At 65.1% G+C, this 55,455-nt stretch carries 56 protein-coding genes and 1 tRNA gene; 23 read left to right on the forward strand and 34 right to left on the reverse strand.

The window, feature by feature from the left end; genetic code table 11:
* Positions 1 to 200, forward strand: a 200-nt coding sequence (locus tag DID98_RS36095) for a hypothetical protein (RefSeq protein ID WP_221622539.1), incomplete at its 5' end; no start/stop codon positions are given.
* Between the two features lie 21 nt (positions 201 to 221).
* Positions 222 to 602 (forward strand): hypothetical protein, encoded by a 381-nt coding sequence (locus DID98_RS28950; protein WP_221621954.1) that lies wholly within the window; start codon positions 222 to 224, stop codon positions 600 to 602.
* A 1,332-nt stretch (positions 603 to 1,934) separates the two neighbouring features.
* Here DID98_RS28950 and DID98_RS28955 read toward each other — a convergent pair.
* Both DID98_RS28955 and DID98_RS28960 read right to left on the reverse strand, forming a co-directional pair.
* A complete protein-coding gene (locus tag DID98_RS28955) occupies positions 1,935 to 3,914 on the reverse strand; it encodes a TIGR02391 family protein (RefSeq protein ID WP_124523226.1) in 1,980 nt (659 codons plus the stop codon).
* 379 nt (positions 3,915 to 4,293) lie between these two features.
* Entirely contained in the window at positions 4,294 to 4,647 is a 354-nt protein-coding gene (locus DID98_RS28960) for a colicin immunity protein (protein ID WP_124523228.1), read from the reverse strand.
* A gap of 465 nt (positions 4,648 to 5,112) precedes the next feature.
* On the opposite strand from DID98_RS28960, the gene DID98_RS36665 reads away from it, so the two are divergent.
* On the forward strand, positions 5,113 to 5,601 hold the full coding sequence (locus DID98_RS36665; protein ID WP_081058047.1) for a DUF3592 domain-containing protein: 489 nt from the start codon (positions 5,113 to 5,115) through the stop codon (positions 5,599 to 5,601).
* Between the two features lie 26 nt (positions 5,602 to 5,627).
* On the opposite strand, the gene DID98_RS28970 is transcribed toward DID98_RS36665, so the two are convergent.
* From DID98_RS28970 to DID98_RS28995, 6 genes are all read right to left on the reverse strand, one after another.
* Positions 5,628 to 6,110, reverse strand: coding sequence for a hypothetical protein (locus tag DID98_RS28970; protein WP_124523230.1), 483 nt, complete (start codon positions 6,108 to 6,110; stop codon positions 5,628 to 5,630).
* Between the two features lie 243 nt (positions 6,111 to 6,353).
* Positions 6,354 to 6,794 (reverse strand): hypothetical protein, encoded by a 441-nt coding sequence (locus DID98_RS28975; protein WP_124523232.1) that lies wholly within the window; start codon positions 6,792 to 6,794, stop codon positions 6,354 to 6,356.
* Between the two features lie 38 nt (positions 6,795 to 6,832).
* On the reverse strand, positions 6,833 to 7,195 hold the full coding sequence (locus DID98_RS28980) for a hypothetical protein (RefSeq protein ID WP_124523234.1): 363 nt from the start codon (positions 7,193 to 7,195) through the stop codon (positions 6,833 to 6,835).
* Positions 7,196 to 7,465: 270 nt separating this feature from the next.
* Complete coding sequence (locus tag DID98_RS28985; RefSeq protein WP_124571852.1) at positions 7,466 to 7,885, reverse strand: ribonuclease E inhibitor RraB; 420 nt, start codon at positions 7,883 to 7,885, stop codon at positions 7,466 to 7,468.
* Positions 7,886 to 8,040: 155 nt separating this feature from the next.
* On the reverse strand, positions 8,041 to 8,679 hold the full coding sequence (locus DID98_RS28990; RefSeq protein WP_260426268.1) for an SGNH/GDSL hydrolase family protein: 639 nt from the start codon (positions 8,677 to 8,679) through the stop codon (positions 8,041 to 8,043).
* A gap of 302 nt (positions 8,680 to 8,981) precedes the next feature.
* Positions 8,982 to 9,365 carry a cytochrome c gene (locus DID98_RS28995; RefSeq protein WP_124523310.1) on the reverse strand — a complete coding sequence of 128 codons (384 nt, stop codon included), beginning with the start codon at positions 9,363 to 9,365 and terminating at the stop codon, positions 8,982 to 8,984.
* 59 nt (positions 9,366 to 9,424) lie between these two features.
* Here DID98_RS28995 and DID98_RS35950 point away from each other — a divergent pair, with 59 nt between their 5' ends.
* The 6 genes from DID98_RS35950 to DID98_RS29025 all read left to right on the forward strand — a co-directional run bounded on the left by DID98_RS35950 (position 9,425) and on the right by DID98_RS29025 (position 16,290).
* Positions 9,425 to 9,859, forward strand: coding sequence for a hypothetical protein (locus DID98_RS35950; RefSeq protein WP_185640898.1), 435 nt, complete (start codon positions 9,425 to 9,427; stop codon positions 9,857 to 9,859).
* A 557-nt stretch (positions 9,860 to 10,416) separates the two neighbouring features.
* Positions 10,417 to 11,574, forward strand: a complete 1,158-nt coding sequence (locus DID98_RS29005; protein ID WP_124523308.1) for a M20 aminoacylase family protein — start codon at positions 10,417 to 10,419, stop codon at positions 11,572 to 11,574.
* Between the two features lie 50 nt (positions 11,575 to 11,624).
* On the forward strand, positions 11,625 to 13,304 hold the full coding sequence (locus DID98_RS29010) for a sodium:solute symporter family transporter (RefSeq protein ID WP_260426267.1): 1,680 nt from the start codon (positions 11,625 to 11,627) through the stop codon (positions 13,302 to 13,304).
* 14 nt (positions 13,305 to 13,318) lie between these two features.
* On the forward strand, positions 13,319 to 13,654 hold the full coding sequence (locus tag DID98_RS29015; protein WP_185500405.1) for a DUF485 domain-containing protein: 336 nt from the start codon (positions 13,319 to 13,321) through the stop codon (positions 13,652 to 13,654).
* A gap of 558 nt (positions 13,655 to 14,212) precedes the next feature.
* Complete coding sequence (locus tag DID98_RS29020) at positions 14,213 to 15,274, forward strand: porin (protein ID WP_124523304.1); 1,062 nt, start codon at positions 14,213 to 14,215, stop codon at positions 15,272 to 15,274.
* Positions 15,275 to 15,372: 98 nt separating this feature from the next.
* A complete protein-coding gene (locus DID98_RS29025) occupies positions 15,373 to 16,290 on the forward strand; it encodes a LysR family transcriptional regulator (RefSeq protein ID WP_124485262.1) in 918 nt (305 codons plus the stop codon).
* A gap of 339 nt (positions 16,291 to 16,629) precedes the next feature.
* Here DID98_RS29025 and DID98_RS29030 read toward each other — a convergent pair.
* Positions 16,630 to 16,714 (reverse strand) — tRNA-Leu (locus tag DID98_RS29030).
* A gap of 149 nt (positions 16,715 to 16,863) precedes the next feature.
* On the opposite strand from DID98_RS29030, the gene DID98_RS29035 reads away from it, so the two are divergent.
* Positions 16,864 to 18,189 (forward strand): leucine-rich repeat-containing protein kinase family protein, encoded by a 1,326-nt coding sequence (locus tag DID98_RS29035; RefSeq protein WP_124523300.1) that lies wholly within the window; start codon positions 16,864 to 16,866, stop codon positions 18,187 to 18,189.
* Between the two features lie 44 nt (positions 18,190 to 18,233).
* Here DID98_RS29035 and DID98_RS29040 read toward each other — a convergent pair whose 3' ends face one another.
* The 8 genes from DID98_RS29040 to DID98_RS29070 form a co-directional block, all read right to left on the reverse strand.
* Positions 18,234 to 18,863: a LysE family translocator gene (locus tag DID98_RS29040; RefSeq protein ID WP_124523298.1), complete on the reverse strand. Its 630-nt coding sequence runs from the start codon at positions 18,861 to 18,863 to the stop codon at positions 18,234 to 18,236.
* Between the two features lie 84 nt (positions 18,864 to 18,947).
* Complete coding sequence (locus DID98_RS35955; protein ID WP_185500404.1) at positions 18,948 to 19,124, reverse strand: hypothetical protein; 177 nt, start codon at positions 19,122 to 19,124, stop codon at positions 18,948 to 18,950.
* A 32-nt stretch (positions 19,125 to 19,156) separates the two neighbouring features.
* A complete protein-coding gene (locus tag DID98_RS29045; protein WP_124523297.1) occupies positions 19,157 to 19,603 on the reverse strand; it encodes a copper chaperone PCu(A)C in 447 nt (148 codons plus the stop codon).
* A 43-nt stretch (positions 19,604 to 19,646) separates the two neighbouring features.
* Positions 19,647 to 20,012 (reverse strand): copper homeostasis periplasmic binding protein CopC, encoded by a 366-nt coding sequence (gene copC / locus DID98_RS29050; RefSeq protein ID WP_124523295.1) that lies wholly within the window; start codon positions 20,010 to 20,012, stop codon positions 19,647 to 19,649.
* 229 nt (positions 20,013 to 20,241) lie between these two features.
* Positions 20,242 to 20,619 (reverse strand): DUF2946 domain-containing protein, encoded by a 378-nt coding sequence (locus tag DID98_RS29055; RefSeq protein ID WP_044846867.1) that lies wholly within the window; start codon positions 20,617 to 20,619, stop codon positions 20,242 to 20,244.
* A gap of 103 nt (positions 20,620 to 20,722) precedes the next feature.
* Complete coding sequence (locus DID98_RS29060; protein ID WP_044846907.1) at positions 20,723 to 21,217, reverse strand: SRPBCC family protein; 495 nt, start codon at positions 21,215 to 21,217, stop codon at positions 20,723 to 20,725.
* Positions 21,218 to 21,273: 56 nt separating this feature from the next.
* The gene (locus DID98_RS29065) at positions 21,274 to 21,576 is read right to left on the reverse strand and encodes a 2Fe-2S iron-sulfur cluster-binding protein (protein ID WP_059527056.1); all 303 of its coding nucleotides are present in this window, start codon (positions 21,574 to 21,576) and stop codon (positions 21,274 to 21,276) included.
* A gap of 134 nt (positions 21,577 to 21,710) precedes the next feature.
* Positions 21,711 to 23,600: a sigma-54-dependent Fis family transcriptional regulator gene (locus DID98_RS29070; protein ID WP_124523293.1), complete on the reverse strand. Its 1,890-nt coding sequence runs from the start codon at positions 23,598 to 23,600 to the stop codon at positions 21,711 to 21,713.
* A gap of 390 nt (positions 23,601 to 23,990) precedes the next feature.
* Here DID98_RS29070 and DID98_RS29080 point away from each other — a divergent pair, with 390 nt between their 5' ends.
* Both DID98_RS29080 and DID98_RS29085 read left to right on the forward strand, forming a co-directional pair.
* Positions 23,991 to 24,266, forward strand: a complete 276-nt coding sequence (locus DID98_RS29080) for a DUF2964 domain-containing protein (protein ID WP_260426914.1) — start codon at positions 23,991 to 23,993, stop codon at positions 24,264 to 24,266.
* Between the two features lie 243 nt (positions 24,267 to 24,509).
* Positions 24,510 to 24,797 carry a DUF1488 domain-containing protein gene (locus DID98_RS29085; RefSeq protein WP_014898618.1) on the forward strand — a complete coding sequence of 96 codons (288 nt, stop codon included), beginning with the start codon at positions 24,510 to 24,512 and terminating at the stop codon, positions 24,795 to 24,797.
* A 171-nt stretch (positions 24,798 to 24,968) separates the two neighbouring features.
* On the opposite strand, the gene DID98_RS29090 is transcribed toward DID98_RS29085, so the two are convergent.
* The 3 genes from DID98_RS29090 to DID98_RS29100 are packed head-to-tail and all read right to left on the reverse strand — an operon-like array spanning position 24,969 to position 26,716.
* Positions 24,969 to 25,832 carry an MBL fold metallo-hydrolase gene (locus DID98_RS29090; protein ID WP_124485270.1) on the reverse strand — a complete coding sequence of 288 codons (864 nt, stop codon included), beginning with the start codon at positions 25,830 to 25,832 and terminating at the stop codon, positions 24,969 to 24,971.
* A 4-nt stretch (positions 25,833 to 25,836) separates the two neighbouring features.
* Positions 25,837 to 26,163 carry a hypothetical protein gene (locus DID98_RS29095; RefSeq protein WP_124523289.1) on the reverse strand — a complete coding sequence of 109 codons (327 nt, stop codon included), beginning with the start codon at positions 26,161 to 26,163 and terminating at the stop codon, positions 25,837 to 25,839.
* A gap of 13 nt (positions 26,164 to 26,176) precedes the next feature.
* The gene (locus DID98_RS29100; RefSeq protein WP_124523287.1) at positions 26,177 to 26,716 is read right to left on the reverse strand and encodes a sugar ABC transporter; all 540 of its coding nucleotides are present in this window, start codon (positions 26,714 to 26,716) and stop codon (positions 26,177 to 26,179) included.
* Between the two features lie 201 nt (positions 26,717 to 26,917).
* Between DID98_RS29100 and DID98_RS29105 the strand changes: the two genes are divergently transcribed.
* On the forward strand, positions 26,918 to 27,769 hold the full coding sequence (locus tag DID98_RS29105) for a LysR substrate-binding domain-containing protein (RefSeq protein ID WP_044846873.1): 852 nt from the start codon (positions 26,918 to 26,920) through the stop codon (positions 27,767 to 27,769).
* Positions 27,770 to 27,998: 229 nt separating this feature from the next.
* Here DID98_RS29105 and DID98_RS29110 read toward each other — a convergent pair whose 3' ends face one another.
* The 3 genes from DID98_RS29110 to DID98_RS29120 all read right to left on the reverse strand — a co-directional run bounded on the left by DID98_RS29110 (position 27,999) and on the right by DID98_RS29120 (position 30,326).
* Positions 27,999 to 28,397, reverse strand: coding sequence for a hypothetical protein (locus DID98_RS29110; protein WP_124485273.1), 399 nt, complete (start codon positions 28,395 to 28,397; stop codon positions 27,999 to 28,001).
* Positions 28,398 to 28,409: 12 nt separating this feature from the next.
* Complete coding sequence (locus tag DID98_RS29115) at positions 28,410 to 28,646, reverse strand: hypothetical protein (protein ID WP_124523285.1); 237 nt, start codon at positions 28,644 to 28,646, stop codon at positions 28,410 to 28,412.
* 378 nt (positions 28,647 to 29,024) lie between these two features.
* Complete coding sequence (locus DID98_RS29120; protein WP_044846874.1) at positions 29,025 to 30,326, reverse strand: NCS2 family permease; 1,302 nt, start codon at positions 30,324 to 30,326, stop codon at positions 29,025 to 29,027.
* 778 nt (positions 30,327 to 31,104) lie between these two features.
* Here DID98_RS29120 and DID98_RS29125 point away from each other — a divergent pair.
* Complete coding sequence (locus DID98_RS29125) at positions 31,105 to 31,383, forward strand: hypothetical protein (RefSeq protein WP_027807295.1); 279 nt, start codon at positions 31,105 to 31,107, stop codon at positions 31,381 to 31,383.
* A 173-nt stretch (positions 31,384 to 31,556) separates the two neighbouring features.
* Here DID98_RS29125 and DID98_RS29130 read toward each other — a convergent pair whose 3' ends face one another.
* From DID98_RS29130 to DID98_RS29150, 5 genes are all read right to left on the reverse strand, one after another.
* On the reverse strand, positions 31,557 to 31,931 hold the full coding sequence (locus tag DID98_RS29130; RefSeq protein WP_124523283.1) for a DUF2917 domain-containing protein: 375 nt from the start codon (positions 31,929 to 31,931) through the stop codon (positions 31,557 to 31,559).
* Positions 31,932 to 32,183: 252 nt separating this feature from the next.
* On the reverse strand, positions 32,184 to 32,471 hold the full coding sequence (locus DID98_RS29135; protein ID WP_044846876.1) for a hypothetical protein: 288 nt from the start codon (positions 32,469 to 32,471) through the stop codon (positions 32,184 to 32,186).
* Between the two features lie 89 nt (positions 32,472 to 32,560).
* The gene (locus DID98_RS29140) at positions 32,561 to 33,466 is read right to left on the reverse strand and encodes a metal-dependent hydrolase (RefSeq protein ID WP_124523281.1); all 906 of its coding nucleotides are present in this window, start codon (positions 33,464 to 33,466) and stop codon (positions 32,561 to 32,563) included.
* Between the two features lie 34 nt (positions 33,467 to 33,500).
* A complete protein-coding gene (locus DID98_RS29145) occupies positions 33,501 to 35,288 on the reverse strand; it encodes an SDR family oxidoreductase (RefSeq protein ID WP_124523280.1) in 1,788 nt (595 codons plus the stop codon).
* A 49-nt stretch (positions 35,289 to 35,337) separates the two neighbouring features.
* The gene (locus DID98_RS29150; RefSeq protein ID WP_044846879.1) at positions 35,338 to 36,237 is read right to left on the reverse strand and encodes a M24 family metallopeptidase; all 900 of its coding nucleotides are present in this window, start codon (positions 36,235 to 36,237) and stop codon (positions 35,338 to 35,340) included.
* Positions 36,238 to 36,736: 499 nt separating this feature from the next.
* On the opposite strand from DID98_RS29150, the gene DID98_RS29155 reads away from it, so the two are divergent.
* Positions 36,737 to 38,014, forward strand: coding sequence for a haloacid dehalogenase-like hydrolase (locus DID98_RS29155; RefSeq protein ID WP_044846880.1), 1,278 nt, complete (start codon positions 36,737 to 36,739; stop codon positions 38,012 to 38,014).
* A gap of 163 nt (positions 38,015 to 38,177) precedes the next feature.
* Here the strand turns inward: DID98_RS29155 and DID98_RS29160 are convergent, their stop codons facing one another.
* From DID98_RS29160 to DID98_RS29170, 3 genes are all read right to left on the reverse strand, one after another.
* Entirely contained in the window at positions 38,178 to 38,951 is a 774-nt protein-coding gene (locus DID98_RS29160; RefSeq protein ID WP_124523279.1) for a slipin family protein, read from the reverse strand.
* Positions 38,948 to 40,522 (reverse strand): nodulation protein NfeD, encoded by a 1,575-nt coding sequence (locus tag DID98_RS29165; protein WP_124523277.1) that lies wholly within the window; start codon positions 40,520 to 40,522, stop codon positions 38,948 to 38,950. The genes DID98_RS29160 and DID98_RS29165 overlap by 4 nt, the downstream gene beginning before the upstream one ends.
* Before the next feature lie 121 nt (positions 40,523 to 40,643).
* On the reverse strand, positions 40,644 to 41,678 hold the full coding sequence (locus DID98_RS29170; RefSeq protein WP_124523275.1) for an AraC family transcriptional regulator: 1,035 nt from the start codon (positions 41,676 to 41,678) through the stop codon (positions 40,644 to 40,646).
* A 137-nt stretch (positions 41,679 to 41,815) separates the two neighbouring features.
* On the opposite strand from DID98_RS29170, the gene DID98_RS29175 reads away from it, so the two are divergent.
* The 6 genes from DID98_RS29175 (at position 41,816) to DID98_RS29200 (ending at position 49,336) form a co-directional block, all read left to right on the forward strand.
* The gene (locus DID98_RS29175; RefSeq protein ID WP_044846910.1) at positions 41,816 to 42,949 is read left to right on the forward strand and encodes an acyl-CoA dehydrogenase family protein; all 1,134 of its coding nucleotides are present in this window, start codon (positions 41,816 to 41,818) and stop codon (positions 42,947 to 42,949) included.
* Positions 42,950 to 43,140: 191 nt separating this feature from the next.
* A complete protein-coding gene (locus tag DID98_RS29180) occupies positions 43,141 to 44,847 on the forward strand; it encodes an AMP-binding protein (RefSeq protein ID WP_124523273.1) in 1,707 nt (568 codons plus the stop codon).
* A 114-nt stretch (positions 44,848 to 44,961) separates the two neighbouring features.
* Entirely contained in the window at positions 44,962 to 46,491 is a 1,530-nt protein-coding gene (locus DID98_RS29185) for a CoA-acylating methylmalonate-semialdehyde dehydrogenase (protein ID WP_124523271.1), read from the forward strand.
* Positions 46,492 to 46,509: 18 nt separating this feature from the next.
* Positions 46,510 to 47,412, forward strand: a complete 903-nt coding sequence (gene mmsB / locus DID98_RS29190; RefSeq protein ID WP_044846886.1) for a 3-hydroxyisobutyrate dehydrogenase — start codon at positions 46,510 to 46,512, stop codon at positions 47,410 to 47,412.
* On the forward strand, positions 47,409 to 48,200 hold the full coding sequence (locus DID98_RS29195; RefSeq protein WP_124523269.1) for an enoyl-CoA hydratase: 792 nt from the start codon (positions 47,409 to 47,411) through the stop codon (positions 48,198 to 48,200). Before mmsB ends, DID98_RS29195 begins: the two co-directional genes overlap by 4 nt.
* Positions 48,197 to 49,336: an enoyl-CoA hydratase/isomerase family protein gene (locus DID98_RS29200; RefSeq protein ID WP_124523267.1), complete on the forward strand. Its 1,140-nt coding sequence runs from the start codon at positions 48,197 to 48,199 to the stop codon at positions 49,334 to 49,336. The genes DID98_RS29195 and DID98_RS29200 overlap by 4 nt, the downstream gene beginning before the upstream one ends.
* 42 nt (positions 49,337 to 49,378) lie before the next feature.
* Here the strand turns inward: DID98_RS29200 and DID98_RS29205 are convergent, their stop codons facing one another.
* Complete coding sequence (locus DID98_RS29205; RefSeq protein WP_124523266.1) at positions 49,379 to 50,314, reverse strand: LysR family transcriptional regulator; 936 nt, start codon at positions 50,312 to 50,314, stop codon at positions 49,379 to 49,381.
* A 188-nt stretch (positions 50,315 to 50,502) separates the two neighbouring features.
* Here DID98_RS29205 and DID98_RS29210 point away from each other — a divergent pair, with 188 nt between their 5' ends.
* On the forward strand, positions 50,503 to 52,041 hold the full coding sequence (locus tag DID98_RS29210; RefSeq protein ID WP_124523265.1) for an MFS transporter: 1,539 nt from the start codon (positions 50,503 to 50,505) through the stop codon (positions 52,039 to 52,041).
* A gap of 176 nt (positions 52,042 to 52,217) precedes the next feature.
* On the opposite strand, the gene DID98_RS29215 is transcribed toward DID98_RS29210, so the two are convergent.
* Together DID98_RS29215 and DID98_RS29220 are read right to left on the reverse strand one after the other, a co-directional pair.
* Entirely contained in the window at positions 52,218 to 52,799 is a 582-nt protein-coding gene (locus tag DID98_RS29215; protein ID WP_124485288.1) for an HD domain-containing protein, read from the reverse strand.
* A gap of 109 nt (positions 52,800 to 52,908) precedes the next feature.
* On the reverse strand, positions 52,909 to 53,466 hold the full coding sequence (locus DID98_RS29220) for a helix-turn-helix transcriptional regulator (RefSeq protein ID WP_124523263.1): 558 nt from the start codon (positions 53,464 to 53,466) through the stop codon (positions 52,909 to 52,911).
* Positions 53,467 to 54,011: 545 nt separating this feature from the next.
* On the opposite strand from DID98_RS29220, the gene DID98_RS29225 reads away from it, so the two are divergent.
* Positions 54,012 to 55,415, forward strand: coding sequence for an HdeD family acid-resistance protein (locus DID98_RS29225; protein ID WP_124523983.1), 1,404 nt, complete (start codon positions 54,012 to 54,014; stop codon positions 55,413 to 55,415).
* Positions 55,416 to 55,455: the final 40 nt, after the last annotated feature.

The following is a 55,455-nucleotide window of genomic DNA, read 5'->3' on the forward strand; positions in this document are numbered from 1 at the left end:
CGTCAGGTTCCGGAGTAATGCAGCCATTCCAACGGCAACTTTCCCGACTCGACGAACGTCCGGAAGTGGCCGAACTGCGCCATACGATGCTGTCGCGCCGCTCCGGCGAGCCGGCGACGTCCGAGCGGCGCAGATCGACCCGAAGGAGACCTTCGATCTTCGCCAAAGCGGCCGTTCGCAATGCGCTAAGCTACCGGTAGCTAGTCCGCCCAGAGAAGAACGTGAACAAAGGGCCCGTTGGGATGTGCAATATCCCGGCGGAGGCGGCTACAACATTTATCCAGGAGGCAGACGTCGTGACAGGTGATCTGGTTCTATCTGCCAAGCGTGTTTGGTACTACTCGGAGTGCGATGAATCCGCATTCTTCGAGTGGCTCGATAAGCTGCCTTGTGTGAAGCGCTATGAAGGCGAGCTAGACGTATTGAGCATCTATGTCGATCAAGCGAAGGTCGATGAGAGTGCTTTGCGCGAGTTGCTTGCTCTGTTCCGGCGTTATGCGGTGGAGATGAAGCAGCTTCGAGTCTTCGACCGAAATGCATTCGCGTCCTGGTTCCGCGATCCACGGGCCTACTGGCATGCCGCGGTGTTTCAAGCCCAGTGACGGATCTCATCGCATGCATGCGGTGCTGCGGTGAACGGGACATCGACTACCCGCCGGGTATGACCGACGGTTGCAGACTCGAAACGGTCGCGGCCATGACAGGCTTCTCTGTCAGTGTGTTGATAAATGGAGCGTTCGCAATCGGGGTATCGGTTAGCTCCACGGTAAGCCAACGGGAAATTAATCTGTCTATTGGGAATTAATGGCGAAGGGGGATATGATGCTGAAAATTTTTCGCGACGCGTGGCCGGTGCCGCCGAAAATGTCAAGATCTCAGTACCAAAGATATCGCCTCTGGTGCCTTGTGTTTTTAACGGTATGGATTTCTTCTGGGGTGGTTTTGTGCTTAATATGGGGGCACCTTAATTTCATCTTGAGAGGTGTCCTGGCGCTCGTCGGAGCAGGGTTTACTCCCGACATGGGTATGGTTGAGCAGTTGTTTGTGTCGTATGAAAAATATGAAAAAGAGGGAGGCTGGTAAATAACCGGAAAATTGACAAGGTTATTGAGGGTGATGAGGTGTGGAACCCGGACTGACACAGAACCTTCCCGATCCTGCGCTGATTGTCAAAGATTTGAACATCGATGTCGGACGGCCGAAACTGGCCGACTGCCGCCCGACGTGCTCGGCCGTAGCCGACCCGAAGCTGACGGTCGCCCTTGCGTGAAGCGGTCATTCAGTTCGTCGGTGCTGGAATGCAGCAAGGTTTCTAGCCTACGCTGACCTCTTCGTCTTCGCTGACTCCTGGCGAGTCAATTATGTTTCGAAGGTACTCAACAGAGATAAATCTATCGAAATTCACACCTTACAAGCTAAGCAGCGATCCGTAAAAGTGAACAGTATTTCCACCTGATCGCTTTCTGGAAGTTTAGATAAAACGAGATGGCCCCGCCTTCCTGTCGACGCCATATATGTATCGAATTCCACTGAGGCATTTGTCCAGCTCACGTTAGAGATTTGATACGGCTCACCATCGAGGAAATCTCGGCCAGATACGGTAAGGCCATCTGCAGTAGCACTTACCGTATATTGCGATCGCCCATCATCCTCATCTGCGCGCCAAGTACCAATCAACTGATGACTGGAAAGCAAAGATGTAACTTTTCCCACAATTGCCTCCTACGTCAAACTGAGGCGGTCCACGGGCAATTGTCAACGATCCCAAGGGCGATGTCGACCGACCGCTTGTGGCCGACTGCCGCCCGACGCGGTCGGCCGTAGCCGACCCATTTTCGTCATCCGTGGTTGACATGCCGCTGTCCGCTTCTTGCTCGATTGACCGATGCCAGTGATCGTTGAGCCATCACCAGATGGTGGCGGGGCATGTCGTCCTAATAGACGAGGTAAATTCGACCCGACGAAAGATCGGAAACGCAAGCACGGCCTTGCGAATCCAAAGAAACTCCAGTCGGACTCCCGAGATCCGTTGCCACTACCGACTGCTGAAAGCCGACTGGAGAACGAGTCAGTTTAAGCAACTGTCCTGCACCGAACATCGCGACATATATCGTTCCATCGGCTGATATAGACAAGTCGCCGACCGGTCCTTCGACGGCGAGTTCGATCGTATCGATCAAGCGTCCATCCTGTTCATATACGTCGATGCTTCGCGCGCGGTGCGGAGCTACGTACAAGTGACCGTCGGGACCGATACCAATAACGTGTGCGCTCCCACGCAGGCTGAATGTCGTTTCCACCCCGTCCGGGTGAACGTGTAGCACGCATCCGCCTTTCGACTGCATGACGGTAACAAAGAGGTCGCCGGAATTCGTTGTGACCATGCCCTTCTTTGTGCCTTCTACGCTCCGACCAATTTCATTACCAGCACCGAAGCGGGCACCGTCACGACGAAAGTAGAATGCCGCACCCTGATGTATATTATTCGCATAAATTCCACCATTTTTGTCGATTGCGATGCAATCGACGCCGAAGGGAGCTAGGTCGGGTTTGGGAATCCGCAATACTGTCTCAACTCCACCGTTACGCTTCAGCTTGAAAATAGAACTAGATTGATCACAGAAGTACAAGTCGTCGGCGCTATCGAAGCGGATGCTTTGCGGTCGATATAAACTTTCGAAATAGATAGATTTATCACCATGGACATGATCCTCGACTCTCACGTCAATGGAACTCTTGAATCCGTGTTGAATATAATCCACTCGTGTTTTCCCCAAGGATTTCGCCCGGAGTATTCCTCCGCCGACATGTGCAACTTGCTCGTCCTGGCTATTCCACACGCCGCCGCTGGTAGATACATTCCGCCGGATCGAGCCGTCAGTTTCGACAACTTGCGCACTCAAAGTTCGGATTTCGCCAACGGATAACGAAACGACGTTTGGAAACAGGCCAAGATTACTCACGACCCCCTTCCCTCGTTCTCCCAGAATATTCGGCGCGGCAAGCACGGAGCTATCCCACGCGGGAAGAATTTCTCCATTAGCCGAACGGAACCAAGTCTTTCCTATGGCCGGTCGATCGAATTCAAATGGACCGTGAGAGACGTATTGCCCTTTTTTGTATGTACCTCGCGTTGGTTGAATACGAAGGAACACCTTACCCCCTTCATTTGCTTCGACCATAAACCCGGTGCAATCAAGTCGTCGCAACTTCCCGCCGACATCCTCATATAAAGGGATGTTTGCATCAATGACCTCGTAGATATTGTCCGCGCCTGTACCGATGGGACGCCCATCGACATGCACTGAATGGACTTTGTCCGCACCTGAAAACACGTCAAGTTCTCCTGCGAAACCGGGGCTAAGCTCGAATTCCGCCAGATCAGCTCGCTGAAGTGTTGCGCGAAATGACTGTCCCGATCCAACAACCTTGTCTATTCGGGTTAGTTGAGCGCCATGGAACCCCACCGTCATGCGATCGGAAAGCGCAACAACTTCGACACTAGCGATATTCGGCAGCAACGCCTTATCGCGATCGAGAAGGCGCAACAAGAAACCCGCGAATTGGAGAAAGGAATTGCACTCGTCAATTGAACCGCATGGGAGAGCTGGCACGGCCTTGTGTGCTCTGTCGTTGCGGACGAATCCAAACGCGCCCGAGAATATCGATTTAACCCATTCGACATCACGAGAACCACCGATCTGAATCTTGGGTGCGGGGCCATCGAACGCCTCATTCAGCAGGGCTTGGCCGATGCTAGTAGAGCCAATACGGCCTTGGATTTCACTTTCGACGTAACGTAGCGCAGCTAGGATCGCATCGTCGAATTTCCCAGATTCCGCGATATCTTTCGCTTGCTCCTGAATTGCCGGGTGTACTGTCTGCCACACATTGCTCCAATCAATCGCGTCCATATTGTCATCCTTCGCTTGTCGTCACGTTTGAGAAGCATATTCTCACAGACGGACAAGGGTCGAGCTCGCCGAAAGAATTTTTCCAACTGATGCGTAAATCGGACGGAAGGGGGGGATCACGTGCAGACTTCGGGCGACGAATGATGCAGTTACTAGAACTTGACGACCTCTGTTCATTTCCCTGAAAGCAGACATCCGGGGAATTGGTTCGAACGACTACTTCTGGCCGGAAGTCGCCGGTCGGCGCCCGGTGCGGCCCGACAGGCGACTTCCGACCCGTTGCGGACTTGACGTCTTGGCAAAGCGGACGTTTACCGTGGAATGAGCGGGGCCGTGACCTAGGTGTAAATCTGGGTGGTCGAGATGCATCATGGGGGCGTCAAAAGCCCCGTGGCTGTCTGGATTTCCAGCCTGTCATCGGCGGGGTCGTCATCAAGAAAACATCGTGCGGAGGGCTCTCCGATCTAATGAACTCGGCTGCCCTTTGGTTATTGCGTTCCGCAGCCTCCAGATCAATAGGAGGATCAGCACCATCCCAAATGCAATCGACCCTCGCTTCGAATCCAGGGAAATGCCATATGCCGCCTTCGATTCGAGCGACAACCAAGCCGTGTTGGGCCGCCCGCTCACAAACTGCAATTGCCGCGTCGGTAGAAAGCTTCATCACAATGCTTCCATCGAGGAAAAAAAAGTCATCCGACGAATCGTAGACGCGAGAACGATCGATGTTCATTGGGTGGTTTCAACACAATCCGACTGCCAGAAGTTCATTTTAGATCGTCCTTTGCGATTGCGGACGACGCCAATGGCCGCTTTGTGTAACGGTTGTCGACTAGTCCGCTCCTGGCCGACAGCCGCCGGCCGTGATCTCCAACAACCGGCCGGATGGCGAACTTCGAGCCGTCCCGTTCAGGCCGCTGGTAAACTCGGGCAGGCAAAGCAACTTTTCCCGGTCACATGAGTACCCAACCCACCGCAGCACCTGCACCCGTCACTCCAATGATGCAGCAGTACCTGCGCGTTATCTGACAGGGCCCGGCTAGAAAAGCTACGCCCAAAGCTACGCGTATTCCTTGGGAATTGAGACTCTTGATCTATTACGGCCCGTCTGTCCCCGTGTACGACTTCGACCAGGCCGAAAAAGAGCGATCTCAACCGAGATAACGGATTACAAGTGAAAACAAGGACAAATACGCGGATGTCCATCATCGTCTGGACAACTCTAGTTCTGGCGGGGAGTGTCATCGTCTGGATCGGAAACGCGACTGCGTCGCGAGTCTATTTCGTGATAGTAGAGCGGTCATGGTCCTCGACCGACGCGACCGTTCTATCATCGGAAACAATTTCTCGATCCCAGAAGAGCGGGAGGATCTGGACACCGTCGTGGACATACTCGTATATCGTGCACGGTCGTCGATATGTGAGTCAAAGTAGCAGCACCATTTACGGTTACAACGCGACATGGTACGGATCGCAAGAACTTGCCAAGCGAGCTGCGCTATCCCGCCCCGCCGGCTATACGCTGCCAGCTTACTTCGACCCGGCCGATGCCAGTCACTCGGTCTTGGACCGAGCAACGTGGCGAGGAGAGGACTGGATCACGCTGGTTCTTCTTCTGCTGCTGCTCGCTTCAGTTGCGAAGGGGCTTCAAAGCTTCAGGCGGGCCGATTCGAAGAGGGACGGGTAGACTACGCGCAACCGGTTTAGGGGCAGTCATCGTCGATCAAGGCGGAGCTCACGCCACACTTGCATTCCCCGATACCAACCGACAATGGGTATCAGTGTCGCCGCGCCGAAAGTTAAAATCATTGAAACGGCAAGTAGATGCTCGCCCGCAACCGGCCTGAAAACAAACCCTAAAACGACGACGGACACGAAAAGCGCACCAAACAAAATGGCGGCAAATCGCAGAGATGCTATTGAGGCAACGCCCTCAATGCGCCCGCTCTGATGGTCGCACCAACCCTCCAATGTTTGCCAATCGTTCGGATCCCGGAGTACTGCGGTTACGATCATTCCGCTCTCAACTCGAACAGTTCCGAGAATCTGCACAGCGTATTGTCGCCGACCGTCTATGGTGGCATTGAATGTCGTATTCGTCCCGAACCTTGTTCGGGTCGTTGCCGCGCCCGACACATCATCGATTGCCGCTGTAACTCGGTAGAGCTTCACTTTTCTCACGTCCCAGTCATCCATCGACACTGATTGTCGACGATTCAGGCAATCGCGTCGAGCGACTCTTCCTGGCCGAACTCGGCCGGCCGCCACCCGGCGCCCGCGACCGACGCAGATCGACCCTAAGCGGTCTGACACATTTCCCGAAAACGGTCATTCGATCTACCACATGCCCTCTGGGGGACACCCAGTAATACGGTCGGCATGATGCCGGGTTGCCATCCTGCGCGGAGCCTCATTTTTTATGCATGGATGTTCGTAGGCTTATTTCATGGCCGCTGCTCTAATATCTTGACAAAGGTTCTTTAGATTTCCAGGACATTGGTTGCTCGCATTTCTGGCGATCCGCTGCAATCGGTCTGCAGGCACATTTTCGTCAATATGCCGGATAATGAATTTACGGAAAGCTGGATCTGACGCGATCATGGGTTCAATCTGTCGAATAGTTTCCCAGTGATCGGCGAGCAAAAGAGTAATTGACTCGCTGAAACCTTCCGCAACGGCTCCATCGTCACAATGCGCATATTGTACAAATTGTAGATGCAACTGCTTCCACGACCTACCAACTGCAGCTACAGCTTCTGCCTTCTGAGCCTCCGCTGCTGTACAAACTCGTGTGTCACCTAGGGCCGTTGACGAGCAGAAAATGGCGACAAGCCATAGCCAAAAGTAGCGACCTATTTTTTGGAATGAGTCGACGATCATTTTCCTTATTATGAACGTGGATGCAAAGGGCGTAGGCGTCATTTCCCACCAAGCCGTCTTGAGATCACGAACACCTCGACATCTGACATAGAGCATTCTTCCCTCGATGCATCGCTTGCAGTGATGACCTCTATCGTCTCACCACTTTTTTCAGTGAAGACGACGTGATGAACTTGACGGTACAAGTCATTTCCAATTCGTTCCGATGCGAGTCGAACCGTCTTGGTCTTGTTGAAGTCGAGTTTGTCGTTGTCGGTTAGCCCTGCGTTCTTAAGCTTTACGAATGCCATACTGGTAGGCCAACGATCAAGCCCCGCGCAGTCCGGGTCCGCGGCCAGCGCATGGACGCCCGGGAAGGCACATGCCGCAGCAACGATGAAGGAGGGAATGCGGTTGCTCATTAACGCCTCACGTTGTAGTTACCGAGGATACAAAATCCTACCCTCAGGCAGGATGTCTTCTGTGAATGTGCGCACCGATCTTTGTAACGTCGGCTATCTCTCGGAGAGAGCCGGTAAGACGAGGCGATATTACCTTAAGGTCGTATTCGTAAATCACGAACGTTCGCAGGTTGGGACCGGCGCAGCTCTCATTGTCGGTGATTTACGTGGCTGCCCCGAATGTCCGAAAGTGGCCGGACTGCGACGGCGGCAATACATCGAAAAATGTTTTCAGTTGCGTTTCTGAACGACGCACCCCCAACCATCGTAGGTCAGCCCAAAAAATGCAGAGATACACGTCATGAATCCCGACACAGCTAAAATATTGTGCTGGAGAACTGGCATATTGATGAAGACTAGGACGCGAAAATGGTCGTCGACTTGTTCCACCGAAGCGCGGCCGTACTGGTAGTCGTTAATGAAACCGGAAACAATCGATGCCTTTTCGGCAGACGGTGCGATCAGGCAAAAATCGACTTCGCGAGGTACGCCAAAGTCGTCTCCTTGTGTATCCATTACACGCAATTGATCAACGTCAGCAACTGCAGTTTCCATCAAAGTCTCGATAACTGACACGGCTTTCCCCTCTTTTTTGTATCGTTGAATATTTTCAATGACGACCATGATCGAGTGCTTACTGTCGATTTGCATATCGTGGATTTCACCATGCTACCTGCGGTGAACGTCGGGAGAGATGTTGTTCGTTGTCGACGATCTACGATCTGACACCGAATGCCCCTTCTTGGCCGACTGCCGCCCGACGCGGTCGGCCGTAGCCGACGGCGGATTCAGCCAGTCGCTTTCCTCTACAGCGGACGTTCAAGCTTTACGTTGCACATGCCCAGATCGACCACTGGCCCAGAATCCTCAACCAGTAAATCCACGATCTGCTCGCTGACGAGCTCAGCCCAACAGCGATATTGCCCAGCCCCGGGGTGAAATCGATCACGGGCCATCTCGAGCGGCTTTGCTGCCCAATCAAGCGATATATAGCGCGCGGCAGCGTCCTGGCTAATCCACCGCCGCAGCGTGCGGTCCAGAGACGCGGCATATCGGCCCAGGTACCAGCGCAGCGGGTGCTGCGCCGCTGGCAGAATTCGCAATGGCGGTAGCCCTGTTGCTACCAGACCGAATGCGCCGGTGCGACGGCGGACTTCTTCAACCAGTCGCCGATAGTCTTGCAGGAACTGGCGTGGCGAACGTTGCGACGTTACATCGTTAGTACCCAATGCGGTCACGAGAAAGTCCGCCGGCTGTAATTCGCTCTGCCTTAATAGCGCTAGAGACTCTTCAGTGTTGACACCCGACTTTGCCACCAGTTGCCATGTAACGGGCCTGCCCAGTTTGATAGCCAGCATTTTGGCGACCGGTTGCGCTAATGCCTGTACCTGATCGTCGACCCCCACTCCTGCCGCCGACGAGTCACCGACAACCAGAATTCGCAAGGCCGGTTGCAGGGCCTCTCGCGAGCCTTCCCTGCCGCAACGAGGCCCTGCTGCTTCCGGTAGGCGTAGCGCCGTTCGCCTTAGCCTGCGTGCCTGTATCACCAGAATTGGGCCGAGGACAAACTTGTAGAGTGGCAACATTTTCAGTTCAGATCAGAAGAGGAACAACGGTAGCCCCATGCACGTTTTGACACGGTCTGGGCCGAACCCGGCCCCGACGATGAGCCGGCAATGCGCTCTGCCGATGATGCTTCCGAATCCGACAGTACTCGACCCATCGCGGTCAGACGGTCAACACGGAATCATCGGCTTTTGGAAATCACGTCACTCATGTAGTTATTCAGATCGCGAAAATCCTGAACGGTCCAGGAGTGCGGCGCAAGCTTTACGCCGTTTTCCCTCAAAGTTCTCGGAATCAGGTCCCCGTTCGGACGAAGTATTACCGATGAAACAATGACGCCTGGATAATCATGGAGTCGCTTTTTGAACGCAGCAGTTGTGAGGTCAGGCGTGGCAGGATTGCTTTTCTTGGCCAATGGCCCGGTGCCCGTGATATCTGCGCCATGGCACATCGCGCATCTTTGTATATAGAGATTTTTCCCGTTGATGTTTTGCGAGAAGGATGGTGAAGGTTGAGTCAACACCAACGCTCCTAGCGAAGCGATCAACAATTCTCTCGTTTTCATTTGGTCTTGTCGTATCACGCAGATTGCTGTGCCTGGGAGTATAAACGCGTGATCGTGGAATGGTCGCTCTTGGCCGTACATGGAAATTGGCCGATCAGCCTGACTGGAGGTTGGCTACGCAATCGTTGATTGCCTGTTCGAACTGCGGATTGGATAAATCGACACCGACACGCGCAAGCGAAAGCAGCAATTGCTCCGCAGCCGACAGCCGCTACCGCCGCCAACCGGCGTTGCAGGCGGCCGTCACGGCCGCGATGATGGGCGCCGTCGAGAAGAGCCGTGCGGGCATCGCGGCTGGCGTGCTCCATGCGAGCAGGCAAAGCGGCTCCGCATTCGGCGTGGCGATCTTCGGCGCGCTGATGAGCACCGCGCAGACCCCGGGGGGAGGCGTGCGCGTCGCGATCTTCGTTGCGACCGGGTTGTCGCTGGCGGCGGCTGGATGCTGGCGCATCACGCTCGGGCGGGCAGTCCGCGAGCCGAAACCCGCAATCTGATTCCATTCACTCGAACAATTCAACCGGATCGCCCGTCGGACGCGGTCTGCGACGCCGTGTCGGCGCGCATTGCCGGGCCGCCGTTTCGCGCATCGACGGCGCGACGCCAGCCGGCAGCCGCGTCTCGTTCTTCGATGACGCGCCGGTCCACGCATCGGACCGGTTTGCCGATGCAATAAAAAACCGCGAAGCCTTTCGCTGTCGCGGTTCTTTTAACGTGCCCGAAACACGGAGCAACCGTGTTCCGCTGCCGACGGCGAGACTCGAACCCGCACAGCTTTCGCCGCTACCCCCTCAAGGTAGCGTGTCTACCAATTCGGCGGCTATCTGATCTGGCGACTGCATTTGCGCTCACGGAGGTCGCTGCGCATGGCGGCCGACAAATCCGCCGGTGTCGTCGCGTGCCTATGTGCTCTCTGCATAGGAAATACCGAAACTTTGCATTGGACCGCATATTTTGCGATTTCTAGAATCGGGCGAACGTCGAGCCTTGTTCGACAGGTTCGTTCAGCCACGTCGCGCTTGCCGCGCGGCAGCAATCCCCGAGGAATCGTTCCATGCAGATCAGTACACCCGTCGCCGCACTGTCCGAGGACATGAAAGCGTGGCGTCGACAGATTCACAGTCGTCCGGAAATCGCGTTTCAGGAAACCGGCACGGCAGCGTTCGTCGCGGAGTTGCTGCGCTCGTTCGGCATCGATACGCATACCGGAATCGGCCGCACCGGCGTGGTGGGCGTGATCGACGGTAACGGCGGGCCGGGCCCCACGATTGCGTTGCGCGCCGACATGGATGCGCTGCCGATCCAGGAGGAAGGCCGGCCGGTTTATCGCTCGGTCCATCACGGACTGTTTCATGGCTGCGGTCACGATGGACACACCGCGATCCTGCTCGGCGCGGCGAAGCTGCTGGCCGGCCATCGCCAGTTCAAGGGGCGGGTCGTGCTGGTATTCCAGCCGGCCGAGGAAATCGTCAAAGGCAGTCAGGCGATGCTCGACGATCAGTTGCTCGCGCGTTTCCCGTTCGACGAAATCTATGGGTTGCACAACCATCCGCAGCTCGAACCGGGCAAGATCGGCGTGCGCGTCGGATCGCAGCTTGCCGCGGTGGATTTTTTCTCGATCGAGATTCGCGGCACCGGCAGTCATGGCGGAACGCCGCATCGTAGCGTCGATCCGATCGCCATCGGCGCGTTGCTCGTCACCGCATTGCAGACCGTCGTCAGCCGCGCGATCGATCCGCTCGACAGCGCGGTGCTGAGCATCTGCCAGTTCGTTGCGGGGGCGACGGCGAACGTCATTCCCGATCGCGCGTCGCTGCAAGGCACCACGCGCGCGCTGTCGCCGCTGGCGCGCGAACGCGTGCATCGGCGCATGCGAGAGATCTGCGACGGCGTTGCGCTATCGCACGGATGCGCGATCGATCTCGACGTTTCGCACGGCACGCCGGCCACGATCAATGCGGAAGCTCCGGCGCGATGTGTCATGGCGGCTGCCGATACCGTGGTCGGCGCCGCGAACGTGCTGACCGACGTGGCACCGTTGATGGCGGGTGACGATGTCGCGCGCTTTCTCGAGGCGCGGCCCGGTTGTTATTTCTTTCTCGGGCAGGGCGGTCACATGTGCCATCACCCCGAATACGACTTCAACGACGACGTGGCACCGATCGGCGTCGCGATTTTCGACGAAGTCGTGCGTCGCCGTCTCGGCGTTTGACGGAAAGCGTCGCGCGACCGAAGCATTCATAAAAAATGGAGGAGAACATCATGGAACGTGCAACGTTTCGCGCCCGGCGGACGATGGCCTCGCTGTCGGCAGGCGTGTGCGCCGCGGCCGCAACGGGCGCGGCATGTGCGGCCGAAGCACCGGCGCAGCGCGTCGCAAGCGGGTATACGCTTGCGCCGTTTCTGCTCTTCGTTGCGTTGACGCTCGGCATTACGTACTGGGCATCGCGTCGCAACCGCTCGGTTTCGCAGTTCTATACGGCCGGCGGAAGTGTCACGCCGTTGCAGAACGGCTTCGCGCTCGCAGGCGACTACATGTCCGCATCGTCGTTCCTCGGTGCGGTCGGCATGATGGCCGGCTCGGGCTACGACTCCATCATTTACGGCGTCGGCACGCTGATCGGCTGGCCGATCCTGCTGTTTCTCGTCGCGGAACCGCTACGCAATCTCGGACGCTTCACGCTCGCCGATGTCGTCGCATTCCGTCTCGCGGAGCGTCCGGTTCGGAGCCTTGCCGCCGTGAATTCGCTGGTGATCGTGCTGTTCTATCTCGTCATCCAGCTGGTCGGCGCCGGCAAGCTGATCCAGCTGCTGTTCGGCGTGCCTTACATGGTGGCGATGCTGGCGGTTGGCGCACTGGTGCTCGTGTACGTGCTGATCGGCGGGATGCTGGCCACCACGTGGGTGCAGATCGTCAAGGCGGTGCTGATGGTCGCGATCGGTACGTATCTGGCGTTCAAGGTGCTGCAGGCGACCGGCTTCAGCGCCAGTCGGCTGATCGCCACGGTGGTGCAGTCTCATCCGGCCGGCTCGGCCGTGCTGGCGCCGAGCCGGCTCGTCACGAATCCCGTGGATGCGATTTCGCTCGGCATGTCGTTGATCTTCGGCATGGTAGGCCTGCCGCATATCCTGAGTCGCCTGTTCACCGTGCGTGACGGCGCCGCGGCCCGGCAATCGGCGTTCTACGCAACCGCGCTCATTGCGTGGTTCTATACCGCGGTCGTCGTGATCGGCGCGGGTGCGATCGTATTCGTGCTCCGCAATCCCGCTTTCCTGGATCCGGTCACGCACACGCTGATCGGCGGCGGAAACATGACGGCGATGCATCTGAGCCATTACTTCGGCGGCGACGTGTTCCTCGGCATCATGTCCGCAGTTGCGTTCGCAACGATCCTGGCGGTCGTCGCGGGCCTCACGATTTCGGGCGCATCGGCGGTCGGTCACGATCTGTACAAGCGCATCCTGTGCCGGGGGCAAGCCGATCCGGCACGCGAACTGGCGGTATCGCGCCGGGCCACGTTCGTACTGGTCGCGGCCGCGCTGCTGCTGTCGCATCTCGTGCAAAACCTGAACATCAGCTTCCTGGTCGGGCTCGCGTTCTCCATTTCGGCGAGCACCAACTTCCCGATCCTGATGCTGTCGATGTTCTGGCGAGGATTGACGACGCGCGGCGTACTGGCTGGCGGGATAGTCGGGTTGGTGTCGTCGGTCGGGCTGCTCGTGACCGGGCCGACAATCTGGGTGGGCATCCTGAAGCACGACAGCGCGCTCTTTTCGTACGCGAATCCGACCCTGTTCTCGATGACGCTGGCGTTCGGCGTCGCATGGCTCGCATCGATTACCGACTCGTCCGCTCGTGCGGCGGCGGAGCGCGCGGGATTCGATGCGCAGATGTTCCGCAGCGCGACCGGAATCGGCATCAGCGCTCCCCAAACTCACTGATCACTGGAGCAACCATGTCGAACGTCAATCACCCGGCAGTCGTCGCGCGCAGCACCGATGCGAACGCAAGCGTCGACGCACGCACGCGCGACGTGGCCCGTCTGGTCCGGCGTCGCACACGCCTGAGCATCGGCATGAGCGTGCTCGTGCTGGGCATCTACTTTGCGTTCATCCTGACCGTCGCGTTCGCTCCGGCCGTGTTGACACGCCACTTCCCGGTCGAATCGCCGATGACGGTCGGGATCGTCGTCGGGATCGGGCTTTACTGGTTCTGCGCGATCGCAACGGGCGCGTACGTGTGGATAGCCGGCCGCTGGATCGACCCGCTCGTCGGGCGGATTGCCCGATGAACGGGCGGGCGCGTCCGGGTTCGCGATGACGAAGCCCGTTGCGCGGTCGCATGGCGACCGGTACGAATCGATATGCCGTGCTGTCGGAACCACGCCGATTTGTCCGGGACTCGCCGTCTAGCCGAATGGATGTCCTGATCGTCGTGCGCCGCGGTAGTCCAAGGTCACAACGCGTCGTTCGCGCAATCCACATCAGAGCCGTGTCTCCTTGTGCGCGTGTCAGTCATGAAACTGATACGCGCTTTTTTTTGACGAGGATGGCCATGTCGGTCGTGACCGACATGATCGAAGCGCCCGCTCGTGCGTTCCTCACACAGTCATCGGAGGGGCATGCAACTCTTGCATCGCCGGACGACAAGAATCTCATTGGATGGTGATTTTTTAGCTGAATACGATGCATCGCGGTCTCGAAGATTCACGCGGACGCATGCTCCGGTGCCGCGCATGCGATGAAGAAAATCGGTTTTCCAACGATTCGGTATGCGAAATGGATATGCCGTAACGAGCGGGAATGCGTGGAGCCGGATCGCAGCGCAATCCAATCAATGATGGGACGACATGAAAAACAGAAAATCAGTGAGGAGACTGGCGACGACCGCGTTGACGCTTGCGTGCGCGACGGGGGCGGATGGCGCCCGCGCGCAGAGCTCGGTGGTCATGTACGGCATCCTGGATATCGGCATCCAGAGCTTGACCAACGCCGGATCGAACGGGAAGTCGTCGCTTGGCATGCTGGGCAGTGCGTTTCTGCCGTCCCGCTTCGGCATCAAGGGCGACGAGGATCTCGGCGGGGGCTACGGTGCAATCTTTCAGCTCGAAAACGGCTTCGACCTCGGCAAGGGCACCCTCGTGACGCCGGGCACGTTGTTCAACCGCCTTTCGAGCGTCGGGTTTCGATCGCCTTATGGCCGGCTGACGTTCGGGCGGCAATACAGCGTACAGTTCGACAAGACGGTGCTCTATGATCCTACGTATTTCGCCAACGACTCGACGCTTTCGCTGAACGCGATCCCGCTGGCGACGCTGAGGCTGAACAATGCGGTGAAGTTCCAGTCGCAGCCGTTTTACGGATTCAATGTCGAGGCTGAATATGGCTTCGGTCAACAACTTCCGGGCAACGGCCTGGCCGGCCGGTATGTCGGTGCGGCGCTCGAATATGACCGGGGAGCGCTTGCCGCTCGCGTGCTTTACGAGCAGAGTCGCGGTGCGAGCGCAGGCGGCATCGATGCGTCGGGGCGGGTCGATGAGCGGTACAGCGCGGCGCTTCGTTATACGGTGGGCGGCGTGACCGTTGCCGCGGGCGTCACGCGCGTGGTCGGAGACCTCCAGTTGACGCCGCGCGGCATGGCTTACTGGGGCAGTGCGAAGGGTTTCGCGACGCCGACGATTCAATGGTACGTGCTGGGCGGCCGCTACGCGTTCCAGAGCACGCCGGGGCATCCGACGCTGTTGGTCGGCGGAGGCGAGTATCTGCTGTCGAAGGCGACGTTTCTGTATGCGCATGTCGGCACGGTCTGGAACTCCGGCGAGAGCGCGTTCGGCGTCAACAGCTTTTCCAGTGTGGGCCAGCCTGGCAAGAGTCAGGTCGGCGTGAGCGTCGGCATTCATCACCGGTTCTGATACGGCACACGGGCGCCACGATCGAGCCGTTGCGGCGAAGGGCGCGACTATACTTTCCGCACGTGGGCAGGTCGCTGCCCGTGAACGCCTGATTTCACATGAACCTTCGCAAACTGCAACATGTCCTCGCGCTCGCTCGGTGCCAGAATTTCAGTCGCGCTTGCGCGGAGGTGCACCTGAGTCAATCCGCGCTGTCACGCAGTATCCAGTCGATCGAAGCGGAGTTCGGTATTTCGCTGTTCGATCGCGGCGCGCAACGTATCACGCTGACGCCGCACGGCAAGGTATTCGTCGAGCGGGCGCGCCGGATCGATTTCGAAGTGCGGGAGCTCAGGCGCGACCTCGCGCTGCTCGAGCGCGGGGAGTTCGGCGATCTCTGCATCGGGCTGGGCGCGACGCCAGCCGCGCTGCTCAGGCAACCCATCCTGACGTTCGGGGCCGTTAATGCGCCCCAAGTACGCGTGGTACTCAAGCGAGGCAATACTGCCGACCTGCTCGGCATGTTGCTGGCGGAGCGCATCGACATGTTCGTTGGCGATATCGCGTCGCTCACGCAGCAGCCGGAAATCGAGATCGTGCCGCTGCCGAGATGGCGGGCCGCATTCTTCTGCGGTCACGCGCATCCGCTCGCGGGCATGGCTGGCGTATCGCCCGAGAATCTATTGAAGTATCCGGTCGGCTGCACGCATCTGTCGAAGTACGCGCTCGACGATCTTCAGCAGCATCTCGGATATCCAATCGCGGATCGCATCAAGCTCCAGAGCGACGATTTCGGCGAGCTGGAGGCGGCGGCAGCCGTCAGCGATGTCGTCATTCTTGGCAGCCGGCCAGTATTCGACGAGGCGGTTCGGGCGGGAAGGTTGCATCCGGTGCCGCTCGATCCGCCGCTGGCTGGTTCGGCCTGTTTCGGGATCGTCACGCTCGCGGGCAGAACCCAGTCTGCCACGATGCTGAGAATCAATGCCTTGGTGCAACGTGTGTTCGACAATTTCGCGGAGGACTTGCCGACACGCTAGCTCGGTGAGCGGGGGCCTGTTGCTCTATGAGGCGGGCGATATCGACACGGTGCGGCGACTCGTGCACGAAGCCCGTTCAACACGGAAGGGGTCTGGAGGACGGTCGATATCCGCTTTTTTTCCTGAACCGGGCAGACGAGCATTGATGCGTGTTTTGCGTGCGGCTCATCGTATCCGGGAGGTGCGGATGCGAAAGGGCGCATGCGGATGCGGGCCGCCGTTTGCGCAGTCTCGCCGGCCGGGGTTGCCTCGGTCGTTGCGCAGCGGACAACAAAAAACCCGCGAAGCCATGCGCTGTCGCGGGTTCTGCAAATGCACGAAACACGGAAAAACCGTATCTGGTGCCGACGGCGAGACTCGAACTCGCACAGCTTTCGCCACTACCCCCTCAAGATAGCGTGTCTACCAATTTCACCACGTCGGCACTTCAGTACTGCAAGGGGCGCAATTCTAGCGCCACATTGCGCGTTTGTGAAGGGGGTGTGACGCGATCGCGGGGCAGGCGAGGGGGAACCCGGTAAAATTCGCCGGATCGATCCGACGATCCTCGCAACCGCAACCCGTTTTCTCCCCGTGACGACGACCCTCGAACAACTGCAGGCCGGCCAGCTGTCGGGCGCCCGGCAACTGAAGCTTGCGTGCGGGCTGACCGAATTCCCGCGCGAGATCTTCGATCTGGCGGATACGCTCGAAGTGCTCGACCTGTCCGGCAATGCGCTGTCCGCGCTGCCGGACGACCTGTCGCGGCTGCATCGCCTGCGCATCCTGTTCGCGTCCGGCAATCGCTTCACCGAATTTCCTGAAGTGCTCGGCACGTGCGCGCAGCTCGACATGATCGGCTTCAAGGCGAACCGGATCCGCACGGTGCCGCGCGACTCGCTGCCGCGTGCGCTGCGCTGGCTGATCCTGACCGACAACGAAATCGACGCGCTGCCCGCCGAGATCGGCGATTGCGCGCGCCTGCAGAAGCTGATGCTCGCGGGTAACCGGCTGCGTGCGTTGCCGCCCGAAATGGCCGCCTGCCGTGCGCTGGAGCTGGTGCGGCTGTCGGCGAACCGGCTCGACGCGCTGCCGGACTGGCTGTTGCGCCTGCCGCGCCTCGCGTGGCTCGCGTCGGCGGGCAATCCGTTCGGCGCCGCGCCGGAAGCCGCGGCTTCGGCCGAGCCGGGCGTCGCGGACATCGACTGGAGGTCGCTGACCTGCGACGAGAAGCTCGGCGAAGGCGCGTCGGGCGTAATCTACCGCGCGCAATGGCGTGTGGACGGCGCCGTGCCGCGAGCGGTCGCGGTCAAGCTGTTCAAGGGCGCGGTGACGAGCGACGGCCTGCCCGATTGCGAAATGGCCGCCTGCCTGCACGCCGGGCGCCATCCGAACATGATTCCGGTGATCGGCAAGGTGCGCGGTCATCCGGACGGCACGCACGGCCTCGTGATGGCGCTGGTCGATCCGGCGCTGACCAACCTCGCCGGGCCGCCGAGCTTCGCGTCCTGCACGCGCGACGTGTATGCGGCCGATGCGCGATTCGCGCCGGCCGACGCGCCGCGGATCGCGCTCGGCATCGCGTCGGTCGCCGCGCATCTGCACGCGCGCGGCATCATGCACGGCGACCTGTACGCGCACAACATCCTGCACGACGGCAAGGGCGGCGCGCTGCTCGGCGATTTCGGCGCGGCGTCGGTCTACGACGTGAACGACCGCGAGCGCGCGGCGCGGCTCGAACGGCTGGAGGTCAGGGCGTTCGGTCATCTGCTCGGCGAGTTGCTGGCGCGCTGCGAGCCGCCTGCGTGGGAAGGCTCGCACGCACTCGACGCGCTGGCGGCCGCGTGCCTGAACGAAGATATCGACGCGCGGCCGTCGTTCGGCGAGATTGCGGCAGCGCTGGCCGAATCGAAGGGCTGACGATTCCGCCCGCGCCGCGGCGCGGGCCGTCGCCGTGCGGATGCTTACGCCTGCCGCGCGGTCAGCAGCTTGATCCCGAGCCCGACGAACAGCAGCCCGCTCGCGCGCTTGGCCGCGCGTACCCACGGGCTGATGCCGATGCCGCGATGGAGCCGGCGCACGCCGAACGAATAGACGCTGTGCACGATGACGACGGTGCAGGCGATCGTCGCGTACATCGCGACGAACTGCATCGCGAGCGGGCGATCGTGCGCGATGAACTGCGGCATGAATGCCGACAGGAAGATCATCGTCTTCGGATTGCTGCCCGACACGAACAGCGCTTCGCGGAACAGTTTCCTGCGGTCGGGCTCGACGATCGCGGCCTTGCCGTCCGGCGAACGGGGGTTGCGCCCGCCGCGCAGTTGCCGGATGCCCAGATAGATCAGATACGCGGCGCCGACGACCTTCATCGCGATGAACAGCGGCGGCATCTCGGCCAGCACGGCGCCGACGCCGAACGCGACGAGCATGACCACCGCGCCTTGCGCGACGAGGTTGCCCGCGATCGTCGCGGCGGTGCCGCGCGAGCCGTAGCGCACCGTGTTGCGGATGACGAGCAGCACGTTGGGGCCCGGCGACAGCGTGGTGGCGAGATAGGCTGCGGCAAACAGCAGCCAGGTCTGAATGGACATGCGGCGCTCCGAAAGGCGGGTTCTGCGGTCGGGGTGAATCCGTGCATGATGCCACGGCGGCGCGGTTCACCCCGACACACGGCGTCAACGCGCGCCGCGCACGCAGTAGGCGGCGATCGACGACGGCGAATCGATCGCGGACGGCCGCGTCATCCATGCGATCCACCCCGCCCATAACCCGCAGACGATCAGCACGGCGACATTCAGCGGCGTCCGGTAGCGGACGATCAGGTTGGCCAGCGGCAGGCGTTCCTTGCTCATGTGCATCTCCTTCGGTCGTTGCGCAGGCGGCGTTACTGGCCGATGTAGGACGGCGCCTTCGCGTCGCAGGTCACGGACGCCGTCGCGCCGTCGGCGAAATGCAGCCGCAACGGCACCTTCGCGCCGGGCGCGACGGGCTGGCGCGGCTCCTCGAGCATCACGTGATAGCCCTTCGGCCTGAACGTCACCGTGCCGTGCGCGGGCACGTCGACCGCTTCGACGTGAACCATCTTCGCGGTACTGCCGGCCGTCTGCGTTTCGTGCATCATCGCCATCCCGAACGCGGGCGTATCGATGCCAGTGAGCGTGACGGGCTTGTCGCCGTCGTTCTTCAGCGTGAAATAGCCGGATGACGGCACCGTCGCCGGCATCGTGCGGATCCAGCATGCATCGGCCTGGACGGCCGACGCGGCGAACGTGGCGGGCGCCTGCAGCGCCAGCAGGGCGAACAGCAGGCTGGTCGGAATCGAGGGTTTCATTGTTGGTGTTCCTGATCGGGTAGGGAAGCGGGCAGCGTGTGCGTTACTTCAGCGTGAACGCGTAGCGGCCCTGCGTGCGATGGCCGTCGCTCGCCACCGCGACCCACGCGACCGTGTACGTGCCGGGCGTCAGGTTCGCCAGTGCGACATGCATCCGCTTCCGGTTGCCGGCGTCGACCGCGGATTTCCCGTCGGCGACCGACCGTCCGTGGCTGTCGGTGACGGCGATCGAACTGAATGCGGGTTCGAGCGTTTCGCTGAAGTCGATCGTGACCGCGTGCGGCGCGCTCGACAGCGTGGCGTCGGCGGCCGGTTCCAGGGTTTTCGGGTGCGCGTGCGCGTGTGCGGCCTGGGCGACGACGAAGCCGAGAGCGACGAGTGCGCCGCGGAGGAATGCAGTGGTTTTCATGACGGGATGATCCGGTTGGAAATGATAAGGAAAACGATGTATTCGAATTCGGCACGCGGCCGCGCGTTCACGCGCGCGCAACGGCCTGAAGCGGACGAGCGCACGCACGGCACGGCGCCGCGAGCAATACGGTCGAACATGATCGTCCTTCGAAACGTGACACGGCATGCACGCGCGGACGCGTGCGGACGGCGCGATGCGCTGCGGCATCACGCGCGGTGACGACGAATCAGGACGCGAGCGGCGGGGCGCGCGGCTGCGCGGCCGTGAGCGGCAGCGCGCGGCGCAGGCTTTCGAAGCGGGTTGCTTCGCGGTGCTGGAGCGGGTGGACGTTGGCCGCGAACGTCAGTTCGGGCGCGGGCAGGGCCGGCGTATGGGCGAGCAGGCTGCAATAGCCGCAGGCCTGCAGATGCGCCTGCAGGCTTTTCGACGACGCATCGCCGGCGTGGCCACCGTCAGCCGGCGCGGCCGTGCAGTGGCCGGCAAGCAGCGCGTCGACGCGGCCTTGCGTCGTCAGCGCCTGCGAGATCGTCGGCGCGAGCGCCGTCATCAGGATGGCGAGCATCCCGATCAGACTGACGATCTTCCGGAAACGACGACTCAGCATGCGATGCGCGGGGCGGCGTAGGGTAACGATGGAGCGGATTATGCCATGCACCCGCGGCTAGGGCATGCGGGCACGTGGATACCGGGAATGACGCGCGGCGCGCTCACGCGTGCTTCGCCAGATATTTCGTGATCAGCATCATCTGCGCGGCCCAGCCGTGATCGTTCATCTCGCGCGCCTTCGCACGGCGCGCTTCGATCAGCTGGTCGAAACCCGTCTCGGTGACCGTCAGCAGCGTGCCGCCGTCCTTTTCCGCGAGCGCGAACGTGACGAGCGTCATCGGCTCGGACGTGTAATCGAAGTTCGGGTCGATCGCGAACGGATGCCAGCGAAAGGAGAACAGTTGTTTCGGCTCGACGCGATCGACGACGATTTCGAACACAGTGCCCGCATACGGCTCCTGTGCCTTGGCGATGTCGTCGTCGACGCGCGTCGGCGTGATGCGGCCGAACAGCGGCTGGTCGGGCACGAACGGCCCGTCGAACGACACGCCGAACCAGATGCCGAATTCGCCGGCATTGCTGACGGCTTCCCAGACGCGCGCCAGCGGCGCGGCGAGCAAGGCTTGTTTCTCGATGCGATCGGTGGACTGGGTCATCATCTTCTCCAGGCAGGCATCATCGTTGCGGGACGGCGCGCGGCCGCGCGCCGCGTTCAGTCGATCATGACCGCATCGGGCACGTCGAGCACGACATCCGAAGTCGCGACGGCCACGCACGGCAGCGTATAGCCGTCGGCCTTTTCCTCGCGGCTCAGGCCCGGCCATTCGATCGTATAGCGTACGCTGCCGCTGACGATCCTGCACAGGCAGCTTCGGCACGTGCCGTTGCGGCACGAGCGCGGCAGCCTGACGTGCGCGAACGCGGCGGCCTCGAGCAGCGTCAGCGAATCGGGCGCGTCGAACGTCGCGCCGAGCGGCTCGATGCGCACGAGAGGCGGGTGGTCGGGATCGGTCATGGGTGAAAGCGGGCGGCGAATCGGCAGCGAAGCGAGGAAAGGCAGCGCGATGCCGGAAGGCAACGCAAGCGCCAAGCATACCCGAAGCCGCCTGCGGCCGGCGCCCGTCGGGCGGGCAACCGGCCCGGAACGTGTCAGTGCCGGCGCAGGTAGCGGTACACGGTATTGCGGGCGAGCCCGAGCTCCCGCGCGGCGGCCGATACGTTGCCGCCGTGCCGTGCGAGCACGGCATCGATCACCGCGGCCTGGTGGCTCTGCAGCGTCGTCGCTTCGCGCACGTCGGCCGGTGCGGCTTGCGCCGCGGGTGCGTCGTCGCAGTCGAGCCAGAAATCGTCGGGCAGGTGCGCGAGCGTGATTTCGGCTTCGTCTTCGGCGAGCATGCCGGCCGTGCGCAGCACGTTGGTCATTTGCCGCAGGTTGCCGGGCCAGCGGTGCCGCATGAACGCGTCGAGCACGTCGGCCGCGAGGCGGCCCGGCATCGGCTCGCTGCGCGCCAGCCGCGCGAGGATCCGCTCGACCAGCGCGGGCAGGTCGGTGCGCGCGGCGAGCGGCGGCAGCGTGACCGCGAGCCCGTTGATCCGGTAGAACAGGTCTTCGCGGAAGGTGCCTGCGGCGATCATCGCGCGCAGGTCGCGGTGGGTCGCGCAGACCACGCGCACGTCGACCGGCACCGCGCGTGCGCCGCCGAGCGGCATCACCGCGCGCTCCTGCAGCACGCGCATCAGCCTGACCTGCTGCGCGAGCGGCATGTCGCCGATTTCGTCGAGAAACAGCGTGCCGCCGTCGGCCTGCACGATCTTGCCGGGGCTGCCGCGCTTGCGCGCGCCGGTGAACGCACCGTCCTCGTAGCCGAACAGTTCGGCCTCGATCAGCGAATCCGGCAGCGCCGCGCAGTTGACCGCGACGAACGGGCCGTCCGCGCGCGGCGATGCCTGGTGCAGCGCACGCGCGAGCCATTCCTTGCCGGTGCCGGTCTGGCCGAGGATCAGCAACGGCAGGTCGCGTCCGCGGATCTTCGCGACGCGTTCGAGCACGGCGGCCATCCGCGCATCGCCGGTGTCGAGCGTCGCGAACGTGATCGCGTCGGGGTCCGGCGCCCGCGTGCGCACGGCGGGGGCGGGCGGCGTGACGGCGACGGCCGTCTTGTGCGCTTCCGCGAATTCGCAGCGGGCGAGCACGCGCACGCCGGTCGACAGCGTGAGGCGGAACGGTGCGCCGGCCGCGCGGGCCGCCTGCTGCGCGAGTTGGCCGAAGTGCATGCCGAACAGCGCGTCGCAGCCTTGATGCTGCAATGCATCGAACGTCGCGCCGAGCTGGAATTGCGCGCTCCGGTTCGCGGCGATCAGCCCGCCGTCGGGGCCGAACGCGACGAGCCCGGCGAACAGCGAGTCGACGCAATCCTCGTGGGCGTGGAAGCGCAGCCGCAGCGCCTCCGCGCACTGGTTCGCGAACAGGTGGTTCTCGATCAGCTGCGCGGACATCCGCACCAGCGCGAGCGTATGGGGGCTGAAGCCGCGCGGGTCGCCGCTCACGTCGAGCGTGCCGAGGGTACGGCCGAACGGATCGATGATCGGCGCGCACGAGCAGGTGAGGATATGGTTCGCGCGCAGGAAGTGTTCCGAGCCGTGCACGGCGACCGCCTGGCCCGATGCGAGCGCGGTGCCGATCGCGTTGGTGCCGCGCGCGCCTTCGGCCCATGACACGCCGGTGCACAGCGCGACGCGGTTCGCCTTCTCGATGAAGTCCGCGTCGCCGATGCTGTGCAGGATCACGCCGTCGGCATCGGTGAGCAGCACGAGGCTTTGCGTGTCGGCGATTTGCGCGTGGAGGTCTTCCATCACCGGGCGCGCGTGCGCGAACAATGCGTGGTTCGTGTCGAGCAGTTCGCGCAGCGCGAGCCGCGACAGCGGCGAGAAATCGGGGCGCTCGTTCGCGCGCAGGCCGACCGCGGTCGAACGGGCATGCGCCTGCGCGAGCAGGTCGGTGCGGCCCGCGGTGGCGGGCAGCACGAAAGATTGAGGCATGTCTTGTCTCCTGTCGGCCCAAGTTAGCGCTTCAGCGCTTACTTGGGCCCCATGCTTCGCGGTCGGCCCAAGTTGACGCTTTAGCGCTTACTTGGGCCCCATGCTTCGCGGTCGGTCCGAGTTAGCGCTTCAGCGCTTACTTGGGCCCCATGCTTCGCAGTCGGCCCAAGTTGGCGCTTCAGCGCTTGCTCTAGTCCCATGCTTCGCGGTCTACCCGAGCCCGCACATCAGCGCGTTCCGAGGCCCCGCTTCGCAGTCGAACCCTTTGACGCCCTGCACCGCACCATCCGCCACCCGGGCCGCCGCCGTCGATATCGCCTCATCATACAAGCGCCGCGCACGTTGTGCGACTGCGTACAAAAACCCCTTGCTTTTAAGCGCCCGCCTGCAATGATGGAAATGGAACACGCACGCGCCGTGTTCCGCATCGCAACATGCATGCGACGCGACATGCATCCGTTCGGGAGACGCATCATGGTTCGGACGGAACTGAGAGTCGTGCTGGCGGCCATCGCCACCTTCATCATGCTGGGCGGCATCGCCGTGGCGATCCACGGGCTGCTGTTCGACCTGAGCGACGCGGTGCAATACGGAGCGGCCGCGATCGCGGTGGGCGCCACGACCGCCGCGATCGCGCTGAACGTCTGGCCCACCGATCCTCACTGACGCCGTTCGGCAAAACGGTGCCGGATGTCGCGCTGGTCAGAGGAAATGCGCGTCGGAACGACGCACATCGCAAATTTTGCCTCCTGCGCGAAACCGTCTAAAGTGGAATGCAACCGGCATGCATTAGTCCGCGCCATACCCCCGTGGATCGTGCCTCTGCCGGCGAGCCCGCGTAAATTTTCGTCCGGCCGGTAGCGGACGACGGACGCGGTCATTTGCTTTCTACCGGTCGAGGCGGCTCCCATGCAGATCCATTTCACGAATGAGAAGCCCGAATATTCGGGGCGCGACCTGATGCTGGGTTTCACGGCGCTGGTCAATGGCGAGCGCGTCCAATGTCAGATCACCGCCGAGGCGCTGGAGGATCATTTCGGTGCGGCATCGCCGCGCTTCGAGGACATGGTCGGTGCGTACGATCAGCACCGCGAGCGGATCGAGGCAGCCGCACGGCGGTTGCTGTCCGAGACGCGCGCGCAATGCGTGACGCTGCGCAGCGGCTACGTGCGCTTCTACGAAGCGAACTGGCGCTGAGCCGGACGACCGGGCAGCGACGGAGCGGGCGCCGGATACCGGCGCCCGTGTCATATCGGCGCGGGCTCGTCCGGTAGATCGATCGCTTGTGCGGGACGATGCGCTGCACGGTCCGGGCATCGTGCGGCGCGATGGCGTGCCCGCGTTCCGTTTCGCTTGATCCCGTTTCGCTCAATCTGAGTCGATCAGCGCGTACGCGCCGCCCGTTGCGTCGTGCGTGCGCGCGATGCGTGCGAAGCCTGCGTCGGCGAGGTGCATGCCGGCAATCAGCAAGCGATCCGAAGCGACTTCGGCGAGCGTGGCCGCGCGGGTCGCCGATGCCTGCGACGGATCGTGATCGAACGCGATCGACACGTCGGGGCGAGCAACCTGGATCGGCGCGAAATGCACGAGATCGCCCCAGATCAGCAGGCGCTCGCCCTGCGATTCGACGCGATAGCCGGTGTGGCCGGGCGTGTGCCCCGGCAGCGGCACGGCGGCGATACCGGGCAGCACGTCGCCTGCCGCGATGGTGCGCAGTTGCGCCGCGCAGGCGTCGAACGCGCGCCGCGCGATTCGGACATTGATGCGCGCTCGCTCGCTGGCTCTCTCGTACATATCGTCGTCCAGCCAGAACATGCGTTCCCGTTCGTCGATGAGCACCTCCGCTTGCGGAAAGGCCGGGCGCCCGTCTGCGTCGAGCAGGCCGCCGATGTGGTCCGGATGCGCGTGCGTCAGCAGGACCGTGTCGATCTCGCGTGCATCGATGCCGGCTTGTGACAGCGACGGACGCAGCAGGCCGCCCCAGTTCCGGATGCCGCCGGCACCGGTGTCGACGAGCACGGTGCGGCCGTTGCCGCGTATCACGTAGCAGTTGATGTTGACCGCCGACGGCGTATGCATGCCGGCCCGGTGCATGATACGGGCCGCGTCGTCGACGTCGATGTTCGACAGCAGGTCGAGGCCGGCCGTCAGCGTGCCGTCGCTGATCGCGGTCACCGTGAAATCGCCGACTTGGCGGCGCGGGAAAGAAGGGCGTGGAATGAGTGCGCTCATGGGGTCAATGTCGGGCGTGAAGGTGGGTGGTGTCGTAGCCGAAGCAGCGGATGCGTGCGATGAATCCGGTGTGGCGGAGAATCTCGCGATCCAGTTCGGCCATGAACCGGTCCATCAATTCAGTGGTGCGAAATGACGCGATGCGAAAGCGGATCTCCGCGCTGACCGGATGTCCGCGGCCGAGCCGGATCGGCACGTACGCGACGTGGATCGTGCCGGGTGCGGCGCTCAACACCTCGGTGCAGAGCGTCTCGCAGGCTGACGACAGTGCATCGAGTGCCGCGCTGGACGGCATGCTCGTCCCGGGGATGAAAATCGTGACGCTGGGCATGGCCGGGCTCCCGTCAGCGTGCGGCCGACGTCGTCGTCGCGCTGACGAGCCGGTCGCCCATCGGCGCATAGCACCGGATCGCGGCGCCCGACGCATCGGACGCGAGCCGCGCCTGATCGTGATCGAGGACGGCCAGCCAGCGAGCGGCCGGCTGGCGGTCCAGCGCGACCGCATGCATGGCGGTGGCTGCGATACCTGCTCGCGCGAACGGGGCGGCGTCGTCGCACACGGCCAGCCATTGATGGCCGGAGACGGCCGGCGCAGGTGCCGCGCTGTCGTACACGTTACGGCGCCATTCGACGATGTGCGGCTGCCAGCGCGCGAAATTGCCGCCGCCCTTGTCGCGATACTCGGCCGACGTCAGCACGTCCGGGCCGTCGATCGTATGCAGCGCGAGGTAGACCGGGCCGTCGCCGCCGAGGGCGCGAAAGCGTTGCGACGTGCGGAAGCCGGATACCGAGATCAGCGCCGGCAGTTTGACGCGGCTGTAGAAGTCGTTCCACCCGGCTTCGACGGCGGGCTCGGCGATGCTGCATTCAACGGCATAGATCATGACATCTCCACGGGTGGCGAGCGGCCTTCTGAGCGATCGGCTGGCTCGACTGGTTGAGTTTTTGTCATGATAATGATCGGAAGAATGGGCGGAAAACGATGATTCGTCACCATTCAATTACATTTGATCAAGCCATGACCGACGGCGGTCGGACCGGGAGCAATCGTGACGCGACGCAGGATTCCGAGCAATTCGGCATTGATGGCATTCGAGGCCGCGGCGCGGCATGGGAGCTTCGCGCGCGCCGCCGACGAACTGGCGTTGACGGAAGGCGCGATCAGCCGGCAGATCGGCCGACTCGAGACGTTCCTGGGCGTCGCGCTGTTCGAACGGGTCGGCAACCGCGTGCGGGTGGCGCCGAACGGCGCGCGCTACGCGGCGCAGGTTCGCGAAGTGCTGGACCGGCTCGAGCGCGACAGCCAGTACATGATGGGGCAGCCCGGTGACGGCGGCAGCGTCGACATCGCCGTGACGCCGACGTTTGCGACGCGCTGGCTGATTCCGCGGCTCAAGGGATTCCAGACGCAGCATCCGAACATCACGGTGCATTTCGCCGATCGCGCCGAGCCGTTCGTACTGGCCGGCAGCGGCTTCGACGCGGCGATTCACTTCGAGCATCCGGCCTGGGCCGGCATGCATACGTACCGTTTGTGCGAGGAGGTGCTGGTGCCGGTCTGCCATCCGTCGCTGCTCGCGGGCGGGCAGCCGGACACCTTGCTGGGCACGCTGCCGCGCCTGCACAAGCGCCAGACGCCCGATGCGTGGTCGGCTTACGTGCAGGAGACGGGATTGCCCGTGAACAATCCGGCCGCCGGCGCCCGCTATGATCTTTACTCGATGCTGATCGCCGCGGCACTGGCCGGGCTCGGCGTCGCGCTGGTGCCGCGCCTCTATGTCGACGCCGAAATCGCGCAGGGGCTGCTCGCGGCGCCCTGGCCGGACGGGCGCGGCGTGGTCAAGCGCTTCTGTCTCGTGTTGCCGGAGGCGCTGGAACTGGGCGAGGGGCCGTTGCAGACCTTCGCGCGCTGGGTGCTCCGGCAGGCGGACGCGTGACCTGATGTCGCCTGCACCAGGCGGCTACCCGAACGAACACGCGGTCCTGCGGCGTCATGCCGTTCAGTTCTTCACGGTAAGGAAAGGCATCAGGCTTTCGGGACGCTTCGGTCCGCCGCTTCACGAACCGCCTGTCTGCAAATCCGTCCATCGCGGTTTCGGCTTGTCCATGCCGCGAAGCGACAAGCCGAAACCGGTCATTCAGTCGCCCCCGGACTGCCGCACCCGGTTATCGAGCCGGGTTGGTCGCCGTGATGAACGGGTCGAACGACATATGGACGTTACCCTCCAGCAGCAGGTTGATCGAGTATTGAACGTTGGTTCCCGCGCTGTTGACCCGCCCGCCCCACACGGCGCCGTCGAACTGCGGATATTGTTGCGGGTTGACCATGTTGGGAATCGCGCTCCCCCAGAAGCCGAGAATCGCGATGGATTCACCCGGGTCGAGGGAAACGGCGGACCAGACGATCGTGTCGCCGTTTTCGCATTTCGTCCGCAATTCATTGCTGCCTTCCGAACCGTCCCCGCTGTAGCCCGTCGAATCCACCATGAATACATATTTCGGCAGATTGTTTTCGGCAATGGCTTTCGCGACATTGACAATCACGTTTACGTAGATCGTTGCCATGACGACTCCTGATTATGAAACAGGCAATGTTTTTCCGGCCCCTTGCCCATTCGCGTGGAGGATACCCCGTGCGTGCTTGATATATTGAATCACGCCGACCCGAATAAAACCGAAAGAATCACTCCTTTTGATGAGCGGGAAGATCGCGCGACCGCAGAGATTTTCGGCCGTGCAAGCGGAATATAGCAGCCGGATTTTATAAATCAACCCGATAATTCCGGGGATAATTGCGAGCGTCATCAAAGTCATGCGTCGTATCGATTTGCGAAAATATCGATGGAAAATGGTGCTGTGCGACGATTAAGTGATGTCTTGTATTTTTAATATATCGGTCGCCAATATTTCGATTGGATATTTGGGGTAAATTCAATGCTTTTTGATACGCCGAAACGCATTGTTTCGCGTAATACAACCATCAATCCCGCCCGGGAAAATGCCCCCCGGGCATGCAGCTAGGCGGGCGCCCGCCGATACAGGGCGCCCATGTGAAACGACCCGGCCGCAAATGCGACCGGGTCGTCAGGGGCCGTCCTTCTCGTCATGCCGTTCGGTTCCGCGACAGGAACCGGGCGGCACTACACGTGAAGGTGGCGTCTTTTGATCATGCCACGCACCGGGGCGCGTGCGTCACTCGCTGCCGAGATAGAAGAAGCGGAACAGGAACACGGCCGCGATGATCCACACGATCGGCTTGACCGTGCGGGCCTGGCCCGTCAGCAGCTTCAGGCCGCCGTACGCGATGAAGCCGAACGCGACGCCGTTCGCGATCGAGTACGTGAACGGCATCAGCAGCGCGGTCAGCGCGGCCGGCACGGCTTCGGTCGCGTCGTCCCACGGCACGTCGACCATCTCGCGCAGCATCAGGCACGACACGTACAGCAGTGCCGGTGCCGTTGCGTAGCCCGGCACGACCCCGGCGAGCGGCGCGATGAACAGGCACGCGAGGAACAGCACGGCGACGGTGATCGCCGTCACGCCGGTGCGGCCGCCGGCCTGCACGCCCGATGCGCTTTCGATATAGGCGGTGGTCGACGACGTGCCGAGCACCGAGCCCGCGACGATCGCGGTGCTGTCGGCGAGCAGCGCCTTGTTCAAGCGGTTCATCTTGCCTTCGACGAGCAGGCCCGCGCGGTTCGCGACGCCCATCAGCGTGCCGGTCGCATCGAACAACTCCACGAGGAAGAATACGAGGATCACGTTGATGATGCCGGTCGACAGCGCGGCGCCGATGTCGAGCTTGAACAGCGTCGCGTCGATCGACGGCGGCGCGGAGAACACGCCGTGGAACTGGTTGCCGCCGAAGAAGAACGACAGGACGGTGACACCGATGATGCCGATCAGGATCGCGCCGCGCACGCGCAGGTGGTCGAGCGTGACGATCGTGAAGAAGCCGATGATCGCGAGGATCGTCGTGGGCTTGTGCAGGTCGCCGAGCGTGACGAGCGTGGCCGGGCTGCCGACGATCACGCCCGAGGTCTTCAGCGAGATGATGCCGAGGAACAGGCCGATGCCGGCGGTGATCGAGATGCGCAGCGATTTCGGAATGCCGTTGACGATCGCCTCGCGCACGCGGAACAGCGTGACGAGCAGGAACAGGCAGCCGGAGATGAACACCGCGCCGAGCGCGGCCTGCCACGTGAAGCCCATTCCCTTGACGACCGTATACGCGAAATACGCGTTCAGGCCCATGCCGGGCGCGCAGGCGATCGGATAGTTCGCGTACAGCCCCATGATGATCGATGCCAGCGCCGCGACGAGGCAGGTCGCGACGAACACGGATTCCTTCGGCATGCCGGCATCGCCGAGGATCGCGGGGTTGACGAAGATGATGTAGGCCATCGTCAGGAACGTGGTGACGCCCGCGAGTATTTCGGTGCGGAAGTCGGTGCCGGCTTCAGCGAAGCCGAAATACCGCTTGATGGATTCCATGAAGGCGTTTTCTCCGGTCGGGTTGTCGTGTTGCTTGTTGTTCGTGCCGAATTGTTGTAAGGCAGCGCGAGGCCGGCCTACTGTAACCAGCCACTATTGCCGCGCTATCGGCGGATTGTAATAGCGCGGATAGCTCGGACGATATAGTTGCGGGGCACGATCGGCCGCGTTCGCGCGAACGGTCGGACAGGCCGGCCGCGCGAGGAAGGCGCGCATTTTACCGGTTCGGACGAGGCGGGCAGGTAGAAACGATGGAAACGATTCGATGAGGGGCGGCGGGCCGGGCCGGCCGATGCGGGCGCAACGACATGACCGGCATGCGGCGCGCGGCCGCCGCGCGATGACATGCGATGACATGCGACTGCAATCGCGCACCCGCATGCTGGCCGAACGCAGGACGGTCGCAATGCATGCGCGAACGCGCGCGGCATGACCGGCGCGGGTGCGCAGCGGCGTGCAGCGGCCATTCATCAGTCCAGGCGGTTGCAGATATCGGGCTATCCTGCGCCGAACCCGTTCCGTCCGCAACTGTCATTTCGCGACGCGGGCGCGACTGTGGTTTCTGTGTAAAAGATTGCAAGACGTCATCGCGTTAACCGGCAAGTCTTTCTAGGATAGATACACCGCGCACACACGCCGGCCAGTCGTTGCCGACGCGGGGGAGTCGCAGTCCGTGCAGGGCAGGCGGTGAAGTGCGGTGACGGTCGTTGCGCATTCGGGCAGGCGCGACCGGTTGCGATTGCCCGATGCGGGTTCGTCCGTCATCCCGGAGGTGAGCATGTTGAACTGGATCAGCCGTTGGGCGATGCGGCACGCCCCCACGCCGGAAAAAACCGCTGCGTCGATGCTCGTGACGGCGCGCATGGAACTGTTCGCAGCCGAACAGCGCGTCATCGATGCGAAATTACAGGCGGATTACTGGCGTACGCGGGTGTCATTTCTCGAGGAGGTGCAAAAGCAAGGCATCGACCCGTGGGTGACCTCGCAGGCGGCGCAACGCCCCGACCTCGATGCCACTCCCCGCAGCACGGGCCCGCGTCTCGCCGCCAGCACCTGATGCACGCGATGCATGCAAGGGTTGCGCACGGCGCGCGATCGCTCGCGGCACGCACGCGCGTGCCGCGTCATTCGATGCGCACCCGCGACGCATGGCGCCGCGGGTGCGTCCGTTTCCGGATGCGTTGATTCCGCGCGTTCCGGTGTCCCGTCGCGCGACGGAATCGCGCATCGTCAATCCCGTCTTCGCCATCGTCCGGCGAGCAAACGTTGCATTCGCGCGAGCGTGCGTCTCAGCCGTTCGCCGCGCCGCACGTACGCCGTCGTGATCGACGCTTCGGCCGGCCGGTCGTCATTGGTGCCGAGCCAGATGCGATCGCCGCGCGCGATGCGCAGCACGTCGCCGGGTTGCACCCAGTAGTCGTCGACGCTCGGCGGCCGCGTGATCCACAGCGGTGCACCGTGCGCACGAATTTCCGCATCGCCCGGCGCGCGCCAGGTCAGCGTCGTGCGCGGCGCAACCGCGAATCGGATCACGACGGTCGGTAACGCGATCGCGCCGGCGCGGCGCGAATCGGGACGGTCGAACAACGGGCTTGCCTGGTCCATCGTCTTCTCCATTCGTTGAGCCGGATGGATGACGCGCACCAGAACAAAAAGGCCTCATCCGTTTCCGGTGAGGCCTCGTGTGACATGCGGTACTGCTCGGATGCTAACGCACAAGCGCCTCCCGTGATCCATTCTTTCGAATGTTCACCGGGCAATGATTCGCGATGGCGATGAGCTTGAACGTAGGCATGCGAACGAGTTTGTCGATGTCGTACGGCGTTGTCAACGACTATTTTCGAGAAACGTGGCGCGTCACGCGTCGCGCTGGGCGAGGCCGTTGACGAGCAGTTCGGACAGCAGGCCCGTCATGCCGTTCGGATGCGTGGCGGCGCGTGCCTTCAGCTGTTCGACGAGTTCGGCGTTGAGCTTGCACGCGAACGGCACGAGGCCCTGTTCCTGGTCGAGCTTGCGCTGCGCGCGGCGATCGAGCTTCGCCGCGTCCTCGGCGCCCTTGCCGAAACGGGCGGAGCTCGACTGCTTCATCGCGTGCGTCAGCTTGAGCGCCTTGTTCTTTTCTAGATCGGTTTTCTTCATGGCCATCGCGGCACCTCCGGGAAATGAAGCCGCGATTGTACGCATTTCGGCGGACGCCCCCGCCGAAACCGTCGCGAACCCGCCGGCGAACCCGGTCACGCGCCTTTCGTCGTGCCCCAGTTGCCGCCGTGCGCGGCCGCCTGCGCGGCCGGCGAGCGCGCCAGATACGCGAGCGCCTGCTCGGTCGAGCCTTCGTGGTGCGGCGTATAGCCCGGCCTGAAATAGCGCAGCGCCGCGCCGATCACTTTCCAGAACGAAGGCAGGTGCCCGCGCCGCGAACCCTTCCACCACGCGAGCACGAAACCGGGATAGCGGCCCACGGCCGGATCGCGCCGGTACATGAACTTCGCGCCGCTCGTGATGAAGTAGAGCAGCAGCACGATCACGAACGCCATGTGCAGGCAGCGCTCCGGGTAGTTGCCGCCCATGTGGTTGTAGATGTCGAACGCGACGGTCCGGTGCTCGACTTCCTCCGCGCCGTGCCAGCGCAGCAGGTCGACCATCGTCGGGTCGGCACGGCCTTCGTCGAGCCCGTGCGCGTTGAGCACCCAGTTGCCCAGATAACCGAAGAAATGCTCGAGCGACGCGATCACCGCGAGTTGCTGCCGCAGCCAGAAGCGCGTATGGCCGATCTTCAGCCCGAACGGCGCTTCGCCCAGCACGCGCGTGAACAGCCAGTTCAGCTTCTGCGTGAACGGCTTCGTGTCGATCCCGTGCCGGTCGTAATAATGCCTGAGCACGCCGCCGTGCGAGCGCGAATGCACCGCTTCCTGGCGCAGGAAGCCTTCGGCTTCGTCGCGCAGGCGCGCATCGGTGATGTGCGGCAGCGCCTTGTTGTACACGCGGCAGAACCACAGCTCGCCTTCCGGGAACAGCAGGTTCAGCGTGTTGATGATGTGCGTGCTGCCCGGGTCGTTCGGCACCCAGGTGATCGGCGTGTCGCTGAAGTCGAACTTCACGTGCCGGGCCTTGATCTTGTGATAGTCGGCGGTAGCGGTCATCTGTGTCTCCGTTCCTGTGCGGCGCGCTGCGCCGTCAATGCGATGCCATGCTGATGCGGGCGAGCATCCGGCCGAGCCACGGCATGAAGCGGCCGACGAAGCGCAGCGCGTGCGCCTCGGTGCCCACCGCCACGACCGGCCGGTTGCGCAGCACGCCGTCGACCATCGCCTGCGCGACGGTTTCCGGCTTCAGGCCGCGCATCTGGTACAGCTTCGTCGCGCGCTTGCGCAGCCGCGCTTCGTCCTGTGCGTTGGCGCCCGCGTATTGCGTCGACGCCATGATTCCGGTTTCCGCGAAGCCCGGGCACACGGCCGTCACGCCGATGCCTTTTTCCGCGAGTTCCGCGCGCATGCATTCGCTGAGCATCAGCACGGCGGCCTTCGTCGTCGCGTACGCGGGCAGGTCGCGCGACGGCCCGAACGCGGCGGCCGACGCGGTGTTGACGATGTGGCCGCCCGCGCCGCGCGCGGCCATCTGCTGCGCGAACAGCCGCGAGCCGTGGATCACGCCCCACAGGTTCACGTGCAGGATGCGCTCCCAGTGCCGCTCGCTCGTGTCGAGGATGCCGCCGGCCATGCCGATGCCCGCGTTGTTGATCACGATGTCCGCGCCGCCGAGTTCGCTGCCGACCCATGCCGCGAGCGATTCCATCTCCTCGGCGGCGCCGACGTCCACGCGTTTCGCGTATGCCTGCGCGCCGGTCAGCCCGAGCAGCAGCGCGGTGCGCTCGGCGCTCGCGAGATCGATGTCGCACGCGACGACGGTCGCGCCTTCGCGGGCGAACGCGAGCGCCGCGCAGCGGCCGATGCCGCTGCCCGCGCCGGTGACGACCGCGACCTTGCCGCTGAACCGGCCGCTGGTCGCGCGGCGGCGTGCGTTCGCGAGCGCGGGCGGTTCCTCGCCCGATTCGACCGCGTCGATCAGCTGCTCGGCGAGGCCCGCGAAGCGCGCGGGATCGGCGAGCGGCAGCCAGTGGCCGGCCGCGACTTCACGGCGGTAGTACTGCGGCACCCAGCGCGACAGGTTCTCGGACAGCGCCGGGCTCACGTATTTGTCGCCGAGCGGCACGATCGTCTGCACCGGTGCATGTGCGTAGCGCTCGCGCGGCGCGAACAGGCAGCGGATGAAGTTCGCGCGATAGAGGCGCACGCCGCGCGCGCCGTCGTCGGCCTGCGTCGGGCGCGGCGTGGCAGGCGTCTTCTCGACCCGGCGCAACAGGCCCGGCCACGCGCGGCCGAGCCACAGTCGCCAGCCGAGTTCAGGGACGAACGGCAGGTGGAACAGGTACACGTACCACGAGCGCACGAGCTGGCCGCCGAGTTTGCCGAGCGATGCGGGCGTCGGGTGCAGCACGCGTTCGCGCAGCCAGAAGCCGACGTGGTCGAGGCACGGCCCTGAGCACGACGTGTACGACACGATGCGGCCCGCAAGCCGCGGATCGGTGACGAACTCCCAGCCCTGGATCGAACCCCAGTCGTGCGCGATCAGGTGCACCGCGCGGCCGGGGCAGAGCGCGTCGATCACCGCGACGAAGTCGTCGGTCAGCTTCGCGAGGTGATAGTCGGCCGTGCGCTTCGGCACGCCGGACAGGCCCGCGCCGCGCACGTCGTAGGCGATCACGTAGTGCCTGCGCGCGAGCAGCGGCGCGACCTGCTGCCAGACGCTGCTGTCGTCGGGGTAGCCGTGCACGAGCACGACCGGCGAGCGGGCCGGGTCGCCCCAGGTTCGCACCGCGAGCGTCAGGTCGCCGGAGGCGACGGCCGTTTCGCTGTGGACCGATTCGAACAGGGCCAGCGGCGCTTCGTCGGAAAGAGGCTGCATCGTGAGTCCGTCGTTCAGGGATTCGGGAGGAAGGCGCAATGCGTGCGTGTCAGGCGGCGGCCTGCACGGTCGCGACGGCCGGCGCGCGTTCGGCCTGGCGGCGCTGCCAGCGGCGCACGTGCGGCAGGTCGTCGTCGAGCCAGTACGCGTCGTCGTCGGTGATCACCAGCAGCTCCTCGAATTTCGCGCCGACGCCGGCGAAGCCGAGATGCGGCTCCACGGCCCACAGGCCCGGCACGGGCGCATGCTCGGAGCGGCGGTCGATCGACCACAGCGGCGACCAGCCCTGCTGCTTCGCCGCGCGGCCCTGGTCGAGCAGCAGGTTGCGCGTCGCGTTCAGCCCGAAGCGCGCGACGAAGCGCGGCTTCGACAGCTTGTGGATCTTCGCGACGCGATGCGCGAGCACCTTGAACGGATAGGCCTTGTGGCGCGGCTCGACGCCCTGGCGACGGCACAGCGCGTCGACCGCCTGCGCGACCTCGGCCATCGGGCGGCGCGCCTTCACGAGCTGCACGATCAGGTCGCGATGGTCCATCAGGTCGTCCTGCAGCTGTTCGAGGATCGGGTTGTGGCCGAGGCAGTGCGCGTAGCCGACGTCCGCGACGATCCCGTCGAGCACGGGCGCGACGTCGAGGATCACCGGCATGTCGGTTTCGAGCTGGCGGTTGCTCGGGAAGAACGCGAGGTTGAAGCCGCCCATGTGCTTCAGGCCCGAGAAGCCCTGGAACGCGGTGCGGTCGCCGAACCACGCGAACGGCTTGTGCAGCCAGTCGTGCACGCCGTTGTCCTGCAGCCATTCGGTCAGCAGGCGCGCGGCTTCCTTCTCGGTGATGCCGGGGTAGAGCATCGCGCCGACGGTCTCGACGCAGCGGTACGCAAGCTGCTGGACCGCGCGGAATTGCGGCAGCTCGTCGAGGTGGACTTCCGGCAGCGGATGGTGGGCGGTCATGATGCGTCTCCATGTGTCGGCCCGCGTTTGCGCGTCGGCGCGACGCGGGTCCGGTGCAAGGCTGGGGCGCTGAACCGGAATGCATCCGCCGGTGATCCGGCGGCGGGTTATTCAGTCAGCATTTAATGTGTCATTGATCGATGTAAAGATCATAGCGGGTTCGACGTGGCGCGGAGGTGAGGATTTCTCCTAATGAAGGCCGAAATGGAGGGGAAGCTCTAGGTTTGCGGCGGTCGGGGCGGATGGCCGTCGCTGCGCACGCATCCCGAGCGGGGCAGCCGGCCGGGGAGCGCCACGCGAGGCCGCGGCGCGGGCCTGGCATGTCGCGCTGGATCAACTCCCTGTCGTGTCGCGGCGCGACGCTGTCAAATTGCCGAAATAATTTCGTCACATCATTCGCCCCCGATTCGAAGCCTTCGCGGCTTCGCGGGGCCGGTGTGCCGCGCGTCGCGCGGGGGCAGCGACCGAAGCCGATTCGACCTTCCTGTGGAGACAGACCATGCAACGCCGCAAGTTCATGAACACCCTGGCCGCGGCGACCGCTGCGACGCCGCTGATGCTCAAGGCCGGCATGGCCGGCGCGAAGAGCGCGACCGCGCCGGACGCGCTGGACCCGGGCCGCTGGTCGCCGTTCAACGCCGCGCGCCTGCAGGCGGTGCTCGACCAGCACGGCGTCGCGAGCGCGCGCTACGACGGGAAGCGCCGCCCGTATGCGGTGTTCGACTGGGACAACACGTGCATCATGAACGACTGCGAAGAAGCGTTGCTGATGTACCAGATCAACCATCTGCAGTACAAGCTGACGCCGGACGAGTTCGTCGGCGTGATGTGGAAGGACGTGCCGAAGGGCGCGTTCATGAAGGACTATACGACCGTCGACGGCAAGCCGGTGACGATGGAGGATCTCGCCGCCGACGTCGAGTCCGACTACCGCTGGCTCTACGCGAACTACAAGGGTTTCGGCGGCGACAAGAGCCTCGACGAGATTCGCGAGACCGACCAGTTCAAGGATTTTCGCGCGAAGCTGTACTTCATGTACGACGCGATCTGCGATACGCATCCGCTCGAAGTCGGCTACAAGTGGATCATCTATTTCTACAAGAACATGACGACCGCCGAGCTGCAGGCGATGGCGGAAGCGTCGAACAACTACGGGATCGGCGACGCGCTGCGCAAGGTCCGCTACGAAAGCCCGAAAGCGCTGCCGGGCAAGGCCGGCGTGGTGGCCGACACGCATTTCCACGGCATCCGCATTCACGAGGAAATCCGCGCGGTGATGCATACGCTGCGTGCGAACGGCATCGACGTGTACGTGAGCACCGCGTCGCTCGACGATGTCGTGCGCGTATTCGCCGGCAATCCGAACTATGGTTACGGCGTGCCGCCCGAGAACGTGATCGGCCTGCGTCTCGACATGCAGGACGGCAAGTACACGAGCACCTATCCGGCCGGCTGGCATTTCAACTGGGGGCCCGGCAAGACGGTGGGCATCCGCAACGTCCTCGCGTCGAAGAAGGGTTACGGCCCGCTGCTGGTGTTCGGCGACAGCGACGGCGACGCATGGATGCTGCGCGACTTCAAGGACACCGCGGCTGGCGTGATCGTGAACCGGATGAAGAAGGGCGAGATCGGCGCGGACAGCAAGCTCGCGGCGGAGCAGATCGGCAAGCCGGACGCGCGCTTCCTGCTGCAGGGGCGCGACGAGCACACGGGGCTGATGATCCCGGACGAGAAGTCGATCAAGTACGGCAAGACCGACCGCAAGCTGCTGGCCTGACGCGGGCCGGGCGCGGGTCGGGCAACCGGCAACCGGCAACCGGCAACCGGCAACCGGCAACCGGCTACCGGCTACCGGCCGCCGCGGCCCCGCGCCCGAGCGTTGGCGTCGGCATCGGCATCGGCATCGGCCGCGGCGTCGTGCATGCCGGCGCCCGCGCGTCTCACGACTCGCGCGGCGGCCTCAATCGCTCCAGCAACGCCCCCAGCAGATCCACCGGCAGCGGAAACACGATCGTCGAATTCTTGTCCGCCGCGATCGTCGTCAGTGTCTGCAGGTAGCGCAGCTGCATCGCCTGCGGCTGAAGTGCGAGCCGCTGCGCGGCCTGCAGCAGCTTTTCCGACGCCTGCAGTTCGCCTTCCGCATGGATCACCTTCGCGCGCCGCTCGCGTTCGGCCTCGGCCTGCCGCGCGATCGCGCGGATCATCGTCTCGTTCAGGTCGACGTGCTTGATCTCGACCGTCGACACCTTGATGCCCCACGCATCGGTCTGCGCGTCGAGCGTCTTCTGGATGTCGGCATTCAACTGCTCGCGTTCGGCGAGCAACGCGTCGAGCTCGTGCTTGCCGAGCACCGCGCGCAGCGTCGTCTGCGCGAGCTGGCTCGTCGCCTCGAAGAAGCGCGCGACCTGGATCACGGCCTTCTCCGGATCGACGACGCGGAAATACACGACCGCATTGACCTTCACCGACACGTTGTCGCGCGTGATCACGTCCTGCGCGGGCACGTCGAACACGACGGTGCGCAGGTCGATCCGCACGACCTGCTGGACGATCGGGATGATCAGCACGAGCCCCGGCCCCTTCACCTTCCAGAACCGGCCGAGCATGAAGACGACGCCGCGCTCGTACTCGCGGAAGATGCGGATCGACGATGCGACGAGCACCACGATGAAGACGATCAGGACGCTGCTGAAGCCAAACGTGTAGCCCATCATGACGGTGCTCCCTGGTGTTGTTGTTCGTGTACCGGCACGTCGTAGAGCGGCGCGACGGTGAGCGTCAGCCCGTGGCGGCCGGTCACGCGCACGCGGCAACCGGCGGCCAGCGGCGTGCTGCTCGCGACGCGCCAGCGCTCGCCGTGCACGCGCGCCCAGCCCGCCGCCGACGGTGCGGCGCCGGCCGCGCCCTGCGGCTGGTCGGCGTGCAGGCCGTCGTCGAGCACTTCGCCGATGCTGCCGACCATCGCCTCGGCGCCCGTCACCACCGGCCGCCGCCGCGCGCGCAGCGCGACGCTCGATACGACGGCGACGAGCAGCCCGCCACCGGCCGCGAGGCCCACGATCACCGGCCACGGAATGCCGTAGCCGGGCACGTCGGTATCGATCAGCATCAGCGCGCCGATCGTGAAGGCGACGATCCCGCCGAAACCGAGCACGCCGAAGGTCGGCAGGAACGCCTCGGCGACGAGGCAGCCGAGCCCGAGCAGCACGAGCCCGAGGCCCGCATAGCTGACCGGCAGCAACTGCATCGCGAACAGCCCGATCAGCAGGCAGATGGTGCCGGCGACGCCCGGCAGCACGAAGCCGGGATTCGCGAACTCGAAGAACAGCCCGTAGATGCCGATCGTCAGCAGGATCAGCGCGACGTTCGGATCGGTGATGATCGACAGGAAGCGGCTGCGCCAGTCGGGCGCCAGCACGACGAGCGGCGCATGCGCGGTCGCGAGGTGCAGCGTGCCGGCGGTCGTCGTCACGGTGCGGCCGTCGAGCTGGCGCGCGAGGTCGGCCGGGTCCTGCGCGACCAGGTCGACGACATGCTGCGCGCGCGCCTCCGTTGCCGACAGGCTCAACGCCTCGCGCACCGCGCGCTCGGCCCACGCGGCATTGCGTCCGCGCAACTGCGCGAGGCCGCGGATGTACGCGGCGGCATCCTGGGTCGCCTTGCGGATCTCGGTCGACTGCGTGTCGTTCGGCAACTCGGCCGGTGTCGCGGATGCGCCGGACGCGCCCGATGCGCCGGCCGGCGACGGCTTCGTCGCACCTGGCGCCCCAGGCGCTCCCGGCGCTCCCGGCGCGCCGCCGCCGATGCCGAACTGCACCGGCGATGCCGCGCCGAGATTGGTGCCGGGCGCCATCGCGGCAATGTGGCTCGCGTAGACGATATAGGTACCGGCGCTCGCGGCCCGTGCGCCACCCGGCGCGACGAACGCGGCGACCGGCACCGGCGAGCCGAGGATCGCCTTGATGATCAGCCGCATCGACGTGTCGAGCCCGCCGGGCGTATCGAGTTGCAGGATCGCGAGCGGCGCGTGCTCGCGCGCCGCGCGGTCGAGCGAGCGGACGATGAAGTCGGCGCTGGCCGGCCCGATCGCGCCGTTGACCGGAATCACGACGACAGGCGGCGCGGCGACGGGCTGGGTAGCGGGGGGCGGCGCGGCAACCGCCGCGCACACGACGAGCAGCGCCGCGAACAGCGCGGCGCGCGCGACCCGCGCGGACAGCGGGTGACGGGGGCGGGCGCCGGGCGATGCAGGTGCCGGCGGCGGCCCATGACGGTGAATGTGCATCGGGGCGTCCGGGCGGCGCGCGGCCGCACGCCGTCCGGCTCGCGGAAAGGGCGTTGGCCCGATATTTGAAGATTAGGCGGTTTCGGCGGAAAGCGCGAAGGCGGTGCCGCCGGCCGCGCACTCAGCCAGTGCCGCCGCCCCGCGCGAGCGCTTCTTCCCGGTACTCGGCCGGGCTGCGCCCGCTCCATTTGCGAAACGCGCGGTAGAACGCGCTCGGTTCCGCGAAACCGGCGGCGGCCGCGACGTCGGCGATGGTTCGCGCCGGATCGGCCAGCGCCTCGAACGCGAGGTCGCGCCGCAGCGTGTCCTTGATCGACTGGTACGCGTGGCCTTCCTGGTGCAGCTTGCGGCGCAGCGTCGCTTCGGCCACATGCAGCCGCGCGGCCATCCCGCCGGCGCCGGGCCACGCGGCGGGCGGCATCCCGCGCAGCACCGTGCGCACGCGCTGCGCGAGCGCGTTCGGGTTGCGGTACTTGACGATGAAGCTGGCCGGCGCGTTGCGCAGGAAGGTCTTCAGCGTCTTCGCGTTCTGCACGACCGGCAGCGTCGCGAATTCGGGATCGAAATCGACATACGAATCGGGCTGGTTGAAGCGCATGTCGTCGCACAGCATCGACGGGTATTCGTGGTCGGCCGGCGGCGTGTCGCAGCGGAAGCTCGCGTGCAGCACCGGGATGCGTCGCCCGATCAGCCAGCAGGTGAGCCCGTACACGATGATGAAATAGGTCGCGTACGTAAACATCGCGGGCGCCGCGGCGCTGTTGCGGTGCACGAAGCGCAGCCGCACGCGCTGCGGGTTCGCGTCGAGCTCCGCGTGCAGGTCGTCGAGCACGCAGTGCATGAAATTCACCGCGCGCGCCATCGCGTGCAGCCCGTCCTGCGCGGATAGCGCGGCCTGGCTCATCGCAATGAAGCTGCCGCTGCGCATCGGGTGGCGATCCTGCCCGAAAAACTCGTCGTCGAGCGCGCGCGCAATCGCGTTCCACAGCGCGCCGTATTGCTGCGCCGACACCCGCGCGCGCGGCTGCGCGAGCAGCGCGGGCGCGATGCCGGCCTGCGCGAGCAGCGGCTCGGCCGCGACGCCGCGCCGGGTGGCGAGCGCGACGCTGTAGGCGACGAGGCTGATCGCGACGGTTCCCTTCTCTTCCTGCTTCATCGAAGCCGCCGGTATGGCAAAAACGCTCAGTGTAAATGAGCGGCGCGAGCATCGAACAGTCGCGCGCGCTTGCCTACACTTGTTGCATCGAAACGAAAGGTCGGTCGCGGTACGCGGCCGCGGGAGACAGCAGCGCCATGGACGAGCTTTACACCGAAGACCAGCGGATGATCCGCGACGCCGCGCGCGCTTTTGCCACCGAGGTGCTGGCACCGAACGCCGCGCAGTGGGACCACGACGCGCACTTGCCCGACGCCGTCGTCGCGCAGCTCGGCGAACTCGGCCTGCTCGGGATGATCGTGCCGCAGGAGCTGGGCGGCGCGTATACGGATTACGTCGCCTATGCGCTGGCGATGGAAGAGATCGCGGCGGGCGACGCCGCCTGCGCGACGATGATGAGCGTGCACAACTCGGTCGGCTGCGGGCCGATCCTCGGCTTCGGCACGCCCGCGCAGAAGGATCGCTGGCTGGCCGAGATGGCGGCGGGCCGCATCATCGGCGCGTTCTGCCTGACCGAGCCGCAGGCCGGCTCGGAGGCGCACAACCTGCGCACGCGGGCGGAGCTGCGCGACGGCAAGTGGGTGCTGAACGGCGCGAAGCAGTTCGTGACCAACGGCCAGCGCGCCGGCGTAGCGATCGTTTTTGCCATGACCGATCCGGAAGCCGGCAAGCGCGGCATTTCCGCGTTCCTGGTGCCGACCGACACGCCGGGCTTCATCGTCGGCAAGCCGGAGAAGAAGATGGGCATCCGCGCATCCGATACGTGCCCGATCACGTTCGAGAACTGCGCGATTCCGGAAGAGAACCTGCTCGGCAATCGCGGCGAAGGGCTGAAGATCGCGCTGTCGAACCTGGAAGGCGGGCGCATCGGCATCGCCGCGCAGGCGCTCGGCATCGCGCGCGCCGCATTCGACAAGGCGCGCCGCTATGCGGGCGAGCGCGTGCAGTTCGGCAAGCCGCTCGCCGAGCACCAGGCGATCCAGCAGAAGCTCGCCGACATGGCCACCCAGATCAACGCGGCGCGCCTGCTCGTGCATCACGCGGCGAAGCTGCGCACGGCCGGTCTGCCGTGCCTGTCGGAAGCATCGCAGGCGAAGCTGTTCGCGTCCGAGATGGCCGAGCGCGTGTGCTCGGACGCGATCCAGATCCACGGCGGCTACGGCTACCTCGTCGATTACGAAGTCGAGCGTCACTATCGCGACGCGCGCATCACGCAGATTTACGAAGGCACCAGCGAAGTGCAGCGGATGGTGATCGCGCGACAGCTTTGAGTCGCGACGCGCGCTCCATCGACAACCACGCAAACAACCAGACATACAGGCAGGCAAACAGGCAGGGCACGAGGGCAGCGCGGCAAACGCGGCACGCAACGACGTGACCGTGCGCCGCGCGATACGGAACCGGGCATGCGCTGCAGCGCGTGCCCGGTTGACCGCTGGGCATGGAGACTGGAGACGACACGATGACGGTACAGGCATTCCTGGACGCACGCGACTTTCTGCTGCGCCATCGCACCGACTACGAAACCGCTTACCGCGATTTCGAATGGCCGGTGCTCGATGCGTTCAACTGGGCGCTCGACTACTTCGACCCGATGGCGCGCGGCAACGACAAGCCCGCGCTGTGGATCGTCGACGCGGCAACCGGCACGGGTGACCCGTATTCGTTCGCGCAGATGTCCGAGCGCTCGTCGCGGATCGCGAACTGGCTGCGCGGCATCGGCGTCGTGCGCGGCGACCGGATCCTGCTGATGCTGCCGAACCGTGTCGAGCTGTGGGACGCGATGCTCGCCGCGATGAAGCTCGGCGCGATCGTGCTGCCCGCGACCACGCAGCTGTCGGCCGACGACGTGCGCGATCGCGTGCAGATCGGCGGCGCGAAATACGCGATCGTCGACGAGAACGAAACCGCGAAGTTCGAACAGGCCGATCTCAGCCTTAAGCAGAAGATCGTCGCCGGCGCGCCGCGCGCGGGCTGGCTCGCGATGAACGACGGCTATGCGGCGAGCGCCGCGTTCGAGCCGGACGCCGTCACGCACGCGAGCGATCCGATGCTGCTGTACTTCACGTCGGGCACGACGTCGAAGCCGAAGCTCGTCGAGCATACGCATCGCACCTATCCGGTCGGGCACCTGTCGACGATGTACTGGGTCGGCCTGCAGCCGGGCGACATCCACTGGAACATCAGCTCGCCGGGCTGGGCGAAGCATGCATGGAGCTGCTTCTTCGCGCCGTGGAATGCGCAGGCGTGCGTGTTCGCGTTCAACTACGCGCGCTTCGAGCCGAAGGTCGTGCTCGATGCGCTCGTCAAATACCAGGTGACCACGCTGTGCGCGCCGCCGACCGTGTGGCGCATGCTCGTGCAGCAGCCGCTCGCGTCGTTCGACGTGAAGCTGCGCGAGATCGTCGGCGCGGGCGAGCCGCTCAATCCCGAGATCATCGAGCGCGTGAAGAAGGCGTGGGGCATCACGATTCGCGACGGCTACGGCCAGACCGAGACGACCTGCCTGATCGGCAACACGCCGGGCCAGCCGGTCGTCGCGGGCTCGATGGGGCGGCCGCTGCCCGGCTACCGGATCGCGCTGCTCGACCCGGACGGCGCGCCGGTGACCGAAGGCGAGGTCGCGCTGCCGATCGGCGCCGGCGTGACGCGCCCGGTCGGCCTGATGACCGGCTATGCGAACAATCCCGACGCGACTGCCCACGCGATGCGCGACGGCCATTACCGCACGTCGGACATCGCGATGCGCGGCGACGACGGCTACTACGTGTACATCGGCCGCGCGGACGACGTGTTCAAGTCGTCCGACTACCGGCTGAGCCCGTTCGAACTGGAAAGCGTGCTGATCGAGCATCCGGCGATCGCGGAAGCGGCCGTCGTGCCGAGCCCGGACCCGCTGCGGCTGTCGGTGCCGAAGACTTTCATCACGCTGCGCCAGGGCTACGAGGAGAGCCCCGCGCTCGCGCTGGAGATCTTCCGCTTCTCGCGCGAGAAGCTCGCGCCGTACAAGCGCATTCGCCGCCTGCAGTTCGCGGAGCTGCCGAAGACCATCTCGGGGAAGATCCGCCGCGTCGAGCTGCGCCGCCGCGAGATCGAGCGCGGCGACGATGCGACCACGCGGATGCCCGGCGAATACTGGGAAGAAGATTTCGCCGCCGAACTGAAATGACCGGCCGCGGGCCGCGCGCGCCGCGTTTTGCCGTGCGTCGCCCGTCACCGGACTGAACCGAACCGGCCGCGCGTGGCATCACGCCATGCGGCCCACTGCAAGGAGAGTGCACTGATGAACGCGAATCCGACGCCCCGCACGGGGCAAGACGTGCCGACGGTCAAGCTGCTGATCGACGGCGCCTTCGTCGAGTCCACCACGAGCGAGTGGCGCGACATCGTCAACCCGGCGACGCAGCAGGTCCTCGCGCGCGTGCCGTTCGCGACCGTCGCCGAAGTCGACGCGGCCGTGCAGGCCGCGCACGCCGCGTTTGCGACGTGGAAGAACACGCCGATCGCCGCGCGCATGCGCATCATGCTGAAGTTCCAGGATCTGGTGCGCGCGAACCTGCAGCGCATCGCGAAGACGCTGACGGCCGAGCAGGGCAAGACGCTGCCCGATGCCGAAGGCGACATCTTCCGCGGCCTCGAAGTGGTCGAGCATGCGTGCTCGATCGGCACGCTGCAGCTCGGCGAATTCGCGGAGAACGTCGCGGGCGGCGTCGACACCTACACGCTGCGCCAGCCGCTCGGCGTGTGCGCGGGCATCACGCCGTTCAACTTCCCCGCGATGATTCCGCTGTGGATGTTCCCGATGGCGATCGTATGCGGCAACACGTTCGTGCTGAAGCCGTCCGAGCAAGACCCGATGTCGACGATGCAGCTCGTCGAACTCGCGATCGAGGCCGGCGTGCCGAAGGGCGTGCTGAACGTCGTGCACGGCGGCAAGGAAGTCGTCGACGCGATCTGCACGCATCCGCTCGTGAAGGCGATCTCGTTCGTCGGCTCGACGGCGGTCGGCACGCACGTGTACAACCTCGGCAGCCAGCACGGCAAGCGTGTGCAGTCGATGATGGGCGCGAAGAACCACGCGGTGGTGCTGCCCGATGCGAATCGCGAGCAGACCCTCAACGCGCTGGTCGGCGCGGGCTTCGGCGCGGCCGGGCAGCGCTGCATGGCGACGTCGGTCGCGGTGCTGGTCGGCGAGGCGCGCGACTGGCTGCCCGATCTCGTCGCGAAGGCGAAGCTGCTGAAGGTGAACGCGGGCGCGGAAGCCGGCACCGACGTCGGTCCGGTCGTGTCGCGCGGAGCGAAGGCGCGCATCCTGTCGCTGATCGAAGCGGGCGTGAAGGAAGGCGCGAAGCTCGAGCTCGACGGCCGCGACGTGAAGGTGGCCGGTTACGAGGAGGGCAATTTCGTCGGCCCGACGATCTTCTCCGGCGTAAAGACCGACATGTCGATCTACACGCACGAGATCTTCGGTCCGGTGCTGGTCGTGCTCGAAGCCAACACGCTCGACGAAGCGATCGCGCTCGTCAACGCGAACCCGATGGGCAACGGCGTGGGCATCTTCACGCAGAGCGGCGCGGCGGCACGCAAGTTCCAGAGCGAGATCGACGTCGGCCAGGTCGGCATCAACATCCCGATCCCGGTGCCGGTGCCGTTCTTCAGCTTCACCGGTTCGCGCGGTTCGAAGCTCGGCGATCTCGGCCCGTACGGCAAGCAGGTCGTGCAGTTCTACACGCAGACCAAGACGGTCACCGCGCGCTGGTTCGACGACGACACGACGGCCGGCCCGGTGAACACGACGATCCGGCTGCATTGAGCCGCGGAGGACACGAACATGAAGATCGGTTTTATCGGACTGGGCCACATGGGTGCGCCGATGGCGCTGAACCTGTTGAAGGCCGGCCATGAAGTGCATGCGTTCGACCTGAGCGCCGACGCATTGCGCGCGCTGCAGGACGCCGGCGCGCAGGTCGCCGCATCGCCGCGCGACGCGGCATCGGGCGCGGCCTTCGTGATCACGATGCTGCCGGCCGCGCCGCACGTGCGCTCGGTGCTCGCCGGCGAGAACGGCGTGCTGGCCGGCCTCGGCGCCGGCGCGACCGTGATCGATTCGAGCACGATCGACCCGGCGAGCGCGCAGGCGTTCGGCGCGCTCGTGCGCGAGCACGGCGGCGCGTTCGTCGACGCACCGGTGTCGGGCGGCACCGGCGGCGCGGCGGCCGGCACCTTGACCTTCATGGTCGGCGGCAGCGATGCGGATTTCGAGCGCGTGAAGCCGGTGCTCGCCGGGATGGGCAAGAACATCGTCCACTGCGGGCCGACGGGGATGGGGCAGGTCGCGAAGGTCTGCAACAACCTCGTGCTCGGCATCTCGATGGCGGCCGTGTCGGAAGCGATGTCGCTCGGCGTCGCGCTCGGCATCGACCCGAAGGTGCTGGCCGGCATCGTCAACACGTCGACGGGCCGCTGCTGGAGCTCGGACACCTACAACCCGTATCCGGGCGTGATCGACACCGCGCCGTCGTCGCGCGGCTACAGCGGCGGCTTCGGCACCGACCTGATGCTGAAGGATCTCGGCCTCGCGAACGACGCCGCGAAGCAGGCGCGCCAGCCCGTCTATCTCGGTGCGCTCGCGCAGCAGCTGTACCAGACGATGAGCAGCCGCGGCGATGGGCAGCTCGATTTCTCGGCGGTGATCCGCCTGTACCAACCGGCCACCAAGAAGGACGCCTCATGATCGAACTGGACTACGTCGACGACGGCGCGATCGCGTGCGCGACGCTCAAGCGTCCGCCCGCGAACGCCTTCACCGCCGACGGGCTGCAGCAGCTGCAGGCCACCGTCGCCGAATTGAATGCGAACCCGCGCGTGCGCGCGCTGGTGATCACCGGAGACGGCCCGAAGTTCTTCAGCGCGGGCGCGGACCTGAATACGTTCGCCGACGGCGACCGCGCGGTCGCGCGCGCGATGGCCGCGCGTTTCGGCGCGGCATTCGAGGCGCTGCACGACGCGCGCGTCGTGACGATCGCGGCGATCAACGGCTATGCGATGGGCGGCGGCCTCGAATGCGCGCTCGCGTGCGACCTGCGGATCGCCGAGACGCACGCGCAGATGGCGCTGCCCGAGCCGTCGGTCGGCCTGCTGCCGTGCGGGCTCGGCACACAGACGCTGCCCTGGCTCGTCGGTGAAGGCTGGGCGAAGAAGATCATCCTGGCCGGCACGCGCGTCGACGCGGCGACGGCCCTCAGGATCGGCCTCGTCGAGGACGTGGTCGAAAGCGGCGCGGCCCGCGATGCGGCGCTGGCGCTCGCGCGCAACGTCGCACGGCAGAGCCCGCATGCGGTCGCCTACAGCAAGGAGCTGATCGGCCTCGCGCGCCGCGGCGTGCCGCGTAGCGCGGCGCTCGCGGTCGAGCGCGAGCGCTTCGTCGACCTGTTCGACACGAACGATCCGCGCGAAGGCGTGGCCGCGTTTCTCGGCAAGCGCGCGCCGCAATGGCACACCGACGGGGAGTCGCAACGATGAGCACGCCGGTGACGACTCATGACAGCTTCGCGCAACCCGCGCCGGAGGTGCTGTTTCGCGTGGTGAACCGCGTGGCGCTCATTACGCTGAACCGGCCGGCCGCACTCAATGCGTTGTCCTATTCGATGATCGGCGAGCTGGCCGCGCTTCTCGAGCGTTGCCGCACCGACGACCAGATCGTCGCGGTCGTGCTGCGCGGCGCGGGCGAGAAGGGCTTCTGCGCGGGCGGCGACGTGCGCGCGCTGCACCGGATGGTCGCGCAGCGCGAGACCTGGCTGCCGTTCTTCGTCGACGAATACCGGCTCGACTACGCGATCCACACGTTCCCGAAGCCGGTGGTCGCGCTGATGGACGGCGTGACGATGGGCGGCGGAATGGGGCTCGCGCAAGGCGCGGCGCTGCGCGTCGCGACCGAGCGCAGCAAGATCGCGATGCCCGAGACGCGCATCGGCCTCGTGCCCGACGTCGGCGCGACGCATTTCCTGTCGCGCATGCCGGTCGAGCTCGAGCTGTACGTGGGGCTGACGGGCGCGATGCTGTCGGGTGCCGACGCGCTGAGCGCGAAGCTCGCGGATCTGTGCGTGCCGTCGGCGTGGCTCGATACGTTCGAGACGCGCATCGACAGCATCAAATGGGACGGCGACGTGCTGCCGGCGCTGCGCAAGGTGTTCGAGCCGCCGTGCAACGTCGTGCCGCATGCGGCGCTCGATACGCAGACGGCGTGGATCGTCCGGCACTTCGACAAGCGCTCGACCGTCGAGCGGATCGTCGCGACGCTCACGCAGGAGCTCGCGCGCGACGAGCTGTCGCGCGAGCATCGTCAATGGCTGCAGGCGACGCTCGATGCACTCGCCGGCCATTCGCCGACGATGCTGTGCGTGACGCGCGAAGCGCTGCTGCGCGGCCGCCAGATGACGCTCGCCGAATCGTTCCGGATGGAGCTCGGCATCGTCGCGCGCGCGATCGAGGAGGGCGACTTCTGCGAAGGCGTGCGCGCGCATCTCGTCGACAAGGATCGCAAGCCGCGCTGGGCGCCGGCGTCGCTCGTCGAGCTGCGCGCCGAGCGCGTGCGGCATTTCCTGACGTCGCCGTGGAAGCTGTTCGCCCATCCGCTCGCCGATCTCGGCGCGGCGTGAGCGCCGCGTGACGGCCCGGCGCGCCCGTGCGGCGCGTCGGTTTCAACCGGTTTTCTTGATGCTCGCGGGCTGCGGCCGCTCGATCATCGGCGGCACCGCCTGCACGAGCGCGTCGATCACGCAGCGCGTCTTGCGCGGCAGGTAGCGCGTTTTCGGCCAGATCGCGTGAATGTCGCCTTCGCATACGAAGCAGCGATCGAGCACGACGACCATCTCGCCGCGCTTCACGTAATGATCGAGCAGCCAGCTCGGCAGCCACGCGATCCCGAACCCCGATGCGCCGGCCGCCGCGATCGCCTGCACGTCGTCGAAGCTGAGCTGGTGCGGCATGTCGATGCGCACCGTCGAGCCGTCCGGCGCGCGCAGGTCCCACGGCTGCGCGACGCCCGAGCGTGAGTATGCGATCGTCCGGTGGTTCCTCAGATCGTCGAGCGATTGCGGCATCCCGTAGCGCGCGAGATACGACGGCGCGGCGCCGAGGCTTCCGTATTGCGTGCCGAGCCGCCGCACCGCGAGGCTCGTGCTGTCCGCGAGCGAACCGATCCGCACCGCGAGGTCGATGCCTTCCTCGACCAGGTCGACGAAGCGGTCGGTGATCGACACGTCGATCCGCAGGTGCGGATAGGTGCGCGCGAGATCGAGCACGATCGGCGTCACGCAGTGATGCCCGAACGCGAGCGGCACGCTCAGCCGCAGCTTGCCGCGCGCTTCGTTGCGGCCGCAATCGAGATCGGCTTCGGCCGCTTCCAGCTCCGCCAGCGCGCGCACGCAGCGGTCGTAGTACGCCTGGCCGTCGTCGGTCAGGCTCTGGCTGCGCGTCGTGCGCTGCAGCAGCCGCGCGCCGAGCCGCTTCTCGAGCCGCGCGATCGCCTTGCCGACCGCCGAGCGCGTCATGTCGAGCCGTTCCGCGGCGAGCGCGAAGCTGCCGGATTCCACGACCTGGACGAAGGTCGTTACGCCGTCGAGTTTGTCGGTCATGGCGGGGCGTGCTGGGGTTGCCCTGATTGCGTCCTGTGATTCCCGAGTCCGGGGAAGTGGACGCGTCAATGGGGAGGGAAATTCTCACTATAGTACCGATTCCCGCTCAGCGTGCGTTGCCGGCCGCACGCGGCGCATCCTTCTCACCTGGAGGCGCACGGCCTGTCGAGGGCCGTCGCGCAATACGCATGACCCTATCCGACTCCCGCAGGAATGCGGTCGCGCTGGCGGCCGTCTGTCTCACGTCGCTGATGTTCGGCCTCGAGATCTCGAGCGTGCCGGTGATCCTGCCGACGCTCGAACGCGTGCTGCACGGCGACTTCAACGGCATGCAGTGGATCATGAACGCGTACACGATCGCGTGCACGACGGTGCTGATGGCGGCCGGCACGCTCGCCGACCGGTTCGGCCGCAAGCGCGTGTACGTGATCGGCACCGTGCTGTTCGGCGCGACCTCGCTGCTGTGCGGGCTCGCGCCGAACGTGCCGGTGCTGGTCGCGGGCCGGCTGCTGCAGGGCGCGAGCGGCGGCGCGATGCTGATCTGCCAGATCGCGGTGCTGTCGCATCAGTTCCGCGAAGGGCGCGAGCGTGGCCGCGCGTTCGGGATCTGGGGCATCGTGTTCGGGATCGGCCTCGGCTTCGGGCCGATCGTCGGCGGCGCGATCGTCGTAGCGGCGAGCTGGCCGTGGGTGTTTCTCGTGCATGCGCCGCTCGCGGCCGTCGCGCTCGTGCTGATCTGCGGCGCGGTGCAGGAGTCGCGCGATCCGCATGCGGGCACGCTCGACGTCGCGGGCATCGTCACGCTGTCGCTCGCGGTGCTCGGTCTCGCGTTCTATATCACGCAGAGCGCGGAGCTGGGGCTCACGAGTGCGGCCGGCCTCGGCGTGCTCGGCGCGACCGTGCTCGCGCTGGCCGGCTTCTTCGTCGCGGAGCGCACGAGCGCGCGGCCGATGTTCGACTTCTCCGTGTTCCGGATTCGCGCGTTCACAGGCGCGATCTTCGGCTCGATGGGGATGAACTTCAGCTTCTGGCCGTTCATGATCTACCTGCCGATCTGGTTCCAGGTCGCGCTCGGCTACGACAGCGTGATGGCCGGCCTCGCGCTGCTCGCGTACACGCTGCCGACGCTGGTCGCGCCGCCGTTCGGCGAGCGGCTCGCGCTGCGCTACGGGCCAGGCGTCGTGATTCCGGGCGGCCTGTTTACGATCGCGGCCGGCTTCGCGCTGATGCGGATCGGCAGCGGCGTCGAGCACGCGAGCTGGCTCACGATGCTGCCCGGCTGCGTGATCGCCGGCATCGGGCTCGGGCTCACCAACACGCCGGTCACGAACACGACGACGGGCGCGGTGCCGAGTTCGCGGGCCGGGATGGCGTCGGGCATCGACATGAGCGCGCGGATGATCTCGCTCGCGCTGAACATCGCGACGATGGGCTTCGTGCTGGTCGCGGGGATCGTCGCGAGCCTGAAGGCCGGCGTCGCGGGAGCGGTCGATGTGGAGGCGCTGCGCGCGCTGGCGCAGCAGATCGCGTCGGGCCGCACCGACGGGCTGCAGGCGATCGCGCCGGCGCTCGCCAAGGCCGACCCGAACGGTGCGGCGCTGCACGCGGCGCTCGTGCACGGCTTCGGCTGGGTGATGGTGTACGGCGCGGCCGGCGTGGCCGTGCTCGCGACGGCAAGCGCGGTGGCGTTCGCGCCGGCGCGGCGGGGGGTGACGGTGTGTGAATGACGCGTGCGCCGCGCGTCGGGTGACGCGTCGTTGCCGTGACGCGGCAACGAGCGTCATCATCGGCCGGTCGTGTTCCTCGCCGCGCGCGGGCATCGCGCCGATTCCCGTCCGTTCAGGTGCGTGCGCATCTTGTGCGATTGCCGCACGCGGTGTGGTGCGCGGCTGGTTCCGCGCGCTTACGCGCCGTCGCCGCGTGTGTCGATCCTGCGTTGCGTGTCCGCGTCGACGATCGCACGGATCGCGTTGAACAGCGGTGCCGCGTCGGTGTAGCGCCGGCCGTAGCCGAGATTGAACGCGTAGTCGAAGTCCGGCGGATTGCTGCCCTGGTTGTGCTGCAGGATCGTCTCGAGCTTGTCGAGTGCCTTCGCGGCGCGCGCTTCCGGTGATGCCGCCGCCTCGTATTCGTCCCACAGTGCGACGATCTCGTCGCGCAGCGCGCGATCGAGCCCGGCCGTCAGCGTGAGCAGGTCGTCGCGTTCGTGCGTGCTCTTGTCCGGATGCGCGGCCTGCTCGATCGCGGGGATGTCGCCGTGCAGCGCTTCGCCGAGATCGTGGACGACGCACAGTTTCAGCAGCTTCGTCGTGTCGACGTCGGGCAGCGCGTCGGCGAACACGAGCGCCATCAGGCACAGCCGCCAGCTGTGCTCGGCCGTGCTTTCGGCGCGCCCGCTCGACGTGTGGCCGCTGCGCAGCACGTCTTTCAGGCGTTCGGCTTCGCGCAGGAAATCGAGCCGCGCGTGGATCGTGTCGAGGTTCATGGCTGGTGGGAATGCTCGAATCGTGCCGTCAAGCGTACGCCGTGCGGCCGCGCTGCGTCGACGCATGAAATATGCGCGCCGCGCTCGTACCCCGCGACCGCCGCGCGTGCTATAGCGTTTCGACGAGGCGCGCGGCGGAGCCGTCCGACAGCGTCATCCGCGTCCATCGGCAGGTGCTGCCGCGGATCGGCACGACGCGCGACGCATTGGCGCCGGTTGCGAATTCGACGCTCGGCGGCCCCGCGTGATCGTGCCAGCCGAGCGGTTCGAGCGCGGCTTCCATGCGGACGATCTCCGGCGACGCATAGCGCCACAGCGACGTGCCGAGCAGCGTCGGCAGCGGCCGCGAGAACTCGGCCGCGCGCGACGGCGAGCACGCGAGCAGACGGTGCGTGAGGTCACACACGAGATGCATGCGCGCCGTGCTGCTCGCGATCAGCCGCGCGAGCGCGTGGTCGCCCGCCGAATCGAGACGCGCGGCAAGCAGCCGCTCGGCCGTCGCGCGCTCGTCCGGCGACATCTGCTGGATGCCGGCTTCCCAGCGCGAGATCGTCGATTGGGCGACGCCGAACAACTCGGCAGCATGGCTCTGCTTCACGCGATGCAGCGTGCGCCAACGCTTGAGTTGCGGGCCGAGCGGCGGGGTGTGAAGCGGTGAGGCGGGCATGTTCGTATTCCGTTCGGGATGCGGGCCGCGCAGGCGCCGCGTTGCGCAATGGATGAATGGGGCCGTCATTTCCGGGATGCCTGGATTACGACGAACCCGATCGGAACGCGCGTCGTCCGCCAAGGGCGGGTGTGCCGTCGGCGGTGATCGGTGTGCGCTGTATCGTGAGATCCAGACCTGCGATCGCCATCGTGACATGCCGAGCTTAGATCGTGTACGGCTGATCGAGCAACGGTGCGGCCATCCCGGACGGTACGTCGAAACCTTCGGCGGAATAGCAGCCGCAACCCCGCCAATCGCGCCGTCTCTATCGACACGCCCGGCGTCCGGCTCCGCCGGCAATGTTTTCGCCAGGCTTTCAACCGGCTCCGCCATATCTTATTATTCGGCGAAAGCGGAGCGCGCCGGCCGTGATTGGACATGTCGACGCATGACGCGCCGGTCAGCATTGCCACCGTCCGACTTCCGCATCGCACGATGCATGATCGGCACGACCGGAGGCGCGTGATCTGCGCGTATCCCGAAAAAATCAATACGAGGGCGCCATGGTACGACTGGTGTTGCTGCTGCTGGGCATCGAATATCTGCGAACGCGCTGGCGTGGACTGACCGTGCTGGGCTGGCTGTGGGTCGTCGCGGGCGTCGGCATCTTCGTCGACGCACTCGACGGCGCGCTGCATTTTCCGATCGAACTGTTCGCGTGGCTGTTCCTGATCGAGGGGCTCGCGACGCTCGCGGTGGCCGGCAGCGGCGTCGGCGGGCAGCGCATCCTGCGCTACGTGAAGGGCATCGCGGTCGTGGTGGCCGCCGCGCTCGTGTTCGCGGGCCATCATCACGGACACTTCCTGCTGTCGATGATCTTCGGCACGCTGTTTCTCGTCGACGGGCTGCTGCAGTGCACGTCCGCGTGGATGGTGCGTTACCGGCGCTGGCACGTCGCATTCGCGTGGGGCGTCGTCGAGATCCTGCTCGCGATCTTCTTCTACCAGCCGTATCCGACTCACTATGTGGGCACCGTGCCGTACTGCCTCGGCTTGCTGCTGATGTTCGGCGGCATGCACATGCTGAGCCTCGCCGCGCGCGTGCGGCGGCTGACGCGCAACCCCGCGTTCGTCACGTCGCCGGCGCCGGCGATCGTGCCTGACATCGACACGGCTGCCGACCTCCCGCGCTTCACGCAATCCGAATGGGACGGCCCGCCGGCCGACCACGAGCACGCGCTGACCGTGCACGTGTGGACGCCGACCGGCACGTCGAAGGCCGAAGCGCAGCGCTATCCGGTGATCGACCGCTACATCGCGGCGGTGGACGTCAACGGCGTGATCTCCACCGGCCATGCGGCGCTGGAGTCGCCCGAGGGTATCTACATCAGCCTGTATCCGGCCGTCGAGATCGATCGTTCTCCCGATGAATTCACACGGATCCTGCGCGCGACGCGCGAGAACGACGTGCCCGGGCTGTTCCAGCCCGACTATGCGACCGAGTCGAAGGCGTGGTGTCCGTCGACCGTGCGCGTGCGGATCCGCAACTACGATCCGGCGAAGCTGGCCGCGTTCTGGTCGTCGTATCGGCAGACGGTCACGTACAACCTCACGCACCGCAACTGTTCGAGCACCGTGTCGAACGCGCTCGAAGCGGCGCTCGACGGCGCGGTGTGGCGGCTCAAGGGCACGCGGGCCGGGTGGGGCGCATTCGTGCGGCTGCTGCTCACGCCCGAGCTGTGGGTCGCCGCGCAGATCCGCAAGCGCGCGGTGACGATGGCCTGGACGCCCGGGCTCACGCTCGACTATGCGCGCGCGCTCAGCATGCTCGCCGATCCGCGTCCGTTCGCGTGGTGGAAGGTCGCGCGCTCGGCCGTGCAGGCGATCATCGCGTCGCGCCGCGCGTGGCGCGAGCAGGACAGCGCGGCGATGTCGTCCGGCGGATCGGAGGCCGCGTCGGTGAAATGATCGCGTGGCGCCGGACGAGGGCCGGCGCGTGAGCATCGGC

Origin of the sequence: Burkholderia sp. Bp8984 (genome assembly GCF_003853755.1) — a bacterium.
Taxonomy (GTDB): domain Bacteria; phylum Pseudomonadota; class Gammaproteobacteria; order Burkholderiales; family Burkholderiaceae; genus Burkholderia.

Excerpts from the sequence above, each read along its gene's own strand:
- DID98_RS29065 (WP_059527056.1), bottom strand. The coding sequence starts at position 21,576 with ATGACCGATCCCGACCACCCGCCTCTCGTGCGCATCGAGCCGCTCGGC.
- DID98_RS29210 (WP_124523265.1), top strand. The coding sequence starts at position 50,503 with ATGACCCTATCCGACTCCCGCAGGAATGCGGTCGCGCTGGCGGCCGTC.
- DID98_RS29205 (WP_124523266.1), bottom strand. The coding sequence starts at position 50,314 with ATGACCGACAAACTCGACGGCGTAACGACCTTCGTCCAGGTCGTGGAA.
- DID98_RS29150 (WP_044846879.1), bottom strand. The coding sequence starts at position 36,237 with ATGACCGCCCACCATCCGCTGCCGGAAGTCCACCTCGACGAGCTGCCG.
- DID98_RS29180 (WP_124523273.1), top strand. The coding sequence starts at position 43,141 with ATGACGGTACAGGCATTCCTGGACGCACGCGACTTTCTGCTGCGCCAT.
- DID98_RS29045 (WP_124523297.1), bottom strand. The coding sequence starts at position 19,603 with ATGAAACCCTCGATTCCGACCAGCCTGCTGTTCGCCCTGCTGGCGCTG.
- DID98_RS29095 (WP_124523289.1), bottom strand. The coding sequence starts at position 26,163 with ATGCCCAGCGTCACGATTTTCATCCCCGGGACGAGCATGCCGTCCAGC.
- DID98_RS29225 (WP_124523983.1), top strand. The coding sequence starts at position 54,012 with ATGGTACGACTGGTGTTGCTGCTGCTGGGCATCGAATATCTGCGAACG.
- DID98_RS29055 (WP_044846867.1), bottom strand. The coding sequence starts at position 20,619 with ATGCTGAGTCGTCGTTTCCGGAAGATCGTCAGTCTGATCGGGATGCTC.
- DID98_RS29135 (WP_044846876.1), bottom strand. The coding sequence starts at position 32,471 with ATGGCCATGAAGAAAACCGATCTAGAAAAGAACAAGGCGCTCAAGCTG.
- DID98_RS29090 (WP_124485270.1), bottom strand. The coding sequence starts at position 25,832 with ATGAGCGCACTCATTCCACGCCCTTCTTTCCCGCGCCGCCAAGTCGGC.
- DID98_RS29145 (WP_124523280.1), bottom strand. The coding sequence starts at position 35,288 with ATGCAGCCTCTTTCCGACGAAGCGCCGCTGGCCCTGTTCGAATCGGTC.
- DID98_RS29175 (WP_044846910.1), top strand. The coding sequence starts at position 41,816 with ATGGACGAGCTTTACACCGAAGACCAGCGGATGATCCGCGACGCCGCG.
- DID98_RS28970 (WP_124523230.1), bottom strand. The coding sequence starts at position 6,110 with ATGGATGACTGGGACGTGAGAAAAGTGAAGCTCTACCGAGTTACAGCG.
- DID98_RS29040 (WP_124523298.1), bottom strand. The coding sequence starts at position 18,863 with ATGTCCATTCAGACCTGGCTGCTGTTTGCCGCAGCCTATCTCGCCACC.
- mmsB (WP_044846886.1), top strand. The coding sequence starts at position 46,510 with ATGAAGATCGGTTTTATCGGACTGGGCCACATGGGTGCGCCGATGGCG.
- DID98_RS29085 (WP_014898618.1), top strand. The coding sequence starts at position 24,510 with ATGCAGATCCATTTCACGAATGAGAAGCCCGAATATTCGGGGCGCGAC.
- DID98_RS29070 (WP_124523293.1), bottom strand. The coding sequence starts at position 23,600 with ATGCCTCAATCTTTCGTGCTGCCCGCCACCGCGGGCCGCACCGACCTG.
- DID98_RS35950 (WP_185640898.1), top strand. The coding sequence starts at position 9,425 with ATGGTCGCTCTTGGCCGTACATGGAAATTGGCCGATCAGCCTGACTGG.
- DID98_RS35955 (WP_185500404.1), bottom strand. The coding sequence starts at position 19,124 with ATGAGCAAGGAACGCCTGCCGCTGGCCAACCTGATCGTCCGCTACCGG.
- DID98_RS29020 (WP_124523304.1), top strand. The coding sequence starts at position 14,213 with ATGAAAAACAGAAAATCAGTGAGGAGACTGGCGACGACCGCGTTGACG.
- DID98_RS29130 (WP_124523283.1), bottom strand. The coding sequence starts at position 31,931 with ATGGACCAGGCAAGCCCGTTGTTCGACCGTCCCGATTCGCGCCGCGCC.
- DID98_RS29125 (WP_027807295.1), top strand. The coding sequence starts at position 31,105 with ATGTTGAACTGGATCAGCCGTTGGGCGATGCGGCACGCCCCCACGCCG.
- DID98_RS29160 (WP_124523279.1), bottom strand. The coding sequence starts at position 38,951 with ATGATGGGCTACACGTTTGGCTTCAGCAGCGTCCTGATCGTCTTCATC.
- DID98_RS28985 (WP_124571852.1), bottom strand. The coding sequence starts at position 7,885 with ATGCAAATCGACAGTAAGCACTCGATCATGGTCGTCATTGAAAATATT.
- DID98_RS29015 (WP_185500405.1), top strand. The coding sequence starts at position 13,319 with ATGTCGAACGTCAATCACCCGGCAGTCGTCGCGCGCAGCACCGATGCG.
- DID98_RS36665 (WP_081058047.1), top strand. The coding sequence starts at position 5,113 with ATGTCCATCATCGTCTGGACAACTCTAGTTCTGGCGGGGAGTGTCATC.
- DID98_RS28955 (WP_124523226.1), bottom strand. The coding sequence starts at position 3,914 with ATGGACGCGATTGATTGGAGCAATGTGTGGCAGACAGTACACCCGGCA.
- DID98_RS29060 (WP_044846907.1), bottom strand. The coding sequence starts at position 21,217 with ATGACCCAGTCCACCGATCGCATCGAGAAACAAGCCTTGCTCGCCGCG.
- DID98_RS29080 (WP_260426914.1), top strand. The coding sequence starts at position 23,991 with ATGATGGAAATGGAACACGCACGCGCCGTGTTCCGCATCGCAACATGC.
- DID98_RS29155 (WP_044846880.1), top strand. The coding sequence starts at position 36,737 with ATGCAACGCCGCAAGTTCATGAACACCCTGGCCGCGGCGACCGCTGCG.
- DID98_RS28980 (WP_124523234.1), bottom strand. The coding sequence starts at position 7,195 with ATGAGCAACCGCATTCCCTCCTTCATCGTTGCTGCGGCATGTGCCTTC.
- DID98_RS29200 (WP_124523267.1), top strand. The coding sequence starts at position 48,197 with ATGAGCACGCCGGTGACGACTCATGACAGCTTCGCGCAACCCGCGCCG.
- DID98_RS29120 (WP_044846874.1), bottom strand. The coding sequence starts at position 30,326 with ATGGAATCCATCAAGCGGTATTTCGGCTTCGCTGAAGCCGGCACCGAC.
- DID98_RS29025 (WP_124485262.1), top strand. The coding sequence starts at position 15,373 with ATGAACCTTCGCAAACTGCAACATGTCCTCGCGCTCGCTCGGTGCCAG.
- DID98_RS29010 (WP_260426267.1), top strand. The coding sequence starts at position 11,625 with ATGGAACGTGCAACGTTTCGCGCCCGGCGGACGATGGCCTCGCTGTCG.
- DID98_RS29215 (WP_124485288.1), bottom strand. The coding sequence starts at position 52,799 with ATGAACCTCGACACGATCCACGCGCGGCTCGATTTCCTGCGCGAAGCC.
- DID98_RS29195 (WP_124523269.1), top strand. The coding sequence starts at position 47,409 with ATGATCGAACTGGACTACGTCGACGACGGCGCGATCGCGTGCGCGACG.
- DID98_RS29165 (WP_124523277.1), bottom strand. The coding sequence starts at position 40,522 with ATGCACATTCACCGTCATGGGCCGCCGCCGGCACCTGCATCGCCCGGC.
- copC (WP_124523295.1), bottom strand. The coding sequence starts at position 20,012 with ATGAAAACCACTGCATTCCTCCGCGGCGCACTCGTCGCTCTCGGCTTC.
- DID98_RS29170 (WP_124523275.1), bottom strand. The coding sequence starts at position 41,678 with ATGAAGCAGGAAGAGAAGGGAACCGTCGCGATCAGCCTCGTCGCCTAC.
- DID98_RS29115 (WP_124523285.1), bottom strand. The coding sequence starts at position 28,646 with ATGACTTTGATGACGCTCGCAATTATCCCCGGAATTATCGGGTTGATT.
- DID98_RS29100 (WP_124523287.1), bottom strand. The coding sequence starts at position 26,716 with ATGATCTATGCCGTTGAATGCAGCATCGCCGAGCCCGCCGTCGAAGCC.
- DID98_RS28995 (WP_124523310.1), bottom strand. The coding sequence starts at position 9,365 with ATGAAAACGAGAGAATTGTTGATCGCTTCGCTAGGAGCGTTGGTGTTG.
- DID98_RS29105 (WP_044846873.1), top strand. The coding sequence starts at position 26,918 with ATGGCATTCGAGGCCGCGGCGCGGCATGGGAGCTTCGCGCGCGCCGCC.
- DID98_RS29005 (WP_124523308.1), top strand. The coding sequence starts at position 10,417 with ATGCAGATCAGTACACCCGTCGCCGCACTGTCCGAGGACATGAAAGCG.
- DID98_RS28975 (WP_124523232.1), bottom strand. The coding sequence starts at position 6,794 with ATGATCGTCGACTCATTCCAAAAAATAGGTCGCTACTTTTGGCTATGG.
- DID98_RS28960 (WP_124523228.1), bottom strand. The coding sequence starts at position 4,647 with ATGAACATCGATCGTTCTCGCGTCTACGATTCGTCGGATGACTTTTTT.
- DID98_RS29140 (WP_124523281.1), bottom strand. The coding sequence starts at position 33,466 with ATGACCGCTACCGCCGACTATCACAAGATCAAGGCCCGGCACGTGAAG.
- DID98_RS29185 (WP_124523271.1), top strand. The coding sequence starts at position 44,962 with ATGAACGCGAATCCGACGCCCCGCACGGGGCAAGACGTGCCGACGGTC.
- DID98_RS29110 (WP_124485273.1), bottom strand. The coding sequence starts at position 28,397 with ATGGCAACGATCTACGTAAACGTGATTGTCAATGTCGCGAAAGCCATT.
- DID98_RS29220 (WP_124523263.1), bottom strand. The coding sequence starts at position 53,466 with ATGCCCGCCTCACCGCTTCACACCCCGCCGCTCGGCCCGCAACTCAAG.